Origin of the sequence: Vibrio salilacus, from assembly GCF_002811245.1 — a bacterium.
In the GTDB taxonomy this organism is placed as follows: domain Bacteria; phylum Pseudomonadota; class Gammaproteobacteria; order Enterobacterales; family Vibrionaceae; genus Vibrio; species Vibrio salilacus.
The window spans coordinates 57,672-115,342 of sequence record NZ_NIVQ01000003.1 but is presented as its reverse complement, the minus strand read 5'-3'; the positions used below and the strand labels follow the sequence as shown (position 1 = coordinate 115,342).

At 46.8% G+C, this 57,671-nt stretch carries 46 protein-coding genes and 1 other RNA gene (2 of these 47 cut by a window edge); 13 read left to right on the top strand and 34 right to left on the bottom strand.

Annotation, left to right across the window (positions count from 1 at the left end):
* On the top strand, positions 1 to 408 hold the 3' portion of the coding sequence (locus CDZ87_RS03115) for a DUF721 domain-containing protein (protein ID WP_038174114.1). The gene continues 45 nt to the left of window position 1, outside the view; only the last 408 of its 453 coding nucleotides appear in the window; its start codon lies beyond the left edge, outside the window; it ends in the stop codon at positions 406 to 408.
* A gap of 52 nt (positions 409 to 460) precedes the next feature.
* On the opposite strand, the gene lpxC is transcribed toward CDZ87_RS03115, so the two are convergent.
* The 16 genes from lpxC to rsmI all read right to left on the bottom strand — a co-directional run bounded on the left by lpxC (position 461) and on the right by rsmI (position 18,553).
* Entirely contained in the window at positions 461 to 1,378 is a 918-nt protein-coding gene (gene lpxC, locus CDZ87_RS03110; protein ID WP_038174115.1) for a UDP-3-O-acyl-N-acetylglucosamine deacetylase, read from the bottom strand.
* Between the two features lie 97 nt (positions 1,379 to 1,475).
* Positions 1,476 to 2,705 carry a cell division protein FtsZ gene (ftsZ, locus tag CDZ87_RS03105; protein WP_100752124.1) on the bottom strand — a complete coding sequence of 410 codons (1,230 nt, stop codon included), beginning with the start codon at positions 2,703 to 2,705 and terminating at the stop codon, positions 1,476 to 1,478.
* 30 nt (positions 2,706 to 2,735) lie between these two features.
* Positions 2,736 to 3,998: a cell division protein FtsA gene (gene ftsA / locus CDZ87_RS03100; protein WP_100752123.1), complete on the bottom strand. Its 1,263-nt coding sequence runs from the start codon at positions 3,996 to 3,998 to the stop codon at positions 2,736 to 2,738.
* Complete coding sequence (locus CDZ87_RS03095) at positions 3,991 to 4,773, bottom strand: cell division protein FtsQ/DivIB (protein ID WP_100752122.1); 783 nt, start codon at positions 4,771 to 4,773, stop codon at positions 3,991 to 3,993. The genes ftsA and CDZ87_RS03095 overlap by 8 nt, the downstream gene beginning before the upstream one ends.
* Before the next feature lie 185 nt (positions 4,774 to 4,958).
* Positions 4,959 to 6,419: a UDP-N-acetylmuramate--L-alanine ligase gene (gene murC / locus CDZ87_RS03090; protein WP_100752121.1), complete on the bottom strand. Its 1,461-nt coding sequence runs from the start codon at positions 6,417 to 6,419 to the stop codon at positions 4,959 to 4,961.
* Positions 6,420 to 6,430: 11 nt separating this feature from the next.
* Positions 6,431 to 7,492, bottom strand: coding sequence for an undecaprenyldiphospho-muramoylpentapeptide beta-N-acetylglucosaminyltransferase (murG, locus tag CDZ87_RS03085; RefSeq protein ID WP_100752120.1), 1,062 nt, complete (start codon positions 7,490 to 7,492; stop codon positions 6,431 to 6,433).
* Positions 7,479 to 8,675, bottom strand: a complete 1,197-nt coding sequence (gene ftsW, locus CDZ87_RS03080) for a cell division protein FtsW (protein ID WP_100752119.1) — start codon at positions 8,673 to 8,675, stop codon at positions 7,479 to 7,481. Before ftsW ends, murG begins: the two co-directional genes overlap by 14 nt.
* 15 nt (positions 8,676 to 8,690) lie before the next feature.
* Positions 8,691 to 10,013 carry a UDP-N-acetylmuramoyl-L-alanine--D-glutamate ligase gene (gene murD, locus CDZ87_RS03075; RefSeq protein ID WP_100752118.1) on the bottom strand — a complete coding sequence of 441 codons (1,323 nt, stop codon included), beginning with the start codon at positions 10,011 to 10,013 and terminating at the stop codon, positions 8,691 to 8,693.
* Positions 10,014 to 10,026: 13 nt separating this feature from the next.
* Positions 10,027 to 11,109: a phospho-N-acetylmuramoyl-pentapeptide-transferase gene (gene mraY, locus CDZ87_RS03070; RefSeq protein ID WP_100752117.1), complete on the bottom strand. Its 1,083-nt coding sequence runs from the start codon at positions 11,107 to 11,109 to the stop codon at positions 10,027 to 10,029.
* The gene (locus CDZ87_RS03065; protein WP_100752116.1) at positions 11,106 to 12,467 is read right to left on the bottom strand and encodes a UDP-N-acetylmuramoyl-tripeptide--D-alanyl-D-alanine ligase; all 1,362 of its coding nucleotides are present in this window, start codon (positions 12,465 to 12,467) and stop codon (positions 11,106 to 11,108) included. Before CDZ87_RS03065 ends, mraY begins: the two co-directional genes overlap by 4 nt.
* Complete coding sequence (gene murE, locus CDZ87_RS03060) at positions 12,467 to 13,948, bottom strand: UDP-N-acetylmuramoyl-L-alanyl-D-glutamate--2,6-diaminopimelate ligase (protein WP_100752115.1); 1,482 nt, start codon at positions 13,946 to 13,948, stop codon at positions 12,467 to 12,469. The genes CDZ87_RS03065 and murE overlap by 1 nt, the downstream gene beginning before the upstream one ends.
* An 11-nt stretch (positions 13,949 to 13,959) precedes the next feature.
* Complete coding sequence (locus CDZ87_RS03055; RefSeq protein ID WP_100752114.1) at positions 13,960 to 15,684, bottom strand: penicillin-binding transpeptidase domain-containing protein; 1,725 nt, start codon at positions 15,682 to 15,684, stop codon at positions 13,960 to 13,962.
* Positions 15,681 to 15,998, bottom strand: a complete 318-nt coding sequence (gene ftsL / locus CDZ87_RS03050; RefSeq protein WP_100752113.1) for a cell division protein FtsL — start codon at positions 15,996 to 15,998, stop codon at positions 15,681 to 15,683. The genes CDZ87_RS03055 and ftsL overlap by 4 nt, the downstream gene beginning before the upstream one ends.
* A gap of 5 nt (positions 15,999 to 16,003) precedes the next feature.
* Positions 16,004 to 16,954, bottom strand: coding sequence for a 16S rRNA (cytosine(1402)-N(4))-methyltransferase RsmH (rsmH, locus tag CDZ87_RS03045; protein WP_100752112.1), 951 nt, complete (start codon positions 16,952 to 16,954; stop codon positions 16,004 to 16,006).
* A 187-nt stretch (positions 16,955 to 17,141) separates the two neighbouring features.
* Positions 17,142 to 17,583: RNase P RNA component class A (gene rnpB / locus CDZ87_RS03040), an RNA gene on the bottom strand.
* A 106-nt stretch (positions 17,584 to 17,689) separates the two neighbouring features.
* Complete coding sequence (gene rsmI, locus CDZ87_RS03035) at positions 17,690 to 18,553, bottom strand: 16S rRNA (cytidine(1402)-2'-O)-methyltransferase (RefSeq protein ID WP_100752111.1); 864 nt, start codon at positions 18,551 to 18,553, stop codon at positions 17,690 to 17,692.
* A 63-nt stretch (positions 18,554 to 18,616) separates the two neighbouring features.
* Here rsmI and CDZ87_RS03030 point away from each other — a divergent pair, with 63 nt between their 5' ends.
* From CDZ87_RS03030 to CDZ87_RS03015, 4 genes are read left to right on the top strand one after another with little or no spacing between them, the layout of a single operon-like run.
* Positions 18,617 to 20,428, top strand: a complete 1,812-nt coding sequence (locus CDZ87_RS03030; protein ID WP_100752110.1) for a penicillin-binding protein activator — start codon at positions 18,617 to 18,619, stop codon at positions 20,426 to 20,428.
* Positions 20,418 to 20,783, top strand: a complete 366-nt coding sequence (locus CDZ87_RS03025) for a YraN family protein (protein WP_100752109.1) — start codon at positions 20,418 to 20,420, stop codon at positions 20,781 to 20,783. Before CDZ87_RS03030 ends, CDZ87_RS03025 begins: the two co-directional genes overlap by 11 nt.
* Positions 20,784 to 20,786: 3 nt before the next feature.
* Complete coding sequence (locus tag CDZ87_RS03020) at positions 20,787 to 21,377, top strand: phosphoheptose isomerase (RefSeq protein ID WP_038174140.1); 591 nt, start codon at positions 20,787 to 20,789, stop codon at positions 21,375 to 21,377.
* Between the two features lie 3 nt (positions 21,378 to 21,380).
* Positions 21,381 to 21,947 carry a BON domain-containing protein gene (locus CDZ87_RS03015; RefSeq protein WP_100752108.1) on the top strand — a complete coding sequence of 189 codons (567 nt, stop codon included), beginning with the start codon at positions 21,381 to 21,383 and terminating at the stop codon, positions 21,945 to 21,947.
* Positions 21,948 to 21,992: 45 nt separating this feature from the next.
* Here CDZ87_RS03015 and sspB read toward each other — a convergent pair whose 3' ends face one another.
* From sspB to zapE, 8 genes are all read right to left on the bottom strand, one after another.
* Entirely contained in the window at positions 21,993 to 22,472 is a 480-nt protein-coding gene (gene sspB, locus CDZ87_RS03010; RefSeq protein ID WP_100752107.1) for a ClpXP protease specificity-enhancing factor, read from the bottom strand.
* A gap of 11 nt (positions 22,473 to 22,483) precedes the next feature.
* Complete coding sequence (gene sspA, locus CDZ87_RS03005; protein WP_038174145.1) at positions 22,484 to 23,119, bottom strand: stringent starvation protein SspA; 636 nt, start codon at positions 23,117 to 23,119, stop codon at positions 22,484 to 22,486.
* 97 nt (positions 23,120 to 23,216) lie between these two features.
* Positions 23,217 to 23,954: a cytochrome c1 gene (locus CDZ87_RS03000; protein ID WP_100752106.1), complete on the bottom strand. Its 738-nt coding sequence runs from the start codon at positions 23,952 to 23,954 to the stop codon at positions 23,217 to 23,219.
* Positions 23,951 to 25,216, bottom strand: a complete 1,266-nt coding sequence (locus CDZ87_RS02995) for a cytochrome b (RefSeq protein ID WP_100752105.1) — start codon at positions 25,214 to 25,216, stop codon at positions 23,951 to 23,953. Before CDZ87_RS02995 ends, CDZ87_RS03000 begins: the two co-directional genes overlap by 4 nt.
* A complete protein-coding gene (gene petA, locus CDZ87_RS02990; RefSeq protein WP_038174149.1) occupies positions 25,216 to 25,809 on the bottom strand; it encodes a ubiquinol-cytochrome c reductase iron-sulfur subunit in 594 nt (197 codons plus the stop codon). Before petA ends, CDZ87_RS02995 begins: the two co-directional genes overlap by 1 nt.
* Positions 25,810 to 26,137: 328 nt before the next feature.
* Positions 26,138 to 26,530 carry a 30S ribosomal protein S9 gene (gene rpsI / locus CDZ87_RS02985; RefSeq protein ID WP_038174151.1) on the bottom strand — a complete coding sequence of 131 codons (393 nt, stop codon included), beginning with the start codon at positions 26,528 to 26,530 and terminating at the stop codon, positions 26,138 to 26,140.
* A 15-nt stretch (positions 26,531 to 26,545) separates the two neighbouring features.
* A complete protein-coding gene (gene rplM / locus CDZ87_RS02980) occupies positions 26,546 to 26,974 on the bottom strand; it encodes a 50S ribosomal protein L13 (protein ID WP_100752104.1) in 429 nt (142 codons plus the stop codon).
* A 243-nt stretch (positions 26,975 to 27,217) separates the two neighbouring features.
* Positions 27,218 to 28,324: a cell division protein ZapE gene (gene zapE, locus CDZ87_RS02975; RefSeq protein WP_100752103.1), complete on the bottom strand. Its 1,107-nt coding sequence runs from the start codon at positions 28,322 to 28,324 to the stop codon at positions 27,218 to 27,220.
* A 152-nt stretch (positions 28,325 to 28,476) separates the two neighbouring features.
* Between zapE and zapG the strand changes: the two genes are divergently transcribed.
* The 3 genes from zapG to degS all read left to right on the top strand — a co-directional run bounded on the left by zapG (position 28,477) and on the right by degS (position 31,625).
* Entirely contained in the window at positions 28,477 to 28,938 is a 462-nt protein-coding gene (gene zapG / locus CDZ87_RS02970) for a Z-ring associated protein ZapG (RefSeq protein ID WP_100752102.1), read from the top strand.
* A 126-nt stretch (positions 28,939 to 29,064) separates the two neighbouring features.
* Positions 29,065 to 30,432, top strand: coding sequence for a DegQ family serine endoprotease (locus CDZ87_RS02965; RefSeq protein ID WP_100752101.1), 1,368 nt, complete (start codon positions 29,065 to 29,067; stop codon positions 30,430 to 30,432).
* Positions 30,433 to 30,560: 128 nt separating this feature from the next.
* The gene (degS, locus tag CDZ87_RS02960) at positions 30,561 to 31,625 is read left to right on the top strand and encodes an outer membrane-stress sensor serine endopeptidase DegS (RefSeq protein ID WP_100752100.1); all 1,065 of its coding nucleotides are present in this window, start codon (positions 30,561 to 30,563) and stop codon (positions 31,623 to 31,625) included.
* 85 nt (positions 31,626 to 31,710) lie between these two features.
* Here the strand turns inward: degS and parC are convergent, their stop codons facing one another.
* From parC to nudF, 6 genes are all read right to left on the bottom strand, one after another.
* Positions 31,711 to 33,984: a DNA topoisomerase IV subunit A gene (gene parC / locus CDZ87_RS02955; protein ID WP_100752099.1), complete on the bottom strand. Its 2,274-nt coding sequence runs from the start codon at positions 33,982 to 33,984 to the stop codon at positions 31,711 to 31,713.
* A 3-nt stretch (positions 33,985 to 33,987) separates the two neighbouring features.
* The gene (parE, locus tag CDZ87_RS02950; protein ID WP_100752098.1) at positions 33,988 to 35,868 is read right to left on the bottom strand and encodes a DNA topoisomerase IV subunit B; all 1,881 of its coding nucleotides are present in this window, start codon (positions 35,866 to 35,868) and stop codon (positions 33,988 to 33,990) included.
* Positions 35,869 to 36,093: 225 nt separating this feature from the next.
* Entirely contained in the window at positions 36,094 to 36,675 is a 582-nt protein-coding gene (yqiA, locus tag CDZ87_RS02945; protein ID WP_100752097.1) for an esterase YqiA, read from the bottom strand.
* A 26-nt stretch (positions 36,676 to 36,701) separates the two neighbouring features.
* Positions 36,702 to 37,523: a 3',5'-cyclic-AMP phosphodiesterase gene (gene cpdA / locus CDZ87_RS02940; RefSeq protein WP_100752096.1), complete on the bottom strand. Its 822-nt coding sequence runs from the start codon at positions 37,521 to 37,523 to the stop codon at positions 36,702 to 36,704.
* Between the two features lie 9 nt (positions 37,524 to 37,532).
* Positions 37,533 to 37,973 (bottom strand): DUF1249 family protein, encoded by a 441-nt coding sequence (locus CDZ87_RS02935; protein ID WP_100752095.1) that lies wholly within the window; start codon positions 37,971 to 37,973, stop codon positions 37,533 to 37,535.
* Positions 37,961 to 38,590 (bottom strand): ADP-ribose diphosphatase, encoded by a 630-nt coding sequence (nudF, locus tag CDZ87_RS02930; protein ID WP_100752094.1) that lies wholly within the window; start codon positions 38,588 to 38,590, stop codon positions 37,961 to 37,963. Before nudF ends, CDZ87_RS02935 begins: the two co-directional genes overlap by 13 nt.
* 233 nt (positions 38,591 to 38,823) lie before the next feature.
* Between nudF and tolC the strand changes: the two genes are divergently transcribed.
* The gene (gene tolC, locus CDZ87_RS02925; protein ID WP_100752093.1) at positions 38,824 to 40,152 is read left to right on the top strand and encodes an outer membrane channel protein TolC; all 1,329 of its coding nucleotides are present in this window, start codon (positions 38,824 to 38,826) and stop codon (positions 40,150 to 40,152) included.
* Positions 40,153 to 40,226: 74 nt separating this feature from the next.
* Here the strand turns inward: tolC and CDZ87_RS02920 are convergent, their stop codons facing one another.
* From CDZ87_RS02920 to mnmL, 4 genes are all read right to left on the bottom strand, one after another.
* Positions 40,227 to 40,673 carry a hypothetical protein gene (locus CDZ87_RS02920; RefSeq protein WP_100752092.1) on the bottom strand — a complete coding sequence of 149 codons (447 nt, stop codon included), beginning with the start codon at positions 40,671 to 40,673 and terminating at the stop codon, positions 40,227 to 40,229.
* Between the two features lie 9 nt (positions 40,674 to 40,682).
* Entirely contained in the window at positions 40,683 to 43,040 is a 2,358-nt protein-coding gene (gene arcB / locus CDZ87_RS02915; RefSeq protein ID WP_100752091.1) for an aerobic respiration two-component sensor histidine kinase ArcB, read from the bottom strand.
* An 81-nt stretch (positions 43,041 to 43,121) separates the two neighbouring features.
* Positions 43,122 to 44,870, bottom strand: a complete 1,749-nt coding sequence (locus CDZ87_RS02910) for a GGDEF domain-containing protein (protein WP_100752090.1) — start codon at positions 44,868 to 44,870, stop codon at positions 43,122 to 43,124.
* A gap of 47 nt (positions 44,871 to 44,917) precedes the next feature.
* Entirely contained in the window at positions 44,918 to 45,877 is a 960-nt protein-coding gene (gene mnmL, locus CDZ87_RS02905; protein ID WP_100752089.1) for a tRNA modification radical SAM protein MnmL/YtqA, read from the bottom strand.
* A gap of 530 nt (positions 45,878 to 46,407) precedes the next feature.
* Between mnmL and gltB (CDZ87_RS02900) the strand changes: the two genes are divergently transcribed.
* The 4 genes from gltB (CDZ87_RS02900) to CDZ87_RS02885 form a co-directional block, all read left to right on the top strand.
* Positions 46,408 to 50,955: a glutamate synthase large subunit gene (gltB, locus tag CDZ87_RS02900; RefSeq protein WP_100752088.1), complete on the top strand. Its 4,548-nt coding sequence runs from the start codon at positions 46,408 to 46,410 to the stop codon at positions 50,953 to 50,955.
* A complete protein-coding gene (locus tag CDZ87_RS02895) occupies positions 50,955 to 52,424 on the top strand; it encodes a glutamate synthase subunit beta (RefSeq protein ID WP_100752087.1) in 1,470 nt (489 codons plus the stop codon). The genes gltB (CDZ87_RS02900) and CDZ87_RS02895 overlap by 1 nt, the downstream gene beginning before the upstream one ends.
* 428 nt (positions 52,425 to 52,852) lie before the next feature.
* On the top strand, positions 52,853 to 57,316 hold the full coding sequence (gene gltB, locus CDZ87_RS02890) for a glutamate synthase large subunit (protein ID WP_100752086.1): 4,464 nt from the start codon (positions 52,853 to 52,855) through the stop codon (positions 57,314 to 57,316).
* A 21-nt stretch (positions 57,317 to 57,337) separates the two neighbouring features.
* A protein-coding gene (locus CDZ87_RS02885) for an FAD-dependent oxidoreductase (RefSeq protein ID WP_100752085.1) crosses the window boundary here: on the top strand, positions 57,338 to 57,671 show its 5' portion. It continues 1,079 nt past the right edge of the window; the window shows 334 of its 1,413 coding nt (coding positions 1-334); it begins with the start codon at positions 57,338 to 57,340; its stop codon lies off the right edge, out of view.

The window sequence follows — 57,671 nt, the reverse complement described above, 5'->3', positions numbered from 1 at the left end:
TCAAGATTTGCGCAGTTACAACAACATGCTCAAGAGATCTTAACGATCAATAAAGCACTGCGTGCGATCCTACCAAGAGGCACGGAAGATCATTGCCGCGCGGCAAATATTCGTGACAATCAATTGATCCTAGAAGTCGCTAGCGCTGGGATCAAAATGAAAATCGATTACGAACGGTTGAGTATTCTCAGCCAGTTAAGGTCGCAAGGTTTCGCGCGTCTGATTGCCGTCTCTGTGCAGATTAATCCTGAGCTGTATCGTACGAAAAAACGCAATAAGCCAGAGTCTAAGCCTCGCGATCCGATCTCATCAACCGCAGCTCAATACCTAGAAATGGTAGCAAGCGGCGCCTCACCAAAGGTCAAAGCACGGCTAGAAAGCCTCGCTAAACTTGCCAAACGCGACTAATACAAATAAAAAAGCCAGACAAATGTCTGGCTTTTTTATTTAAAACGGAAACTTAGGCAAGAACCAAATTCGGCTCTGCAAATGCGACTGGTGATGTCTCTTCTTGTTCAAAGGTCACCCATTCCCATGCTTCTTGATCTGCTAATACTGAACGCAGTAACTGGTTGTTTAGGCCATGGCCAGATTTAAAGGCGCGGAATTCACCGATAATGGGATAACCACACATGTAAAGGTCACCGATCGCGTCCAATACTTTGTGAGTAACAAATTCGTTTTCGAAACGCAGGCCTTCTTCGTTAAGGATACGGTACTCATCCAGAACGATGGCACAATCGAAACTTCCCCCTAGACACAAATTTTGTGACTGTAGGTACTCGATATCGCGCATAAAACCAAACGTACGTGCACGAGAGATTTCTTTAACAAAGCCTTGTGATGAGAAGTCGAAAAGAAGGTGCTGTTCATCAGACTCTATTGCAGGATGGCTGAATTCAATTTCGAAATCCATGCGGAAGCCATTGAATGGCAGAAACTCTGCCCACTTATCGCCATCTTCAAAACGCACTGGTTTCTTAATACGGATGAAACGCTTCGGTGCATTTTGTTCTTCGATCCCCGCTTGTTGTAGCAAAAATACGAATGGGCTGGCACTGCCGTCCATAATCGGAATTTCAGGAGCATCGACTTCAACAACAATGTTATCGATTCCCATGCCCGCTAAAGCTGCGCTCAAGTGCTCAACCGTAGAAATACGTACACCTTCGTCATTAACCAGTGCAGTACACAGCATGGTGTCGCGTACCGACGCCGGATCCGCAGGAAAATCGACTGGCGGATTAAGGTCAGTTCGGCGATATACAATGCCTGTGTTAGCGGCAGCTGGGCGAAGAGTTAGCGTCACTTTACGACCAGAGTGGAGTCCCACACCAGTTGTTTTCACTATTTCTTTCAGAGTACGTTGTCTGATCATCTACTTTGCCTCAGTATAATTGCCACATATCACGGTCAATAGCGATATTGACCGTGCATGCTACCACAAAATTGAACAGTGTCAAATTGTCGCTATTTTAATCAGCTTGACGACGTAAGAACGCTGGAATATCAAGATATCCGCTCTCTTTATCTGCTTTAGGTGCCGTACTTTGGCCTGCACCTGAGCCTGATGGTGTTGTCGTTGGCTGAGGATTCATCTGAGGTTTGTCTTGCAAAGTTGGTGCCGTTTTTTCTTCCACTTTATTGACGTTCTGCTGAGCAGGCGTCGTTTGTGGTTGATTTTGTGGCTGGGCTACAGGTGCAACTTTCGCTTTACCGCCCGCAACTAGCGTAATATCAGGTTTCTTCTCGTTACCAATGCCGGTCGCAACCACAGTTACGCGGATTTCATCAGCCATATCTGGATCTAATGAAGTACCAATAACAACGGTTGCATTGTCTGATGCGAAGGCTTTGACTGTGTTACCAACAGTTTCAAACTCATCAAGTCGCATATCTAGACCCGCAGTGATGTTGACTAGCACACCACGTGCTCCGGCAAGATCGATGTCTTCAAGTAGCGGGCTAGAAATTGCCATTTCTGCCGCTTCTTCAGCACGATCTTCACCTTTAGCAACACCGCTACCCATCATGGCATGACCCATTTCCGACATCACTGTGCGTACGTCAGCAAAGTCGACGTTAATCATACCCGGACGAGTAATCAGTTCTGCAATACCTTGTACTGCATTCTTTAATACATCGTTCGCGCTCGCAAAGGCTTCAAGTAGTGTAATACCACGACCAAGTACCTTGAGTAGCTTTTCGTTTGGAATCGTAATTAACGAGTCAACATGTTTAGAAAGCTCTTCAATTCCCTGCTCAGCAAAAGCTAAACGCTTTTTACCTTCAAAGCTAAATGGTTTAGTCACAACAGCAACAGTCAAGATATTCAACTCTCTTGCTACTTCTGCAATCACTGGGGCCGCACCTGTACCTGTACCACCACCCATACCTGCTGCGATAAATACCATATCGGCACCAGCCAGCTCTTCTTTAATGCGATCGCGATCTTCGAGAGCTGCGTCACGGCCAACTTGAGGGTTTGCACCTGCACCAAGTCCTTTGGTCATATCACCACCAATCTGAATAACGCTATTCACACTGGTTTTACGAAGCGCCTGAGCATCAGTATTTATACTAATAAACTCAACACCTTCGATGGATTCACGTACCATGTGTTCAACGGCATTACCGCCACCGCCACCAACCCCAACGACTTTAATTACCGCATCGTCAGACATTTCCATCATCGGTTCAAACATGTGTTATCTCCGTTTTTCCTGCTGCTCAGGTTAAAACTCTTTTTGTATCCAATTACGCAAGCGATCAAACAAACTTGTCACTGAACTGCGAGCAGGCTCGCTGTATTCAGTTTCATCATTTATCCGCGCATCTCTCGCATAATGAAGTAAACCAACTGCCGTAGAATGATACGGCTCTTTAACGTAATCGGTTAGGCCGCTCACCGCTAGTGGTTTGCCGACTCTAACTTGGTTGCGGAAGACACGCTCCGCACACTCTACCAATCCTTCAATTTGTGCCGCTCCACCTGTGAGCACCACACCTGCTGCGAGATGATGTTTAATCCCCTCTTCACGCAGTTTTTCTTGTACGGTATCGATAGTTTGATTCACTAATCCCATAAGTTCAGTATAACGAGGCTCAATCACTTCCGACAACGTTTGTCGTTGCAAACTGCGCGAAGGACGTCCACCAACACTTGGAACGTTAACCGTATCATCTTTGCTGACTAACTCGCTTAATGCGCAGCCATACTTAACTTTAATCTCTTCGGCGTCACTCACTGGTGTACCGAAAGCAAAAGCGATATCACTGGTTACAGCGTTCCCCGCATAGGAGAACACTTCAGTGTGGCGCAATGCACCGCCAGTCCAAATGGAGACATCCATCGTACCAGCACCAATGTCGACGACACAAACGCCTAGCTCACGTTCATCTTCGGTAATGACAGCGTTACTTGCCGCTAAACCGGAGTAAACCAGATGCTCAACTTTGAGACCACAGCGTTCTACCGCTTTAATAATATTTCTTGCCATGTCATTGTGACAAGAGATCAAGTGCACGCTAACTTCCATACGCACTCCTGATAAACCTAGCGGATTTTTAATCCCTTCTTGATAATCGATAGTAAATTCTTGCGGAATTACATGAAGAATGCGCTGTTCGTCACCAATCTTGATAGATTTAGCCGTATGAATAGCCCGATCCATGTCCTCTTGAGAAACCTCTTCGTCAGAAATGGTTCCCATTCCTTTTTCGATACGGCTTGCGATATGTCGCCCTGAAAGCGAAATAAATACATTGGTAATATCACACTCAGCCATTAGCTCAGCTTGATCCACCGCTCGCTGTACCGACTTTACGACAGACTCTAGGTCGTTAACACCGCCTTTATCCATCCCTCGGGAAGGACTACTGCCTGCGCCAATTATATTAATTTGACCATCAGGCAATACTTCACCCACGAGAGCCGATACGGTTGCAGTGCCTATATCAAGACCAACAATAATGCTGTCATCAGCGGTCTTAGTCATCTGTACTCTCTTGTTCCAACGCTTGATCTGGGAACCAACCAATGGCGGCTCCCGTGTCATACCTGAGGTCGATGTAGCTCACTCGCTGAGTGTCGCTACCCAAATTCTTATATAAGAACACGAATCTCTCGATGCGTTCCTGTAATGATTCTTTACCAAGCTCGAGACGAATCCCATTATCGAGAATGATTTGCCATGCACGGCGATCATTTAAAACCAAAGACGTAATAGTTAAGTTTAATGCGGTAAATTTAGGGCTGATATCGCGCCAAATAGACAACACTTCTTGATTGGTTTCGGCCGGACCATACAGTTTGACCCGTTCTTGGTCTAGCTTGCCAATATCACCATCAAAAATATGACCTTGGTCATTAAGTAGTACGTTGCCGTTCCAGACTGCTTGCGCATGGTGCTCAGTCAAAAAGACTTTCACGGTATCTGGCCACTGTTTACGAATTGACGCATGCGACACCCAAGGAATGGACTCTGCCACTTGTTGAAGTACATTAACATCTTGCGACATAAATGTGCCTACATGTCCTAACTGCGCAAATGCACGTTGGACATCCAGTGCCGAGACATAATGTAATTCACCTTGAAGCACAATATTAGACAGGGGAAGCCGCTGGTCATCCCACATCCAAGAAATCGTGGAGTAGAGAAGAGAGCCTATCAACAACAAAACCACCAACAAAAAACTGCCACCTAGGGCATGCTCTTTTAACAGTGGTGCTGGGGTTAAACGACGACCTTCATTAAAAGCATATTTAATCAAAGTCCATAGTCCTTGCCATTGGCTCGCTTATTTTTCCCTATCTCATTTCGTATAAATAGAAGCAAAAGCACTTACTTTAACCTTCGGATTATACTGACGTGATTAAAAGTATCAAACACTGAAAGTGAGAAATCGTTACTTAAAATGCAATGAGTGACACAAATAGTTAAAAATCGATGTATCAGTTAGGCTTTAGCCATCTTATCGATATTTAACTCAAAAGCAGCTAACTGTTTTGCCACCTTACCAATATCGCCAGCACCTTGAGTTAATACTAAGTCACCATCTTGTAAAACATTGGCGAGAACCGACGGTAACCCATTGCTATCTGGAACAAAAATAGGATCAAGCTTACCACGACTACGAATGGTGCGGCACAGAGCTCGGCCATCGGCTCCTGCAATCGGCTTTTCACCTGCAGAATAAACATCCAGCATGATGAGTACATCGACCTGTTCCAGGACATTAGCAAAATCATCATAGAGATCGCGTGTTCGACTGTAGCGGTGCGGTTGGAAAATCATGACTAAACGTTGCTCTTGCCAACCATTGCGCGCCGCCTGAATGGTCACATCAACTTCCGTCGGGTGGTGTCCGTAATCATCCACTAGCATGGCATGACCATTTCCGGTATCAAATTCACCAAGATGGTCAAAACGACGCCCAGTGCCCTGAGTGCCCGCCATCGCGCGCAAGATAGCTTCGTCATCAATATCATCTTCGGTGGCAACGGCTATCGCCGCAGAGGCATTGAGCGCATTATGGCGACCTGGGATATTCAAAGTAATTTCAAGATCGGCTTTACCCTGACGAATCACAGTGAACTGACCTTGCTGTCCTTGTTGACGATAATTATCGATACGAACATCAGCATCTTCAGAAAAGCCATAAGTAATGACTTGGCGACTGATTTTTGGGATCAGCTCACGAATAACAGGGTCATCGACACACACAATCGCTTGGCCATAAAATGGCAGATTGTGGAGAAAGTCGATGAAGGTTTGTTTGAGTGTTTCGAAATCACCACCATAAGTGTCCATATGATCGGCTTCGATATTCGTGACTATGCTCACCATAGGTTGTAAATGGAGGAATGACGCATCGCTCTCATCCGCTTCAGCAATCAAAATACGACTCGACCCGAGACGAGCATTCGTACCCGCACTTTTGACTAAGCCACCATTGACGAAAGTAGGATCCAGTCCAGCTTCAGAATAAATCTGGGTCACTAGAGCAGTAGTGGTGGTTTTGCCATGAGTCCCCGCGACGGCGATGCCGTGACGAAAACGCATCAACTCTGCCAGCATCTCAGCGCGGCGAACCACGGGAACGCGCGCTGCTCGAGCCGCAATGATCTCAGGATTCTCTTCGTTAATCGCGGTAGAAACCACAACAACGCTGGCCTTAGCAACATTTTGCTCGGTATGACCGATGTAGACGGTTGCGCCTTTTTCACTCAGACGTTGAGTGACCGGGTTCTCCGCAATATCCGAACCAGAAATTTGGTAGCCTTCGTTGAGTAACACTTCGGCAATGCCACTCATACCCGCGCCACCAATACCAATGAAGTGGATGCATTTTACCCGACGCATTTCAGGCACTATTGCGCGAATTTGCGCTAAATCTTGTTTGTGTTGAACTGTCATAATTCTTCTCGTTACTTCGTCAGCGAGATAATGGCCTGTGCCACTACTTTATCTGCGTCTAACTGTGCTACCTGACGTGCTTTTTGTGCCATCTTGATAAGGGCATCACGATCAAGCGCTTGAATCTCATTCGCCAGCTTATCAGCGGTCAATTGTGGCTGCTCGATCATCTTAGCCGCGCCACAGGCGACAAGGTGATCCGCATTGAGAGCTTGCTGCCTATCTTTGTGCATAAACGGAATAAAGATCGCTCCGACACCAGCCGCTGACACTTCAGACACGGTTAGTGCCCCAGAACGACACACCAATAAATCGGCCCAATGATACGCGCCAGCAACATCATCGATAAACTCAACCACTTCAGCGTGCTCAACATGATTGCGCTGATACGCTTGCATCACCTGCTGCTGATTGTTTTTCCCAGCTTGGTGACGAATTTCATAGCCATCACCCAATTTCGCCATCACTTCAGGCAAGGTATGATTAAGGATCTGCGCCCCCTGACTGCCACCCATGACTAAAATACGGATGTTGCCTTGACGGTCTGCCAAACGTTGCGCTGGTGCTTCAATCACAACCACATCCTCACGCACTGGATTTCCAACCACTTGTGCGGTAGGAAATGCCCCCGGAAAAGCTTGAAAAACCTGTTTGGCAATTTTTGATAACCATTGATTGGTTAACCCCGCGACCGCATTTTGTTCATGCAGCACGACTGGGATGCCCAACAACCAAGCAGCAATGCCGCCAGGGCCACTGACATAACCACCCATACCCAATACGGCATCAGGCTGCCAACGTTTCATATGTGCTTTGGCTTGGATAATGGCATTAATAATCTGAAATGGTGCTTTAATCAAACGACCAATACCTTGACCTCGTAGACCTTTTACTTGGATAAAATCGATCTCAATGCCGTGTTTGGGAACTAGGTCTGCTTCCATTCGATCAGCGGTGCCAAGCCAGCGAATTTCCCAACCTTGCGACTGAAGCTGTTTCGCAACCGCAAGCCCTGGGAACACGTGACCGCCAGTACCACCAGCCATCACCATTAATTTTTTATTCTGTTTCATCTGTCTGTTGTTCTTTATTGTCTGTCGCGTTCACTAAGCGACATTCATGGTCAATACGTAACAATATCGATACTGCAATCGACATTACTATCAAGCTGGAGCCACCATAACTGATCAAAGGTAACGTCAGGCCTTTAGTTGGGACCATCCCCGCCGCTGCTCCGACATTGACCAAGGATTGAAAGGCAAACCAGATGCCAATACCAAAGGCCAAGTAACCACCAAAAAGATGGCCGCCTTCAAACGATCTACGACCAATAAAAATGGCTTTAGTCACTAGGCTAAATATCAACATCAATACCAAGACCACACCAACATAACCGAGCTCTTCCGCTAATACAGCGAAGACAAAGTCAGTGTGTGCTTCTGGGAGATATTCGAGCTTCTGAATCGAATTGCCGAGTCCTTGGCCAAACCATTCACCACGGCCAAAAGCCATCAGTGATTGAGTCAACTGATAACCACTACCAAATGGGTCATCCCAAGGATCCATAAACGATGTCACACGGCGCATACGATACGGTTCGATGTAAATCAAGGTTGCGACCGCGACAAGCCCAACCACCATCAAGGCCAAAAATTGGGTTAACTTAGCGCCAGCAATAAACAACATACCAAATAAGGTTACCAACATCACGATCACGGTGCCCAGATCGGGTTGAAGCAGAAGTAAGCTGGCTAATATGGCAAAAACAATGATGGGTTTGATAAAGCCGCCAAAAAAGCTCGAACGCACCTCTTCGCTTTTACGCACCAGATAACCTGACATAAAGATAAACAGCGACAGCTTGGCAAGCTCTGCTGGCTGCAAGTTAAATAGGCCTAAAGGGATCCAACGCGAGGCGCCGTTGACCGATTTACCGGCCACTAACACCACGATCAGCAAAAAAATCGACAGCAGCAGCAACCAAGTACTGAACTCTAACCAACGCTTCATTGGGATTTGCAGGATCACAGCTGAGGCTAACAACGCCAATACCAAGAAGAACGCGTGGCGAAACATAAAGTGAAATGGCTGTTCGGTCAGACGAGAGCTGATCGGAAACGAGGCCGAAGTAACCATGACAAGGCCCGTTAACATCAAGCCAAGAGAAATCCACACCAACTGACGATCGTATAACACTTCAGGTGATTCGGTGGTAATCCAGCGTTTGATACTGCCAAAAACGTTTCGAATCTGCATAGTTCCCTAAGTCTTTTATGCGTATGCGTTGGCGAGTTGGGTAAAGAGATCGCCACGAGCCATAAAATTATCAAATTGATCGAAACTCGCGCAGGCGGGCGACAACAACACCATATCACCGGATGTCACTTGAGACGCTACCCATTGGATGATTTCTTCCATGGTAGTAAAACGCTTGGCACTTGCGTGGAGCGACATAAACTGGTCACCATCTTGACCAAAACAGCATAGCTGCAGGTTCAGCGTTGCCAATACTGGCTCAAGTTCAGAGAAGTCAGCGCCTTTACCCACGCCGCCGACTAACAAATACAGCTTACCCGCAATATGTAATCCGGCTAACGCGGCCAAGGTACTTGCCACATTGGTTGCCTTAGAATCGTTAACCCATTTAATGCCTTGATTATCGACAACTACTTGGCAGCGATGTGTCAGCCCTTGGTAAGATTTAAGTGCCGTGAGGCCTTTTTCTATCGCCACGCCCGCTTCACTGAGTAAGGCAATGACCACTAAAGCATTGGCAACATTGTGACGACCAACCAGAGACAGCGCTTGAGTCGGACACAAAGGTTGACCCTGCTTAAATAAGTGTTCACACCCTTGGTGCTCGGCGACACAATATTGGGTGCGGTGATTTAAACTAAATTCAACTCGCTTTTTATCACTCTGAGGATAGGTCTGCTTATCGTCAGCATTGACGATACACGCTTGGGCATGATCAAAAATACGCAATTTCGCCTGACGATAATCCTCCATCCCCTCATAGCGGTCCATATGATCTTCGCTGAGGTTAAGAAAAGTCGCGGCAATGGGCGCTAAAGATGAGGTGGTTTCTAACTGAAAACTCGACAATTCCAACACGTATAAATCTGCCGACTGGTTAAGTAGATCTAGCGCCGGAACACCAATATTGCCCCCGACCCCGACCTTAAGACCAGCAGCTTTAGCGACTTGCCCTGTCCAATCAGTGACGGTACTTTTCCCATTTGAGCCAGTAATCGCGATGACCGGTTTATCAACTTGCCAGGCAAACAATTCAACATCACCGACGACAGGAATACCGGCAGCAATAACCTGTTGGATCTCTGGTGTCGCGAGTGCAATACCTGGGTTAGAGACCACCAGATCCGCTGCCAATAACCAATCCAACCGCCAACTGCCGCTGTGTAGTTCTACCTCCGCAGGCAGCGCTTCGCTTCCTGGTGGCTTAGGCCGCGTGTCGATGACCTTAATCTGCTTACTGTTTGGTAGTGAAGCGATATGCTTAACGACAGAGAGCCCAGTAATACCGAGCCCTACAACCACAACCTTCTCAATACCCTGCCAACGATCCGTGGTCATGGTGACGAGTTCCTTATCGTACTTTCAATGTCGCTAGGCCAACGAGTACTAGCACAATAGAGATAATCCAAAAACGCACAATGACGCGCGGCTCTGGCCAACCTTTTAATTCGTAGTGATGATGGATCGGCGCCATACGGAAAATTCGTTGGCCACGCAATTTGTACGACCCCACTTGCAAGATAACCGACAAGGTTTCCATCACAAACACGCCCCCCATGATCACCAATACAAATTCTTGACGAACCAAGACGGCAATCGTGCCTAACGCGCCGCCTAGCGCTAAAGAGCCAACATCCCCCATAAAGACTTGTGCTGGATAGGTGTTAAACCATAAGAAGCCAAGGCCTGCACCGACAATCGCAGTACACACTACCACCAGCTCTGATGCTTGAGGGATATAGGGAATATGCAGATAATTAGCAAAGTTGACATTGCCTGTCGCCCAAGCAATTGCAGCAAAGCCGGCCGAAACCAACACGGTGGGCATAATTGCTAAACCATCAAGACCATCCGTTAAGTTAACGGCATTGCTGGTGCCAACAATGACAAAATAGGTCAGTACGATATACATCAGACCCAGTTGCGGCATGATATCTTTAAAGAATGGCACAACCAGTTGCGTCGCTGCAGTATCTTGGCCATGCGCGTATAGGGCAAACGCCACAACCAAAGCAATAGCGGATTGCCAAAAGTACTTCCAGCGTGCAATCAAACCATCGGTATTTTTGTGCACCACTTTACGGTAGTCATCAACAAAACCTACCGCTCCGTAACCAGTCAAGACCGCCAAAACCGCCCAGACATAAGGGTTGCTTAAATCAGTCCATAGCAGAACCGTGGTGATAATCGCCGTCAGTATCATAATACCGCCCATCGTCGGCGTTCCACGTTTACTGAAGTGAGACTCCGGACCTTCATTGCGAACCACCTGACCAATTTGCAATAACTGCAAACGGCGGATCATGATTGGGCCCATCCACAACGATATTCCCAAAGCCGTCAAAACGCTAACAATGGCGCGAAATGATAGGTATTCAAACAGGCGGAAGAATGAAAAATATGGCTGTAGCAGCTCTGCGAGCCAAATAATCATGGGTACATCTCCTTGACAGCAGCAGCGACCTGGCTCATTCCGGCACTATTCGCCCCTTTGACTAATAATGTCTGCGGTTGATGCGGATGTTGTTCAATCTGCTGTTTAATATAATCAATCATGCTTTGGTGGCTATCAAAATGACGTCCGCCGCACTCTTTGCTGATCGCTTTCGCGTCAGCGCCATAAGTAAGCACATATTCAAATTTGAGTGGGGCAGCATGTTCCCCGACTTGACGATGAAGTGCAAGACTTTCGTCGCCTAACTCGGCCATATTACCCAAAATTAACCAACGAACGCCGCCAAAGCTAGCCAGTAGATCAGCCGCCGCTTTCATCGCAGGTACACTGGCATTATAGCTGTCATCGATCAGTTTTATTTGCTCACTAAGCTCAATCAGTTCGACTCGACCTTTGACCTTACTCAGTAACGCTAAACCCGATTGCACCATAGACAGGTTCGCCCCCAGTTCAAGCGCTAATGCCGTTGCCGCCAGTGCATTAGCCACGTTATGTTGACCAATAATACCCAACTTAATTGCCGCATCACCGAGAGGCGAAACCAAAGTAAATTGCGCTTCACCAATTGCATTGAGAGAAATGTGTTTAGCAAAATAATCGACGTTGGAGTCAACGTCCGAGAACGTCTTAACCTGTTTGTCGGCCAAAACCTCAATCCAATATTCACCGCCATGACTATCGCGATTAACAATCGCCACGCCACCAGGCTTAAGGCCTTGGTAGATCTCGCCTTTGGCTTGCTTAACACCATCTATCGAGCCGAAACCCTCTAAGTGGGCGGCAGCAACATTATTGACTAAAGCGACATCGGGCTGCACTAAACGCGTGGTATAAGCGATTTCACCAATATGATTTGCGCCCATTTCAATCACCGCGAAATCGTCTTCTGGCACTGAACGCAATAGAGTTAATGGTACACCAATCTCATTATTAAAGTTACCTGCCGTAAACAGCACGCGCCCTTGTTGCGCCATGATGCTCGCGACCATCTCTTTAACCGTGGTTTTACCGGCACTACCAGTGATCCCCACCGTTGGCGTTTGACACGTTTGGTGGACTAAAGAGGCCAATCGACCGAGCGCTAGCTTGGTGTCTTTGACCAATAACTGCGGCACGTCAGCCTCAACCACTTTGCTCACCAGCAGCGCACCAGCGCCAGACTCGATCGCTTGATCAATAAAGTGATGCGCATCAAAACGTTCACCAGCTAACGCAATAAATAACGCACCAGACTCGATGGCTCGGGTGTCAGTAGAAACCGCTGCAATGACCTTATCCGAACCAATAAGCTCGGCATCAATCGCGCTAGCAATCTGACTTAACATTAGTGAAATCATCAATTTTGCTCCAACAGTTGCATCGCGGATTCGCGGTCTGAATAGTGAATGGTCTGTTGACCAATTACTTGATAATCTTCATGGCCCTTACCTGCAAGCAAGATGATATCTTGTGCTTCGCTATTGGCTAGCGCGTACTTGAGCGCAGCAAAACGGTTGTGCTCGACAATCGCTTGTTGCGGATGCTGCATTCCTGCCAGCATATCGTCGACAATCGCGACTGGTGATTCACTGCGTGGGTTATCATCGGTAAAAATAACATGATCAGACAACTGCTCACCAATGGTTGCCATCATAGGGCGCTTGCCCGTATCTCGATCGCCGCCACAGCCAAAGATCGCCCATAACTGCCCTTGGCAATGAACGCGTAACGCCTTGAGTGCTTTTTCTAACGCATCGGGGGTGTGGGCATAATCGACCACGACTTTCGCGCGGTTTGGGGCAGTAAATAGCTCCATGCGCCCAACAACTGGCTTAAGCTGAGGGGCCGTTGCGAGCAATTGCTGTTTATCAATACCTAAGGCCAGTAGGCTCGTCATCGCTAACAGCAGGTTACAAGCGTTAAACTCACCAATCAGTGGTACGTTCAGCTTACCCGGACCAAATAGACCATCAAATTCAAGCGTAATCCCTGATTCACAATAACTTACCTGCTTGGTCCAGACCCCGTTTTGACGCGCAATAGGCTTGAGTGACACCGCGATGGCATTATCTAAACGCGCTAACCAACTTTCACCGACAACGTCATCAACATTGATCACCGCGTGACGACATCTATGCTCACCAAACAGTAAAAACTTCGCCTCAGCGTACTCTTGCATCGTGCCATGATAGTCAAGATGGTCACGGCTTAAATTGGTGAAGACCGCAACTTCAAAAGGCAGAGCTTTAACTCGACCTTGCACTAAGCCGTGCGAAGAGACCTCCAGCGCAGTGTAACGCGCCCCTTGCTGCGCTAAATCGAAAAGAGAGTGTTGAATTTCAATCGCATTGCCAGTGGTATTAGCCGCAGGCTGTAAATCGGCCAAAAAGCCATTGCCTGTCGTTCCCATCACCGCCGCTTTGTGGTCGAGTAACTCTAGCCATTGCGCGATAAGTTGGGTAATGGTTGTTTTACCATTGGTTCCCGTCACACCAATCAATTGATTCTGTGTGATCGGGTATAGCTTGGCCGCTAATTCAGATAAGTGGGCCGACAGCCGCTCTACATACACAACAGCAATCGCATCATGATATTCGATAGTGCCATGAGGGTGACTTTGACACGCCTCAGCAACCACTGCATTGCTACCACTCTCAATCGCGGCAGGGATAAAACGTCGACCGTCGAGGTGATGGCCTTTAATGGCAACAAAGGTGGTGCCTGACGTCACTTTGCGACTGTCGAGCTCAAGCTGCTTAATTGACGTATTGGCCACTTGATGGCTACGAATGTCCAGCCATGGTGCAAGCAAGGCCGCTAAAGTCATTTCCTTGGACATGGTAAACTCACTTAATCTTGTTTAAATCTATTTTCATCAGGGGCCACATTTAATATTTGCAGCGTCCCTTTCAATATTTCGGCAAAAACTGGCCCGGCGACTGAACCACCGTAATAGTTATCGCCTTGAGGTTCGTTAACGACAACTACCATCGCGACACGCGGATCACTCGCGGGAGCAATGCCTGCTGTGTAGGCAAAATACTCATCACCATAACCGCCCGCAATCGCTTTACGAGACGTTCCCGTTTTCGCCGCAATGCGATAACCAGGTACCGCGGCTTTGATGGCCGTCCCCCCCGGTTGCGCCACAGTTTCAAGCATTGCCAATACTTTGCGCGCGTTTTCACGATCAATCACCTGTTTAGACAGATCACGTTGGTTACTTTCGATAATGTGCACGGGTTGGTATTCACCCAAGTTACCGAGAGTGGCATAAGCATGAGCAAGTTGCAGTGGGGTAATGGTCAAACCATAACCAAATGAGAGTGTGGCGATTTCAAATTTAGACCAACGGCGACGGTTGGGAAAAATACCTTGTGTTTCACCCACTAGATTCAGACCCGACAATTCACCAAAACCGACCGAGCTGTACATACCAAGTAAAGCCTCCAGCGGCATCTCAAGCGCCAACTTCGCCACACCGATGTTACTCGATTTCTTGAGAATCGTGGTTAAGTCTGCTTTACCAACCTTTGAGGTATCACGCACGCGGCTGCCACCAATCTGCATGATGCCATTACCAGTATCGATCACCGTGCTGTCGTCAGCTACACCATTTTCTAGTGCCGCTAAAACCACAAAAGGTTTGACCGTAGAGCCTGGTTCAAACGCATCAGTAATCACTCGGTTACGCATTTTCGCCGATTGTAGGTCAGAGCGATTATTAGGGTTGTATGAGGGAGCATTGACCATAGCCAACACCGCACCGGTTTTAACATCCAGAATCACCACCGACCCTGAGGTAGCACGATAATCCGCTACCGCCTGCTTTATCGCTCGATAAGCGATGGCCTGAATCCGTTGGTCGATGGTTAATTCGAGAGGTTTGCCTTCTTCACGCTCCTCAAGGGAGATGTTCTCGACCACACGACCATAGCGGTCTTTACGGATAATGCGTTTGCCCGCTTCTCCGGTAAGCCACTTATCGTAACTTCGCTCTACCCCTTCTAAGCCATGACCATCAATACCAGTCACGCCAACTAAGTGGGCACTTACCTCACCAGCAGGATAGTAACGACGAGACTCTGCTTTAAGCCCTACTCCGGCCAATTTTAACTCACGGATATAATTCGCCATCGCCGGGCTAACTTGGCGCTGCAGATAGATGAAACGACGACTTTGATTACGTTTGATTTTTTCGATTAAGTCTTGGCGTTTTATACCAAGTACATCAGCGAGGGCGTACCAGCGGTTAATGTCCTCTAGCCCACCTTGCTTAAAAATAGTGACAGGATCGGCCCAAACGGCTTCGACTGGCACACTGACCGCCAAAGGCTCACCATTACGATCAGAAATAATCCCACGAGCGGAGTGCAGCGTTTTGGCGCGAACCGAGCGCATATCGCCTTGCTTGATCAGATTATCCGGTTCAAAAATTTGGATATAAGCGATACGCCCAGCCAATGCGGCGAAGGCGGCAAAAACGAACACCAATATCAAGTAGAAACGCCACCGAATCAGCGTTGGTGGTTGTGGTTGTTTTTTAGGCTCTACAACTTTGACTTTCTTGCTCATGGGAAGTTAACGATGACTTCTTTTTCAGAATCTGGGCGCTTCATTTCGAGGTCGCGCTTAGCAATATCTTGCACGCGGCTGTGCTCAGCCAGCGCGGTTTCCTCAAGTAGTAAATTGCGCCATTCATTATCCAAGCGCTCACGTTCAACCAGGGCCTGGTCTTTTTCCGTGACCGCTTGACGAGTGTGATGGGTGATAAACACAACCCCCATCGCACTGGTAAAAATCAATATCAACATGATCAATGGCACTCGACCAACACCCAAGAGATCAAGGGCGATCAATTTAGCGAGATTTGGAGTGGCACTGCTCATGGTGGTTATAGTTTCTCGGCAATACGAAGCACAGAGCTGCGAGATCGGGTGTTAACTTCAACCTCTTCGACTGAAGGTTTAATCGCTTTGCCGACAGGTTTCAAATTAGCACTGCCCAGCGCTCTAATTTGATCTTCGGTCATCGGAATACCATGAGGCACTTGCGGGCCTTGACTCTCTTTACGAATAAAACGTTTCACCATGCGATCTTCAAGTGAATGGAAACTGATCACAGATAAACGACCTTGAGGAGCAAGAATACTCGCCGCGCCTTTTAAAGCCGTATCAATCTCTTCCAACTCACTGTTGATGTAGATGCGAAAAGCTTGGAATGCACGAGTGGCTGGGTGCTTTTTCTCTTTGAAACTTTTCGGTGCCGCTTCTGAGATCAATTTCGCCAATTGACTGGTGCGAGTTAACGGCTCGTTCTCGGCATTATCACGGTAAGCGGCAATCCCTTTGGCAATGCGACGGGCGTGTTTATCTTCACCGAACTCGCGAATAACCCAAGTAATGTCATCCAAGTCAGCTTCCAACAACCATTGAGAAACAGGGATGCCAGAGGTTGGGTCCATGCGCATATCAAGTGGGCCATCTTTCATAAAGCTAAAACCGCGTTCAGCATCATCAAGTTGTGGCGAAGAAACGCCAAGATCAAGCAGGACACCATCGACTTTACCAACGAGGTCATAGTCGGCAGCATATTGCGCCATGCCAGAGAAAGGACCGTGAATAATCGTAAAGCGTGGATCGTCAATGGTCTGCGCTTCTGCAATCGCTTGTGGGTCGCGGTCGATACTGTATAGGCGACCATTGTCACCCAGTTTCGATAAAATAGTTCGGCTATGACCGCCGCGACCAAAAGTACCGTCAATATAGATACCGTCTGGTTTAATGGCTAAACCATCGATAGATTCATTAAGGAGTACAGATATGTGTTTGAATGCTTCGGTCATAGTTATCTCATGTGGCGGTCGCATTGACGAATTAAGATTCCCCAGTGTACTGATTTAGTGGCTTATCGCCACCACTAGCGCGTGAGAACACGTGATTTTGCGCTAAGTTTAATCGCAAGAAAATTAATTTGGTCAATTAAAAGCAAAAAACCCATCATAACAGTTTACGTTACGATGGGTTTCGAATAGGTGGAGTCGACGTATAAGCCGGGTTCTGTTCCGCTTGCGCGGTAGTAGCCATTCGTCTAGGCCAGCAATCGCTCACTGGCTCAAGCAACCTACCCGCCTCCTTACGCGAGCAACGCAATGTGGAGGCCTATTTGGTCTTGCTCCGGGTGGAGTTTACCCTGCAACGAACTATTGCTAGCCGTCCGGTGCGCTCTTACCGCACCCTTTCACCCTTACCTGTGCTTCACTACCCGAAGGTAGAAGCCATCGGCGGTTTTCTCTCTGCTGCACTTGTCGTAGGCTTGCGCCTCCCAGGCGTTACCTGGCACCCTGCTCTATGGAGCCCGGACTTTCCTCCCCTCTGCCAGTCTCCCGAAGGACGTCAACGTCAGTATCCAAAAGGACCTCAACGTCAGTCTCCCGAAGGACATCAACAAAGCAGCGGCTACCCAGTCAACTCCGAGGGCGGATTGTATAGAGTTCAGAGCACAGTGTCTAGCAAGATCACAAATATGCCCCAATCAAGCAACTAAGTGGCAGTTTTTTGAACACAATTACGTCAATGACCTACTCAAGGTTGTCTAAACCCCATTTATACAGTGCGTTTTTCTTGAGATTGTAGATCTCAGCCGTTAACGCTGCGGCTTTTTTCAACGGCAGCTCTTTGGTCAAAATCGCTAGAGTTCGCGTCACCTCGTCGGGTAACGTATCCTCTGCTGTGGTGCGATAGCCGTGAATCAGGAGCGCCATCTCTCCTCTTTGCTGATTCGAGTCGGATTTCACCCACTCAATCAACTCACCCAAAGACATTCCTTGAATGGTTTCAAAGGTTTTGGTCAATTCACGCGCCAACACCACTTCTCGCTCAGGGCCTAAAACCTCCAGCATGTCATCCAGAGAATCTAAAATGCGATGCGGGGATTCATAAAAAATACAAGTGCGTTCCACTTTGGCGATATCAAGGAATCTATCTTTACGCCCTTTGCTCTTTGCTGGCAAAAAGCCTTCAAAACTAAATCGATCAGAAGGTAACCCTGATGCACTTAACGCAGTAATCACGGCGCATGCTCCTGGCAGCGGCACAACTTTAACTCCAGCCTGACGACATTGTGTGACAAGATGATACCCTGGATCACTAATTAATGGGGTGCCTGCATCAGAAACGAGTGCAATAGAGTACCCAGCTAACAATTTATCGACTAATACTTGCGCTTTCTGCTGTTCGTTATGATCATGGAGAGCATAAGTTTTGGTTTGAATATTGAAGTGAGACAACAATTTGCCAGTATGCCGAGTATCTTCAGCGGCAATAAGATCAACGCTCGAAAGCACTTCGATTGCTCGTTGAGTAATATCACCCAAATTGCCAATTGGCGTTGGAACGATATAAAGAGTCGGTACCTCATTTGGTAAGGTTTTGTTATCTGTCATTTGTTTACCATCACTTCAACGATTAATATAGACACAATTTTATACGGATTTGATAAAGAACTCATGGCTAAGAATAACCAAAAGCGTCGCAGTGTAACACGCTTACTGACTCCTGTAGCACTTGCTGTCACTTTGGCAGCGTGTTCTTCTGCACCCAAGACGCCACAAAGTGTCAATATTACCCTAGATCCAAATCAACCGACCCAAACCTATTTAATGCGCGCTGATAGTAGTCAGGGCTCGCTGCAAAATGACTGGTTGATTATGGCGCTAAAAGCTTCGGTTGAAGCGGGTGACACCACACAAGCACAACTGCTTTCCAAGCGCCTCGCTCGTCAATCGCTTAGCGACATGCAGCAAGCCGAATGGCAACTTGCCCGAGCACAATTGCTGTTTGCAGGAAATCAGTACGCAGAAGCGCTATCCCTGCTCAACTTTGCGCCTTCGTGGCAGTTAGCTGACCAACAGTGGCTCGCCTATCATCAGTTGCGCGCCTCACTGTTTGCTCAGCAAAATGATCGTTTAAATGTCGCTCGAGAAACGTCACTCTCTAGTCGATACCTTGAACAAGACCAACAACAGCAAGCCGTAGATATGATTTGGCGCAATCTAAATCCATACTCGGCTTTTAAACTTGAAGAAGTCGCTCAGCAAGAGTCCAATCGCCAATTTTCAGCTTGGCTTGATCTGGCACGAGTAAGCAAAAACCTCTCGAATCAATTGCCTGAATTAAAACGTGCAATTCAAGAGTGGCTCACGACTCATCCGAACCATCCCGCAGCGATCTATACGCCACAAACGCTGTTAGACATCTTGGCACTCGAACTGACCAAACCGGTCAATACGGCTTTGCTGTTACCTCTGAGTGGCAAATTTGCCCAACAAGCGAAGCTTATACGCGATGGTTTCATTCTTGAAATGATGAATGATGCTGACCGAGATGAAACCGCCACACTCACCATCATTGATACCAATAGCGTCTCTATCAAAGAGCTAGAAGCGACCTTGATTGAAAAACGCATTGATTCTGTCGTGGGGCCATTGCTTAAAGATAACATCGAAAAATTGCAAGCGGCACAGGCAAGCTTTGTTGAGTCATTACCTACCTTAGCACTCAACATTCCTGACGAGATTCAAGAGGGTAACAACACCTGTTATCTGGCACTCTCTCCAGAGCAAGAGGTCGCGCAAGCTGCGAAACATTTTGCCGCGCAAGGTTACCAGTACCCACTAATTCTAGCGCCTCAGGGTCGTTTAGGTTCACGGGTGGTTGAAGCCTTTGAGCAAGAGTGGCGCAAATACAGCGATAACCAAGTAGCGGTTAATCTTTTCGGTGATAAACGCCAATTGCAACGTGATATCAACCAAGTGTTCGGCCTGCAAGGCAGTCAACAGAACATTGCCCAAATGGAGGCGCTGCTTGATCTTGCGCTCGAGAGCCAGCCTCGCAGTCGCCGTGATATCGACGCCGTTTACATCGTTGCTAAAACTACCGAGTTAACCTTAATCAAACCCTTTATTGAGGTGGCGGTGAACCCTGACACCCTACCGCCGAAACTGTATTCGAACTCACGAAGTAATAATGGTCGTCAGCAATACGAAGATTTATCGGGCGTAATGTACAGCGATATTCCACTATTGATCCAGCCTAATGAAGCGTTACAGGCACAAATGAACATGCTTTGGCCAAAAGATTCTAACGCTGAGAGACGTCTGCAAGCGCTTGGTATGGATGCTTACCGCCTAATGGAACACCTACCACAAATGAAAGTCGTGTCGGGCTACACACTTGCTGGCAATACTGGCGTACTCAGTATCGATCAAAACTGTATTGTACAGCGTGAAATTAGCTGGGCGCAGCACAGTGCCAAATAATAGTCGTACACAGGGCGAATACTACGAAGTCGCAGCAGAAAAGCATCTTATCTGTTGCGGCTTGTCGCCAATTGAGAGAAACTTCTCGGTCAAAGGTGGAGAAATAGATCTGATCATGCGCGATGGTCACACTATCGTCTTTGTCGAAGTGCGCTACCGGAATAGTCAAGCTTACGGCCACGCGGCTGAAACCGTGACGTGGAACAAGATGCAAAAACTGATAAAAGCGGCCAACCTTTGGCTACTTAAACAGGGCTTATCCGTCTACTCAACAGATTTTCGCTTCGATTTGATTGCTATTCACCAACAAGGCAAACAAATTGAGTGGATAAAAAATGCAATTACTCAAGGATAATCAATGCTAGACAGCATTAAAGACAGTTTTACAGAAAGCATTCAAATTCAAATCGCCGCAGCAGAAGCCTTGCCTGATGCCATTACGCACGCCGCTCAAGCTATGGTTTCGAGTCTGCTTAATGGCAATAAGATCCTTTGCTGTGGTAATGGTGGTTCTTCTTCAAACGCCCAACAATTTGTCTCTTGTCTTCTCAACCGTTTTGAAACTGAACGCCCTAGCTTGCCGGGTATGGCATTAACAGCGGATAATACCACTTTAACTGCTGTTGCTAACGATTATCACTATCAGGAAATTTTTTCGAAGCAGGTACGTGCGTTTGGTCAAGCTGGCGATATTTTGCTCGCCATTTCAACCAGCGGCAACAGCAAAAATATTATTAAGGCGATGGAAGCGGCTGTGACTCGTGATATGACCATCATTGCACTTACTGGTAAAGATGGTGGTGAAATGGCTGGCTTATTAGGCGAGCATGATGTCGAGATTCGTATTCCATCCCACAGAACGGCGCGAATTCATGAAGTACATATGGTGACCTTGCACTGTTTATGTGATCTTATCGATCAGGTATTATTCCCCGCCCATGAAGAGTAAATAATGAAGTTGTTTAAATTACTAGTACTGTCACTATTTATCGCCACTACGTCTGGTTGTGCTGGATTAATCGTGGCAGGCGCCGCAACCACCGCCAATATCGTTATCGATCCGCGCACCACTCAAGAAATTTGGAACGACAATAATATTGAGCTTGAAGTGGCTGGCATTGGTAACAAAGCTCCTTTCCGCGGTAACGCACGCATTACCGCGAGTTCATACAATGGTACTGTCGTGTTGCTTGGCCAAGTCAATAGCGAACAACTCAAACGTGAATTTGAAAGCCAAGCTCGTAACATCCAAGGCATCACGACCATTCACAACCAATTACGTGTTAAACCACCGCTATCAGTGGGTGAGATCAGCCATGACAGTTGGATCACAACCAAAGTGAAGTCAGCTTTCTTGGCGGACTCTGAGCTCAATCGTATCAAGATTAAAGTCATCACCGAAGATAAAGAGGTGTTCTTACTCGGATACGTTTCCCAGCAACACGCTGATAAAGCCACTGAGATTGCGCGCAATACGTCTGGTGTAAAGCAAGTTATTCGCGCGTTCTATCAAGAATAGTGACTTTTAGAAAGGCAAAAAAAAGCAGCGAAAACGCTGCTTTTTTTATTTAATGACTCTTAGACTTGGTCGGCCTTTTGGTCTTGGCGGTTGTTCATCTGATGATGCATCAAGCTCATCATTATCGGTTGCAACAGAGAGCGGTTGAGACTCTTCTGTTACCTCTTCAATACCCGGTTCTTGATACTCATCCATGTAGGCTTCTTCTGGTTCAAACATCGTACCCGCGCCATTTTCACGCGCATAGATAGCTTGAACCGCATACAAAGGAACAATTACCGAATGAGGACGACCACTAAAGCGAGCACTAAACGTCACCGCTTCGTTGCCAAGCTCTAGGTTGCCGACCGCTCTTGGAGCGATATTAAGGATAATTTGTCCATCTTGAACAAACTCAACCGGAACACGCACGCCAGACATTTCTGCGTCAACCACGAGATGAGGCGTTAAATCATTATCGACCAGCCACTCATAAAATGCGCGAAGCATATAGGGGCGACGTGGTGTCATATTTACGATATCCATCTTCTCGCCAATTAACGAGTCAAACGCATTTCACGTTCCGCTTCGGTCAACGAAGCGAGGAATGAATCACGTTCGAAGACGCGGTTCATGTAAATTTTCAGTTCTTTTGAACCAGGACCCACAAGCTCGATACCCAGTTGTGGCAAACGCCACAGTAACGGAGCTAGGTAACAGTCAATTAAGCTGAACTCTTCACTCATGAAGTACTCGTACTCAGCAAAAACAGGGCCGAGAGTCAGAAGATCGTTACGCAGTTTATTGCGTGCAGCTTCTGCTTCTTCAGCACTCCCTTTCACTACTTTTTCAGCAAGGGTGTACCAGTTTTTCTCAATGCGGAAAATCATAAGACGGCTATTACCGCGCGCCACAGGATAAACCGGCATCAATGGTGGATGAGGGAAACGCTCATCTAAGTATTCCATGATGATCTTTGAATCGTAAAGCGCAAGCTCACGGTCAACTAAAGTTGGTACTGTTTTATATGGATTAAGCTCAATCAGCTCAGCCGGTAGATTTGCTTCATCGACAAGCTCAACTTCAACACTTACACCCTTTTCTGCTAGAACAATACGTACCTGATGGCTATACATATCAGATGCACTTGAAAATAGAGTCATCACAGAACGTTTATTGGCAGCTACAGCCATGGAGCCCTCCAGCACACTTACATAATAAAAAACAATGGAGGCTAAGCCTCCATTGTTAAGTTCAAAAATTGGAAATTAGCACGGTATGTTAGCACAATTAGTGCACATCACGCCAATACTCTTTCTTCAGTAGTACTACCACGATAGTGAAGATGACAAGGAAAGCCATCGCCCACCACCCTAGAGCATGACGCTCAAGTTTGACTGGGTCACCAGAGTACTCTAGGAAGTTGACCAGATCACGAACAGCGTTGTCGTATTCCTCGTCGTTCATTTCACCAGTTCCGTCAGTCTCAATACCAACAACTTTTGTCACTTCCTCACCGTCTACGACATGCGTTTCGTAGACAGGAGTTGGAATACCTTGTAGCTCTTCAAGCACGTGAGGCATACCAACGCTTGGGAACACAATGTTGTTGACGCCAAATGGGCGGCTAGGATCGGCATAGAAAGAGCGCAGGTAAGTGTAAAGCCAGTCTGTACCTCGCACGCGAGCCACAAGCGTTAGGTCTGGCGGTGGAGCACCAAACCATTTCGCTGCTGAGTCTTCACTCATGGCATTTTCCATCAGATCGCCCACCTTAGCTTCAGGATCAAAGATAAGGTTCTCTTTGAGTAAGTCAGTGGGAATGCCAATATCACGCCCGACACGCTCATAACGCTGATATTGCGCTGAGTGACAGGCAAAACAGTAGTTCATAAACAACTTCGCACCATTTTGCAGCGAAGCTTGGTCGGTCAAATCGTTGTTTGCTTTATCAAGTGGTACTTTCGCGCCCGCTGCCATCGCTAATGAAGGCAGCATTGCAAATAAAATTACAATCCATTTTTTCATTTGAATGTCACCCTTTCTGGTAGTGGCTTAGTCGCTTCGTTCTTACTGTAGAAGTACAGCAGTACGAAGAACATGAAGTAAGCTAAGCTAAAGATCTGAGCTAGCAGCGTATAAGTTGGTGTCGCAGGTAACGCACCTAGAACACCTAACGCGATAAAGCTGATCGTAAACTGGATGATATTGAATAAATGGAACTTACTGCGGTAACGGTAAGAACGCACTTTACAACGGTCTAACCACGGCAGAAGGAATAGAACTACGATTGATGCGCCCATTGCAATAACACCCAGCAGCTTATCTGGAACAGCACGTAGGATCGCGTAGAACGGCGTGAAGTACCATACTGGCGCAATATGCTCAGGTGTTTTTAGCGGGTTAGCGGCTTCAAAGTTAGGTGGCTCAAGGAAGTAACCGCCCATCTCTGGGTTGAAGAACAGCACGTAACAGAACAAGAACAAGAATCCAGCCACACCAACCATGTCTTTCACTGTCCCGTAAGGGTGGAAAGGAACGGAATCGATGATGTCGTACTTCTTCGTATAGTCTTTATGGAATTTAAACTGCGTCTGGTAGTCCTCGCCCATAGATCCTTTTGGCAGTTTAGTTTCAATGCCGTCAGGGTTATTCGAGCCCACCTCATGCAGTGCAAGTACGTGCAGCACAATCAGCAATAACAGCACGATAGGTAACGCGATAACGTGCAGTGCAAAGAAACGGTTTAGCGTCGCACCTGAGATAACGTAGTCACCACGAATCCATAGTGTTAAGTCATCACCGATAACCGGAATCGCACCAAATAGCGAGATGATTACCTGGGCACCCCAGTATGACATCTGACCCCAAGGGAGTAGGTATCCCATGAAGGCTTCTGCCATTAACACGAGGAAGATCAACATACCGAACAGCCATAGAAGCTCACGAGGCTTTTGGTATGAGCCGTAAATTAAGCCACGGAACATGTGCAGGTAGACCACGACAAAGAACGCTGACGCGCCTGTTGAGTGCATATAACGCAGTAACCAACCGTATTCGACATCACGCATAATGTATTCAACAGAGGCAAATGCGCCATCACCGGATGGGACATAGTTCATTGTTAACCAAATACCCGTAAGGATTTGGTTGACCAAAACGAGCATTGCCAATGAGCCAAACAGATACCAGAAGTTAAAGTTCTTCGGCATCGGGTACTCAGAAAGGTGCTTCTTGTACGCATTCATTGCGGGTATGCGTTTTTCTACCCAATCAAGTAGAGCTTGCATTATGCCTCCCCTTCTTCGTCAACACCGATAATAATCTTGGTATCGCTCAGATACATATGTTTAGGAACAACTAGATTTAATGGCGCTGGAACGCCCTGAAAAACACGTCCAGCCATGTCAAATTTCGAACCGTGACATGGGCAGAAGAATCCTGATTTCACACCCTGAACTTGCTCGCTAAAACTGTCAGGTAAATAAGTAGGTGAACACCCGAGGTGTGTACAGATACCAACCGCGACAAAGTACTCAGGCTTTATTGAGCGGTAAGCATTTTGAGCATAAGTCGGTTGCTGTTCTTCGCCTGAAGAAGGGTCACGTAACTGACCATCAAGATCTTTGAGCATATCAACCACTGATTGTGCGCGGCGAACTACCCATACTGGCTTTCCTCGCCATTCGACGCGTACCATCTGCCCTTCTTCAAGTTTACCGATATCAACTTCAACAGGGGCACCCGCCGCTTTGGCTTTCTCACTTGGGTTCCAAGATTTAATAAAAGGAACGGCGACTGCAGCAGCCCCTAAACCACCAACAACAGCTGTTGTTGCAGTTAAGAAACGTCTGCGACCGTTATTTAAAGGCGCATTGCTCATCCAAACATTCTCCCATTTGCTCATTGTGGATTGTTATTATTCCGCTTAAAGAGCATGGCTAACAAAATACGAATTTAGTTGTATTTATTTGATGGCAAATGATAAATAAAACCCTACTTTTTGACAAGATAAAGCTACCTTTTTGTAACATTTGTGAGGTGAATCGCCTATGAGGTCACAAAAGCAGTATAACTAAGACAAAACAATCAGTAAGTACGGGGAGGTAGGACTTTTTTAGAGAAGAAAAACAAAAAAGCCTAGCAAGAAGCCAGGCTTTTGTATCCACATTCCAATGCAAGCATTGAACGTAAATCTTTTCGAAAAAAGATTAACGCTTAGAGAATTGTGGTTTACGACGAGCTTTACGTAGACCAACTTTCTTACGTTCAACGCAACGAGCGTCACGAGTAACGTAGCCAGCTGCACGTAGAGCAGGACGGAAAGACTCATCGTATTCCATTAGAGCACGTGTGATACCGTGACGGATCGCACCTGCCTGACCTGAAATACCGCCACCTTTTACAGTAACATATAGGTCTAGTTTATCAGTGAGTTCAACTAGCTCTAGAGGTTGTTTAACAACCATACGAGAAGTTGGACGACCGAAGTACTCATCAAGGCTACGCTTGTTGACTACAATGTTGCCGCTGCCTGGTTTAATAAAAACACGCGCAGCTGAGCTTTTGCGACGGCCAGTGCCGTAGTATTGATTCTCTGCCATTTTCGAAATCCCCAATTAGATGTCTAGTACTTGTGGTTGTTGAGCAACATGGTTGTGCTCAGCGCCAGCGTAAACTTTCAGCTTACGGTACATAGCACGGCCAAGAGGACCACGTGGTAGCATACCTTTAACCGCTAGCTCAATCGCCATCTCAGGCTTACGATCGATCAACTTTTCAAAAGTGATTGATTTTAGGCCGCCTGGAAATTCAGAGTGACGGTAGTAAATTTTACCTTTAGCCTTGTTACCAGTTACAGTAACTTTCTCTGCATTGAGAACGATGATGTAATCACCAGTGTCAACGTGAGGAGTGTATTCAGCTTTATGTTTGCCACGTAGGCGAGATGCAATTTCACTTGCTAGACGACCAAGAGTTTTACCTTCAGCGTCTACAACATACCAGTCGCGTTTTACAGTTTCTGGTTTAGCAACGAAAGTTTTCATGCTAATAATAACCCGTTAATATTTAGATTTACACTTAAGGAGCTTTCGCTCCCACTGACTAAGAGTCCAGTCAACACCCCTTCGAGTGGTTGCACTCTCGACCCGTTATGTCGAAATACCTTCGATAATCAAGGTCTGCAGTAACGGTGGGTCGCAGGATTATAGAGAAGTCAGTTGAAAAAATCACCTTTTTTCGGCAAAAAAGGTATTTTTTTTTGCCCGGCAAGCCAGATAGCTCCTAGCTTACGCTAAATGCTCTCTCGCGAGATATTCATGACTTTGCATTTCAATCAACCGAGATTGGCAGCGCTTAAATTCAAACTCTAGCTGCCCACCAGTATATAGCGCATTAAGTTCAACTTGTGCCGAGATGATTAACTTAACGTGACGCTCATAAAACTCATCGACCAAAGCAATAAAACGTCTGGCGGCATCATCTATCGTAGGTCCCATCTGCTTCACATCGCCCAACAGCACCGTATGGTAAATACGTGAAATTTCAATATAGTCATTTTGGCTGCGTGCCGATTGGCATAGTTGTTCAAAACTGGCATGCAATATACCATCCGATGCCTGAATAACATCAATCTGACGATGATTTATCTCTATTGAGTCGACGACACGTTTATTGTCACCCACTAACTGCTCGTAATAATGACGCAGGTTTTTGTCTGCCTGTTCATCGAGCGGCGAGTGATAAATTTCAGCTTGCTTAAGGGTCCGTAGTCGATAATCAATGCCACTATCAACATTCAATACCGCACAGTTCGTCTCAATAAGCTCAATCGCCGGAAGGAAACGCGCTCTCTGTAGACCATTGCGGTACAGATCGTTAGGTGGGATATTCGATGTCGCCACCAAAATAACGCCACGTTTAAATAGCGCTTGAAACAAGGTACCTAAGATCATAGCGTCAGTAATGTCAGAGACAAAAAACTCATCAAAACAGATGATCTCTGTCTCTGCTTTAAAGGCATCAGCTACCAGCTCCAACGGATCGTTAACATCACCCAATGCATTCAATTCATCGTGAACACGGTACATAAAGCGGTGAAAATGAACTCGCATCTTTTTCTCTGTCGGTAATGCCTCAAAAAAAGTATCAACCAGATAGGTTTTTCCGCGCCCAACACCGCCCCAAAAGTAAAGCCCTTTAGGTATATTATGTGTTTGCGGTTCACGTCGATTGAACCAGTTACGCCAGCGTGTTTTTTTTTCGACGGGTGTCGCCATGTAATCAATAAACTCATGATAGAGTCTATCAAGGGCAGAAACGGCTTGAAGTTGAGCCGCATCTTTTTGAAAACCGTGTTCTTTTATATCTTTTTGGTAGATTTCTAGTGGCGTCATCGCTTCGTTACCTGATGAATAAGACTGTCAAACTGCTAGGTAGAGCACATGCATTTTGCTTTATTGGCTTACGCTCTCATAGTAACATGTCCCGTGAACATGTGTAACTAACTAGTAAAAAACATGTTAAATAACAATAATAAGGAGCAATTATGCCTTGGATCTATGCCCTAGTAAGCTTGCTTGTTGGTCTGGTACTTGGTGTCGCTATTTCTCGTTTCACCACACCAAGTTACAAAAAACAGAAAAGCGTACAAAAAGATTTAGACAGTGCTAAATTCGAATTAGAACAACAGAAGCAAGATCTAACCGATCACTTCGCTCAAACTGCAGAAATGCTCGATTCACTTGGTAAAGAGTACACCAAGCTTTATCAGCATATGGCAAAAACCTCTGCCGAATTGTTGCCCGCTATTCCTGAACAAGATAATCCGTTCATTAAGAAGATCAAGCAGCAAGACAACGTTGAAAACGGCGAAATCAATCATAGCGATGCTATTCAATCACCCAATGAAGCACCGAAGGACTACGCTTCAGGTTCGACTGGTCTATTAAAAGATCAGAAAAAAGAGCTCCTCGACTCTCAAGACGTGGTTTCCACTAAAGTGTCATAACAACAATCTTTTTATGCTGAACTTTACTAAGGTTTTTTAGTCATAACTCTTGATAACTGTCCCTTGATTTCGAATATTTCGTACAAATATTAGACTCATGGGTTGTTAATAATTTAGGAGTATCCGATGAAAAAACCTTTGCTCGCATTAACAGTTCTTTCACTTAGCTTAAGTTCAATCATCACTCCCATTCAGGCAACGGCAGCTCTGCCGCTCGCTGTGAGTGGTGAACAGATGCCAAGCTTGGCGCCTATGCTAGAAAGAGTCACTCCAGCCGTGGTCAGTATTTCTGTAGAAGGCACTCAAGTCTCTAAACAGCGTATTCCTGAGCAATTTCGTTTCTTCTTTGGCCCCGACTTTCCAACGGAGCAATTGCAAGAACGTCCATTTCGGGGATTAGGCTCTGGCGTTATTATTGATGCAGAAAAAGGCCATATAGTGACTAACTACCACGTCATTAATGGCGCAGAAAAAATTCGCGTCAAACTGCATGATGGCCGTGAGTACGATGCTGAACTGGTGGGTGGCGATCAGATGTCTGATGTCGCCCTGCTCAAACTTGAAAAAGCCCAAAATCTCACCGAAGTAAAAATAGCCGACTCGGACAAATTACGTGTCGGTGATTTTGCTGTCGCGATTGGTAACCCATTTGGCCTCGGCCAGACAGTGACTTCAGGAATTATTTCAGCCTTAGGGCGAAGTGGTCTTAACATTGAAAACTTTGAGAACTTTATCCAGACCGATGCGGCAATCAACAGCGGTAACTCTGGTGGTGCACTGGTTAACCTGAACGGCGAGTTGGTAGGGATTAACACCGCTATTTTAGGGCCGAATGGCGGCAACGTGGGCATTGGCTTTGCTATTCCATCGAATATGATGAATAACCTCACAGCCCAAATCCTTGAGTTTGGTGAAGTGAAACGCGGAATGCTCGGTGTTCAAGGTGGCGAGATAACTTCTGAACTGGCTGACGCATTGGGTTATGAATCAAGTAAAGGTGCTTTTGTTAGCCAAGTGGTGCCAGACAGCGCCGCCGATAAAGCAGGGCTTGAAGCAGGTGACGTGATTGTGTCGATTAACGACAAGTCAATAAACTCATTTAGCGAACTGCGAGCAAAAGTCGCCACATTGGGCGCAGGAAAATCAATCACGCTAGGTGTGGTTCGTGATGGTAAACAGAAGTCATTTGACGTTGTGCTCGGTGAACAAACCAATGTCAAAACAACGGCTGACAAGCTACATGAAGGGTTATCTGGCGCTGAGTTGACCAATACCAACGTCAGTGACAAAGTTCAAGGAGTCAAGGTCAACGCGATCGAGCCAGGTTCAAAAGCAGAAGCTTACCAGTTGCAAAAAGACGACATCATTATTGGTGTCAATCGGCAGCGAATTAAGAACCTTGCTGATTTCAGACAAGCGCTTGAAAAACAGCCTGGTGTACTCGCGTTGAATATTCAACGTGGCGACCGCAGTATTTACTTAGTCATTCGTTAAACTGACACGAGTAAAAACTCGACATCGCTTGTAAAGGACAGCCACTCTATTGTCGCTGTCCTTTTCTTCTTCTCTCATCTAGTGCTATTCTTGCCCAACGTATTTACTATTACGATTGATGAGGAAATATGCTGCAATTCATGTTGCGCTCTGTGGGCTTGGGTTTGGCTACGGCAGCCCTGCTTTTAGTCACCATACCCTCCCTTCGCTCCACCGTGCTTCCTTCTAGCATCGAACCAAGCACTAACATGAGTACGCAAGCGCAAATATCCTTTAATAGCGCAGTGCGCAAAGCAGCACCTGCCGTTGTTAATATTTATAGCCGCAAGTACACTGAAGATGATCGATCCAAGCTATTAACGCAAGGGCTCGGCTCTGGCGTTATCGTGAGTGAAAAAGGTTATATCATTACCAACTATCACGTTGTGGCTCAAGCCGATCAAATTATTGTCGCGCTGCAAGATGGCCGTGTCGCCGCCGCTCAATTGGTTGGTCAAGATCGTCGTACCGATATTGCCATCTTAAGCGTCGAAGGTGACAACTTACCCGTCATTCCTCTTAATCCACAATATCAGCCCAAAGTCGGCGATGTGGTTCTGGCGATTGGTAACCCGTACAACTTAGGTCAAACCACCACCTTCGGCATTATTTCTGCTACCGGGCGCTCTTCAATTAGCGCCGACGGCCACCAGGCGTTTATTCAAACCGATGCTGCGATTAATGAAGGTAATTCAGGCGGTGCTTTGGTCAATACCCGCGGTGAATTGGTCGGCATCAATACTGCGTCATTTCAACAAGCCACTGAGCTTGAAACTTATGGCATCTCGTTTGCGATTCCATACTCTCTAGCCAATAAAATCATGCAAAAAATCATTGCTGATGGACGAGTTATCCGTGGCTATATTGGCGTTGATGGCCAAGACATCAACTCTGTGACTTCTCGTTTGCTCGGTAACGAACACCTAGGCGGCATAGTGGTACTCGGTATTGACCCAAATGGTCCCGCCGCCGAAGCAGGCTTTGAAGCGCAAGATATTATTTTGAAGATAGATGGGCAGAAAATTAACGGCCGCCAAAGTGTCATGGATCTGGTGACAGAACTGAGACCGGGTACCAGCGTTGATGTCCTCATTTTGCGCAAAGGCGAAGAGAAAACACTCAACGTAACCGTACAAGAAGACACTCGCGAATAACCACTTCGCTATAATAACCACTTCGCTATAATAACCACTTCGCTATGAAACAAAAACCCATGCCGTGCCATGGGTTTTTGGTTATTTACTCTTGATTATCAGATTCGGTATGCGTCGACTCAACTTCAATCCGAGTCACTCGCTGCAGACCACGCGGCAACAAACTACCACGTCGACCTCGCTCGCCACGGAAGTTGTCAAGATCAGCCACTTTAAGACCTAACTTACGTTTTCCTGCATACAGAGTGATAGCGCTGCCTTGCGGCAAGGCGATAAGGTGTGAAACATACTCTTCTCGCTCTTTCGCTTTAGCCGCTGGAATATTGATGATCTTATTACCTTTACCTTTACCTAATTGTGGTAAATCTTTGATCGGGAAAAGCAGCATACGACCTTGGTTAGTAATTGCTAAAATCTCATCATGATCGAGGTCACCAATACATTTCGGCGTCAATACTTGTGAGTTAAGTGGCAAGGTCACCAAGGCTTTACCGCTGCGATTTTTCGACAATAAATCGCTACCTTTACACACGAATCCGTAACCAGCATCGGAGCCAACTAACCATAGCTGTTCTTCCTCACCCATCACGACATGACGGATATTGGTACCGGCATTAATATTCAGTCGTCCAGTAATCGGCTCGCCCTGACTGCGTGCAGAAGGCAATGAGTGGGACTCTAACGAATAACTGCGTCCATCACTGCCAATGAATACCGCTTGTTGACTGCTCTTTCCTCGCGCGGCTGCAAGGAAATTATCACCCGATTTATAATTGAGGCCTTCAGCATCGACATCATGGCCTTTCGCATGACGAATCCAGCCTTTTTCTGATAATACGACTGTGATCGGCTCACTTGGCACCAAGTCGCGCTCGGTCAGCGCTTTTGCTTCCGCACGTTCAACGATCGGTGAACGGCGGTCATCACCATACTTTTCAGCGTCCGCTTTAATCTCTTTCTTAATCAATGTATTCAGACGGCGCTCAGAGCCCAGTAACTGCTCTAGTTTCTCACGCTCTTTTTCAAGCTCTGCTTGCTCACCACGAATCTTCATCTCTTCAAGCTTGGCAAGATTACGAAGCTTGGTGTCTAGTACAGCGTCTGCTTGAATGTCACTAATACCAAAGCGCGCCATCAGCACAGCTTTAGGATCATCTTCGCTACGGATGATCTCAATCACCTCATCAAGGTTGAGGTAAGCCACCAGCAAACCTTCCAAGATGTGTAAGCGAGCCATGACTTTATCAAGACGATATTGCAAGCGGCGACGCACAGTCGAACGACGAAACTCAATCCACTCCGCAAGAATCTGTACTAACCCTTTCACTTGCGGACGATTGTCGAGGCCAATCATGTTCAAGTTTACCCGGAAGTTCTTCTCTAAATCCGTTGAGGCGAACAGGTGGTTCATCAACTGGTCACAGTCGATTCGGTTTGAACGAGGCACAACCACAATGCGGGTTGGGTTTTCGTGATCAGACTCGTCACGTAAATCATCAACCATTGGCAGCTTTTTAGCGCGCATTTGGTTGGCGATCTGCTCAAGAAGCTTAGCGCCAGACACTTGATGTGGCAGCGCCGAGATAACAATGTCGCTGCCTTCTTTATGCCACACCGCACGCATTTTGATGCTGCCACGACCAGTACGATAAATTTTCTCGAGTTCCGCTTTAGGTGAAATAATTTCAGCTTCAGTCGGGTAGTCAGGGCCTTGAATGTGAGTCATCACATCGGCCAATTCTGCGTTAGGGTTGTCAATTAGATGAATCGTGGCATCCGCGACTTCACGCACATTATGGGGTGGAATGTCTGTCGCCATACCAACAGCAATGCCTGTCACACCGTTAAGCAATATATGCGGCAGTCGCGCTGGCAGCATTTGTGGCTCTTTCATTGTGCCATCAAAGTTTGGTTGCCACTCAACCGTACCTTGACCAAGTTCACCCAGCAAAACCTCAGCAAATTTAGACAATTTCGCTTCGGTATAACGCATCGCTGCGAACGATTTAGGGTCATCTGGTGCCCCCCAGTTCCCCTGACCATCGACCAAAGGATAACGGTACGAGAACGGCTGAGCCATCAGCACCATCGCTTCATAACAAGCCGAGTCGCCGTGCGGGTGATATTTACCGAGCACATCACCAACGGTACGTGCCGATTTTTTATACTTCGCCGATGCTGAAAGACCCAGCTCCGACATTGCGTAGATTATGCGTCGCTGAACCGGTTTTAGGCCATCGCCAATGTATGGCAATGCTCGGTCCATGATGACGTACATTGAGTAGTTGAGATAAGCGTCTTCAGTGAACTTGCGCATTGGCAACTGTTCAACGCCATCATAAGTAATTTCTGTCGACATTCGTTAAACCTCTGCCATATCGCCGTAATTTTGTAGCCAAGCCCGACGGTCATCTGCACGTTTTTTGCCCAACAACATATCCATCATCTCGATGGTCGCATCACTATCATCAATAGTGAGCTGAACCAGACGACGCGTATTGGGATCCATCGTAGTTTCACGCAGTTGCAGTGGGTTCATTTCACCCAGACCTTTGAATCGTTGCACATTGATTTTGGCTTTCTTCTTCGACAAACGCTCTAAAACGCCCTCTTTCTCGTCGTCATCAAGGGCATAAAATACTTCTTTACCACAATCGATACGATACAGTGGCGGCATCGCGACATAGATGTGCCCAGCTTCGACCAACGCGCGGAAATGACGGGTAAACAGCGCACACAATAAGGTGGCGATGTGCAATCCATCCGAGTCCGCATCGGCAAGAATACAGATCTTACCGTAACGTAAACCACCAAGATCATTGTTGTCAGGGTCAATACCAAGCGCGACGGATATGTCATGCACTTCTTGCGAAGCCAGTACTTGATCCGATGACACTTCCCAAGTATTAAGAATCTTACCGCGCAGCGGCATTACCGCTTGAAATTCACGATCACGTGCTTGCTTAGCACTGCCGCCTGCTGAGTCCCCTTCGACAAAGAAGATTTCAGTACGGCTTAGATCTTGTTGTGAACAGTCGGTGAGCTTACCTGGCAATGCTGGGCCTGAGGCCACTTTTTTACGCACCACCTTCTTACTCGCCCGCATACGGCGATGTGCATTAGCAATACACACTTCTGCCAGCAATTCAGCCAGTTGCGGTTTCTCATTAAGCCACAGGCTAAACGAGTCCTTAACCACACCAGACACAAACGCCGCAGTTTGACGAGAAGACAAACGCTCTTTGGTTTGACCTGCAAACTGAGGATCTTGCATTTTCACTGACAAGACATACGAGCAGCGATCAAAAACATCATCGCCGGTCAGCTTCACGCCACGAGGAAGTAGATTACGGAACTCACAGAATTCACGCATCGCATCAAGCAGGCCTTGGCGTAAACCGTTAACGTGAGTGCCCCCTTGCGCGGTTGGGATCAAGTTAACGTAGCTCTCGGTGATCATATCACCGCCTTCTGGTTGCCAAATTATCGCCCAGTTCGCCGCTTCTGTTTCTGCGCTAAACTCACCGGTATAAGGCTCCTCAGGTAACACCGTATACCCTTTCACGCCTTCAGCGAGGTAATCTTTAAGGCCATCTTGGTAAAGCCATTGGTACTCTTTACCATTGACTCGGTCGCTAAAGGTAATCTCGAGCCCTGGGCAAAGAACCGCTTTGGCTCGCAAGTTATTGACTAAGCGCGTTACTGAGAAGTTACCTGAATCAAAATATTTGGTCTCTGGCCAGAAATGAACACTGGTGCCCTTATTGCGGCGGCCACAAGTGCCAGTTACCGTTAAATCAGAGACTTTATCACCATGTTCAAAGGCTATTTCATACACTTGACCATCGCGGCGTACAGTGACTTCAACTCGCTTGGACAGCGCGTTGACCACCGAGATACCAACGCCGTGTAAACCACCGGAGAATTGATAGCTTTTATTTGAGAACTTACCACCTGCATGCAATTTACATAAGATGAGTTCGACCCCAGACACTTTCTCTTCTGGGTGAATATCAACAGGCATGCCACGACCATCGTCGGTCACTTCGAGTGATTGGTCGGCATGCAAAATCACTTGAACTTTTGAAGCGTGTCCAGCGAGTGCTTCATCGACACTGTTATCGATGACTTCCTGACCTAAGTGGTTAGGGCGTGCTGTATCCGTATACATCCCTGGTCGGCGACGTACTGGCTCCAAACCATTAAGAACCTCAATGGCTCCTGCATTATATTGTTCAGTCATAATACGGAATATCGTTATAGAGAAAAAAAGATAAACTTGGTGGGCGATTCATCGGGCATTTGCACCAAACGACAAGACTATTGTGCTTGAGCATTGCTGTTAACGAATAACCAATCGCACTAAATCCACACAAGTACTGGTGAGACATAGTCTGGAACAGACCCAATTATGTCAAGAGAGAGATCGAAGTAACAAGTAAATTTATGACTCTTCCCTCAATGAGCATCAAAGCTCGAGGAATTCAATGATTGACTCAGGGTAACGTTCAAAGCCAACAAAACTGTGGTTACCGCCTTGCTCGACGGTTTGTTGCGAACCTGACAAGTGACCAACGGCTTGACGATAGTCTAAAACTTCATCGTCTGTTTGCTGTAATAGCCAAAAATCGTTCGGCCGTTCAATTACTGGAGTATCGAGCGCTTTGAGCTCTTCGATATGTTTATTTTCAAGGGTATAGCGTTCGTGAGTGTACGGGTTTTCTTGCTCACCAAGAAAGTCGGCCAATAATTCATAAGGCTTGATCGCTGGATTGACCAACACTGCTTTAAAACCAAACTGAGCATTAAGCCACATCGACATATAGCCACCCAAAGAGCTACCGACTAAACCGATACGGTAGTCCTGCTGATGTTGATTGACAATATCCAGTAAGTGCTGCGCCGCTTGCTGAGGAAAACAAGGTAACTGAGGAATCACTACTTTTATCTCGGGACGATGTTGATGGCAATAGTCGCGCATTAGGTTGGCTTTAAGCGATAGCGGAGAGCTGTTAAATCCATGAATATAAAGCAGTAGTGATGGTTTCATTTGAATATCCTTAACATCTGCCGTTATTAATAACCTGCAGAAGTAAAATCAGGTTGGAAGCTCCCTGGCGCAAGACGTTTTACTTGAGTACTCAAGCTCCCATCGCAGTAAAGCTCAAGCTCACGCCAACCTGGAGACAGCGTATCCAGCGCAAAATCATCGCTATTGGGTTTGAATTGAATACAAGTTGACGGTGTCGCCATAACACGTACACCTTGGTGAACAACATTCATATCTTGATGTACATGCCCACACATAACTGCTTTAACATTGTTATATTTTCCAACTACTTGCCAGAAATTTTCGGCGTCTTTCAGCGTATGCTGATCCAACCACCGACTACCAACTAATAATGGGTGATGATGCAGCAACACTAAAGTATGGCGCTGTGGGTATTGGGCCAATTTGTCTTCAAGCAACTGTAACTGTTGGTCACTTAACCGGCCATGGGGAACACCGACGACCTGAGAGTCCAACATGATCATTTGCCAATGCTCACCAAGCAGCACATGTTCGATCTGCTTAATTTGGCAAGAAGGTAATACTGATTCCATGCTCGGTTTAAAGTCATGGTTACCTGGCAACCAAAAACAAGTTTTATTTAATGGGGCAATCCCCTCAACAAAACGTTGATACGAACCCGCACTGTGATCTTGCGAAATATCCCCGGTTGATAGAATTGCATCAAATGAAAACTCTTGCGCAGCAACGGCCGCGACGACAGCATTAAAACTGTCGAGGGTTTTAACGCTCAGCAAAGTGCCGTCCGCTGGCTCAAACAAGTGAGTGTCAGTAATCTGGACTAGCTTAATCGTACTGCTATCTGATGAACTTGACGTTACTTTCAAAACATAAACCTAAATATTCAATGGAGTGCGACTGATACCCTGTCGCAAACAAAACGAAAGCCAATCACCTAAAAATCGATTCAGCTGTACTTTCTCATCTTGCTGCAGCATTTTGTCGTTAGGGTATTCATAGCGAGCATTAACACGTTGTAGGTGCTCACAACGACTCACTTCAGCCACTCGAGCGTCGTGATAGAGCCTGACAGACATTGTTGGCAATGGAAATACTGGAACGTCATCACTTTGACAGATATCAACCAAAGTTGTGTACTTTGTGACTTCTACCACTTGTATTTGATAGGTCATGGACGCGGCTTGGTAGCAACGCACATCATCCACGCTTGGTTGACTTGGCAACAAAGCGTTCAGTTTGGCGTAATTGGTCTCGTATGTTCGCATCAGGTCTGAAAGATCAACATGATACGCTCTTTTTTCTGCTACTTGTGCCATTGTGTTTTCAACCGTTGATGGTTTAGCTCTAACCATTGCAGTGCAATGATCGAGGCGCCGTTTTCAAATTTCCCTTCCACTACCCATTGGTAAGCTTGTTGTCGTGATACCACATGTACACGGATATCCTCACCTTCATAGTCTAAACCATGAACGCCATGTGCTGTGGTTGCATCTACCTGACCAACGTACACATCCAACCGTTCAGAGCAGCCTCCTGCAGAGGGGTAATAAGAGGTAACTTTTTCAATCATACCAATATCGATACCTGCCTCTTCAACCGCTTCGCGACGCACCACCTCTTGTGCACTTTCTTGGCTGTCAATCATGCCTGCTACTATTTCAAGCTGCCAAGGCCGCGCGTGTTCAAGCGCACCAACACGAATTTGTTCGATAATCACCACTTGGTCAGTCACCGGGTCATAGGGCAATATCGCTGCAGCGTGACCACGCTCAAACATCTCGCGCTCTATCGCCTCGCTCCAGCCACCAGCAAATAACTTATGCTTGAAGCGATATTTCACCATAGAGAAAAAACCTTGAAAGAGTATTTCTTTTGAGATGATTTTGACATCTTGTGCAGTAAATGGGTGTTGTTGATTGTCAGGCTGTTGCATTTGGCACCTCACTGAGTGAATCTTATAGTTTACTCAGACAGATGCTTAACTTCCAAGGATATGGCTCAACTTTTTATATAATTTTTATAAAATATTTTAAATTGATGAATTGAGCATGCTGTACAAGTGGATAGTTAAGTGTAAAACTTTGCAATTTTTTTGAACGAATGACTACCATTTAAGTTAAACTCTTGAAGATTAAAATTTTTCATAATTTGCTAGGAATAAGATCTATGAAGAAACTGCTTCCATTCGTTATCAGTGTAGCCTTAGGCAGTATCAGCACCTCTGCTCTAGCTGACACACTAGCGGAAATCTACAATCAAGCAAAAGAAAACGACCCAACGCTACTAAGCGCCGCTGCGAAGCGTGATGCCGCCTTTGAAGCAGTGAACTCTAGCCGCTCAACGTTGTTACCACAAATCAATTTAACTGCTGGCTATAATTTAACCCGTGGCGATACAGACCTCGACTCGGGTACGACACGTGATAACGATCAAAACGCACTCACGGCCGGGATTAACTTCTCGCAAGAGTTATATCAACGTTCAAGCTGGCTCACACTCGATGTGTCCGAGAAAACCGCTCGTCAAGCCGACGCATCATTCGCGGCAACCCAGCAAGCGCTTATTCTTCGCGTTTCAACCGCTTACTTTAACGTCCTGCGCGCCCAAGATAACTTAGAGTTCGTCCAAGCAGAAAAAGCCGCCGTTGGCCGTCAACTTGAGCAAACCAAGCAACGTTTTGAAGTGGGCTTATCAGCCATTACTGACGTCCATGATGCACAAGCACAATACGACGCAGTGTTAGCCGATGAAGTACTCGCGCAAAATAACCTAGTCAATAGCTACGAAGGCCTGCGTGAAATCACTGGCCAACAGCACGACGATCTAGACGTACTTGATACTCAACGTTTCTCTGCCACAAAAACCCAAGCCGCGATTGATGCACTGCTTGAAGAAGCGCAGCAGAAAAACTTAAGCTTGTTATCTGCACGTATTGCGCAAGACGTTGCAAAAGACAATATTTCTCTTGCCAGTTCAGGTCATCTACCTTCTTTAACATTAGATGGTGGTTACAGTTATGGCGATCTCTCTAATACTGGTATTGGTTCTACCGACTCTACGACCAACAACTTTAATATTGGCGTCAACCTCAGCGTACCACTTTACACCGGTGGTAATATTAGCTCGCAAACTAAGCAAGCTGAATTCAACTATGTGGCAGCAAGCCAAGATCTTGAAGCGTCTTACCGCAACGTAGTCAAAGATGTTCGTGCCTTCAACAACAACATCAGCGCTTCGATTGGCGCCCTGCGTGCTTATGAACAAACGGTGGTTTCAGCGCGCTCAGCTCTCGAAGCAACAGAAGCTGGGTTCGATGTCGGTACACGTACTATCGTTGACGTTCTTGATTCAACACGTCGCCTTTACGATGCTAACAAGAACTTATCTAACGCACGTTACGATTACATTTTAAGCGTACTGCAACTGCGCCAAGCCGTTGGTACATTAAGCGAGCAAGATGTCTTAGACATCAACGCTGGTTTAAAGAAAAGCTAGTTAAACTTTTTAAAAACAAAAGGCTTGCTCATTGAGAGCAAGCCTTTTTTATTGTCTGATACGATCGTTCCAAGTTAGTAAATCTTGTCGACCGCCACTTGTTTGTTGACCACCCAAGCCTTTTTACCTTGGTCACTCAATTGCAACCCAATATCCACTGGCTGTTCTGGAGCTAACGGTACTTGCCACTCGAACGCCACTTCCCATTGATTGGGGCTATAAGTACGCAATTCGACTGCTTCACCTTCGATTAGCCATACCTGATCACCCTGTTGAATCGAGACCACTTCAACATTAAGCGTTGGCGTTAACCCCTGTTCAGAGTCGAGTAACAGTGAACCATGTAAGATATTGTCTTGCCCTTCACCGATCGCAGGCATCATATCAATCCACACGGTGCTTTTCAGCGTCACGGTCGCCTCAGAGATGGTCACAGGTTGATCTTGCTGCCAATCCATCGGCTGAGTGCTACACCCCACCAGTAGAGCAGCGCCTAGACTGATAAATGCGAATTGGTTCATTGTTTCACCTTAGCCATTTGACCTTTGTCTTAACCACTGTTTAAGAATTTGAATATCATTGTCATACTCATTCTTCATCTCTTCAACCCAATCGTCGATATTTTCCCACCACGCTGGTAAATCAGGCGACTGTGCTTTTTGTGCGATCAATTGAATATTTTTAAGGCCAATCGATCCTGCCGCGCCTTTTATCTTATGCGCTTCTGAAACGATCCCTTCTTGATGTTTAGCGACCATATTCGAATCAAGCACTTGGAGGTATTCCGGCATCATCTCTTCAAACATCACAATACTATCGAGTACTGGTTGAGGTCCAACGATACTGATATACGATTCGAGCATATCGAGATCAAGCAGACGAGAATATATCTCTTCACTTTCACTGAGTTCTGGCTCGCTTGCAATGGCAACAGACACCTCTTCTGGTTGCGCTTTTGTGGAAGAGAACTTAGCCAACACCTCTTGCATCGCCGTCACCGATAGCGGCTTGCTGATCGCGTCATCCATTCCTTTATCAAGGTATTCACGTTTGTTTTTCAACACATTGGCGGTCAATGCGACTAAAGGGGGTAAATCCGAATAGGTGCGTCTAAAGTATTCCGCGACATCAAAGCCTGTCATATCGGGCAATTGAATATCTAAAAACACCAGATCGTAAATTTCTGGGTCAAACATCTCCATCGCTTCCATGCCCGTCATCGCCACCGAAACTTCGTGGCCCATGCTTTCTAATAACGAGCGAGCAACGGTAATGTTGAGTTCAATATCTTCTACCATAAAAATATTGAGTTCTTGCGAGGTCGCCGGATGCAGCGCGGGTAACTGAGGACTCTGTGCCAGAGGCACACGAATGGCCACCGTGAATGTGCTACCAAAACCTTCTTCACTTGAAACGGTAATATCGCCGTCCATCATCTTGATCAACTGTTTAGAAACCGCCAACCCGATACCGGTTCCGACCGCATGAAGGTTATCTTTACCCGACTTAACTTGATAATACATCGCAAATATCTTATCCAGTTCTTCGTCTGGTATGCCTATCCCACTGTCTTCCACTTCCATGACAATATTAGCGAAGTCTCCGTCCACTTCAGAGCTAACGGACATCACGACCCCACCTTCTTTGGTAAACTTCATTGCATTGCTGACTAGATTCCACAGCACTTGGCGCAAACGGGTCGCATCCACCTCGATCGCCGTCGGCAGATCACTGAGCCGCTCTAAATCAAAGCGAAGCCCTTTCTGTGAGGCCATCAAGGCTGAAATACTTTCCATCTCAGCGATAAACTCTTCAAAGTTAAGCGGCGCAGGGTAAAGCTCAAGTTTACGACGATCAAACTTATCCATATCGATGATGTCGTTGAAAATATTACCTAAGGTAATCGCACTGACGTTGATGGTTTGCATATGATTGCGCTGCTCAGCCGTTAGCTGCGTATCAAGCAGCATACGACTCAAGCCGACAATGCCATTGAGCGGCGTTCTCAATTCATGACTGATGGTCGAAATGAAGGTGGTCTTATCGCGACTCGCCTTCTCTAATGACTCTTCGTGACGTTTGCGTTCGGTAATGTCTCGGCCAAAGCCCACCAATCCTAGGTGACGCCCCTCTTTACTGTAAAAGGGCACTTTGCGTAGTTCGAAGTAGTTACGTCTGCCATCAGGGTATTCAAGCCACTGCTCATAGGTCAGCGCTTGGTTGTCAGCAAACACTCTCTGATCGGTATCAACAATTTGTTGAGCGACCTCTTTGCTGTACACATCCCATGGCGTCAGGCCGACTAACTGGCTCTCTTTCTTGCCGGTCAGTTCCTCCATTGCCCGGTTACAGCCGGAAAACACACCATCGGCATTACGGTAATAGATAAGATCAGGTGAGGCATCAATAAACGAGCGCAGTAAAGCGGTTCGCTCAGCCAGTTCAACCTGAGTCCGCTCACGTTGAAATACCTCATTTTCGAGGTCTTTCATCGCTTCCTCACGTGCTTCTTCGGCTTTAATCCGCTCTTCAATCTCTTGATTGAGCTTAGCAATATTTTGCTGCAGCTTTTGATTGAGCTCTTGGTCACGCGAGCGCATGTCTTTGAGCTTCGACACCAACTTAGAAAGACGTTGGCGAGACTCTTCTAATTGATCAACCACCACGGAAAGGAAGTACACCGCCCAAGGGGTAATTAACAAACCAAAGAACACCGAGCGGACAATATCGATATCATCGACATGCCCACTGAGGACTAAAGTAATACCAACTTGAACCACAACGGCAAGAGCCACGAGCGCCAAGGCAAGGAGAATAGAAAAACGTAGAATGCCCAGTTTAACAAGCAGATCGACATAATACTGAGCGAGGTTTTTAATTGGCTTCATTCACAGCTCCGCACGGTAACAGTGGTAAAATTTTACCTGTTTTCCTCAGCGACAGCTAAAAAAACCTTTATCGATAATGGGTTAATTCTCTGATGTGTGATGCACACAGGTTTGATTGCGGCCATTGGCTTTGGCTTGATAGAGCGCACTGTCGGCCAACGCTACGATAATTTCATGGCTATCAAGAGGTTGTGGCGTAAGTGACATCAAACCAATACTAATGGTGATATGGGTAAACACATCGGATGCCTGATGTTCAAGTGACAAGCCAGCAACTCCTTGATGGATGCGCTGAGCAACCTTAAGCGCCCCATCGGTGGTGGTATTGGGTAAAATAAAAGCAAACTCTTCGCCGCCATAACGAGCGACACAATCGCTTGAACGGGTCAGCACCTGCTGGAAGATCTTGGCCACTTTCATTAACGCTTCATCACCACGCTGATGACCATAAAAGTCATTATAAGGCTTAAAATAGTCGATATCACACAGCATCACCGTCAGTGGTTGTTTTTCACGAATATGTAAGTGCCACAAGGTTTCTAGCTGTTGATTGAAACGACGTCGGTTAGCTATTTGTGTTAAACCATCCATAAAACTCAATCGTTCAAGCTCTTGATTCGCTTGTTCTAATTTCTGCTCTGCTAGATAACGCTCGGAAACATCTCGTGCCATGATTAACACGCCATTAGTCCCCGAGGCAGGATCGCGAAACGGCGATTTAACCACGTCATACCAAATAAATTGCCCGTCTTTTCCGATCGTTTGATCGATATAACGCAGCGATTTGCCTTCATACAATACTTTATTATCAGTTTCGGATAAGCGTTGATAGCTTTCGTCATCAATAACATCTTGCAATCTTTTGCCAATCAGATCTTCGATATTTGTAATCCCTAACGCTTCTACGAAAGGTTGATTACACGCTTGATAAACCATGTTTTCGTTAAAGATGCCAATCGAATCTGGGCTAGATTCAAGTATATTTTGTAAAATAGTGTCGCGTTGAGCCAGAGCCACTTCGGTATCACGGCGCTTTTCCATCTCATCACGCAGGTTCTTTTGCATGTTGTGCCAATCCGTTACATCATGACTAATACCGAGCGTCCCAATCGACTCTCCATCCGAAGCAATCAGAACACTTTGGTAGCTTTCCAACAGACAACTTCGGCCATCTGGAGTGATAGTCCAGCGGCGATCGCTAGCGCGGCCTTTAATAATGCCGTGGATATCCGCGCTTCCCTCTTCTTCACGCCCTTGCCAGAAGTTTTTAAAAGCACGATTGGTTGAAACTAGCTGACCCGTTTGATTTTTAATAAAGATCAGCTCAGACAAATTATCAAAGGCACTTTTGATCACCGACAGCGACGCGACTTGAGCTTGAAGTTCTTCGGTCGTACTTTGATGCGCCGAAAAATGCAGCGTCCAAACCACACGATGTCGAAACCAAGTTTTGCGCCCAGTAACATCCAATTTGACGTTATTGTTATCTGAAATCGGCCAGGTAAGTAGATGCGAAGAGCGGGGGTGCTGCTGAAGAGGAGAAATAAGTGACAAGAGAAATGGAGCGGTGACTAAATCCGGTAAAATAAACTGTTTACCGACTACACGTACGGCCAACAGTTCGCTCGCAACGCAATTCGCCAACAGCAGTTGGCCACTTTGGCCGTCGATCACGAGTACCGCGTGTGGCGACGAGAGCATCAGATCAGTGATGTGTGCTTGAATGCGAACAAAGAGCGCCAGCATCACACAACAAAACAGTGTAATGATGACAATATCAATCCAATATTCTTGCGATGTCTCCCACAACCAAACTAGAAATGGCTCCATTCGATCACTCTAATTCATAATGCCCATGCATAATGGTACAAAAGATATCAGGTTATTGTCGAATCATCAGCCTTTATTATTGGCTTTGTATATATATATGGGTGATTTAGAAGCGATCCCTGAGGGCCATCTTGATCAAGTGTTCGGCCAATTTCTGTCATCGCCAGCCAACGATTCTCACACCACAATGGCGCCAGCAGCGTTGGCCTACGTGCGGCAGAAGAGACGCGATGATAAACCACGTCGGCAGGTGTCATGCGAATCAATTCACTGGCGATTGCAACGTATTGATCCAGCTCAAGGGCCTCAAGCCGACCCGCTTCCCACGCCTTCGCCATTGTGCTGCCTTCGACAATATGCAAACCGTGTAATTTGATGCCATCGGTACCAACCGCCAAAACCTGTTCCAGCGTCGCCACATTGTCATCTCGGGTCTCTTTCGGCAATCCCACAATAAGATGGGTACACACTTTAATACCCAAAGCCCGTGCACGTTGAGTGACCTCTGCGTAACACTCAAAGTCGTGGCCACGATTAATACGTTTAAGTGTCGTGTTATTGGCTGTTTGTAAGCCAAGCTCAAGCCAAATCTCATACCCTTGTTCGACATACCCCGACAGCAGTTCTAATACGGCATCTGGCACACAATCAGGACGAGTACCGACACACAAGCCAATAATATCCGCACACTCTAGCGCTTGCTCATACATACGCTTCAATACCTGAACTTCTGCGTAAGTACTGGTATAGGCTTGAAAGTAAGCGAGGTATTTTTTCGCTCGGGTAATTTCACCGGCGCGATCGGAGAGTTGCTGTTCGATGCTGTGGATTTGCGCTTGCTCATCAGCAAAAGAAGCAACGTTACAAAAAGTACAGCCGCCTTTACCTATGGTTCCGTCTCGATTTGGGCAACTGAAGCCGCCATGTAAGGTGAGCTTATGCACCTTCTCTCCATAACGGCGCTGTAAATCTTGTCCAATGGTATTGACCAGTTGATGAAGTTGCATGCGACACTCGCTCAAAACGAAATAAATATCATTAAGATTAATGTAATTAAATTACATTTTTGAAAAAAACCAAGTGAGGAATGTAACGATTTCAAACAAGTTAGATGTTAAGCAAAGTCAATAAACATGCAAAAAACATCGGTCAAAAGCCAATTGTTAAGCAAAAGTTAAACATATTAACGTTTAAAACGCGAAAAATATAGGCAACAGCAGCGAGTTTTGATTGCATTGCAGGCTAAGTAAATTGTAGGATATTTACAGATTTTGCTGGCTTTTGTGGTTTTTATTACACATTTATTCGGCGAAACGTCGGTGAAACCCTACTCCTACCTATATAAATCACTAGATTGTGACCATAAAAAAAGGGTTTTCACCAAGGATTGTTTTTCTCGCAATATTTTTCAGCGAGATACGGAAAGGAATCAAAGTCACCAACCCAGGTCGACTTCGAATCATAAAAATAATGGACAGGACGTAGAACTAGTTTCGACTAGCATCATTGCGCCTATTTGAACTGGAAGGATGTATCCATGCTAGATAGAGAGCAAAGTTCACAAGGTCTATATACTCCAGAATTGGAGCATGACGCTTGTGGTATCGGTTTTGTTGCTCACCTAAAAAACCGTAAATCGCACGACGTAGTTACGCAAGCTCTTGATATGCTTGCCCGCATGGAACACCGTGGTGGCCAAGGTTGTGATCCTTGCTCAGGCGACGGTGCCGGCATTTTGCTACAAAAACCTCACGAATTTCTCCTCGAAGAAGCGGTCAAGCTTGGTATTAAGCTGCCCTCTTTTGAGAAATATGGCGTTGGTGTGGTGCTTTTCCCCAAAGATGAGCATCAGCGTGCTCAATGTCGCGACATTTTAGAGCGTAATGCTGCACGCCTTGAGTTGGATGTCATTGGTTATCGTGTATTACCAACCGATAACTCAATGATTGGTACCGACCCGCTCAGTACTGAGCCACTGTTTGAACATGTGTTTATCTCTGGTGGCCCAGGTATCACTCCGCAAGAGCTTGAGCGTAAACTGTATGTCCTGCGTAACTATACCGTTCGCGTGTGTTTAGAGAGCGTATCTAACATTGGTGACGACTTCTACATCAACTCAATGTCATACAAGACGTTGGTTTACAAAGGTCAGTTAACCACTGAGCAAGTTCCTCAATACTTCCTCGACTTACAAAATCCGACCATGGTGACGGCCCTCGCTTTGGTCCACTCACGTTTCTCAACCAATACCTTCCCGAAATGGCGCTTGGCACAACCTTTCCGTTATATTGCCCACAACGGTGAAATCAATACCGTACGCGGCAACTTAAACTGGATGAAAGCCCGCGAAGCAATCATCGAATCGGATCTGTTTACTCAAGCCGAAATCGATATGCTACTGCCGATATGTCAAGAAGGCGCTTCAGACTCATCGAATTTCGATATGGCGTTAGAACTACTGGTTCTTTCTGGCCGTAGCTTGCCTCATGCACTGATGATGATGATTCCTGAAGCATGGCAAGAAAACAAAAACATGGATCCCACTCGCCGCGCGTTTTATCAATATCACGCCAACGTAATGGAACCATGGGATGGTCCGGCCTCTGTCTGTTTCACCGACGGTGTTCAAGTCGGCGCGACGCTTGACCGAAATGGCTTACGTCCATCACGCTATACCGTGACTAAAGATGACTTCCTTGTGATGGCGTCAGAGTCAGGCGTTGTCGATATTGCACCAGAAAACGTAGAATTCCGTGGTCGTTTGCAACCGGGACGTATCTTTGTTGCAGACCTAGAGCAAGGTCGTATCATCTCTGATGAAGAAGTCAAAGATGGCATAGCCAGCGCTCAGCCCTACCAGAAATGGGTTGAAGAGAATCTACTTAGCTTGAAGAAGCTACCCGATGCGAGCAATGAGTTTAACCAGCCTTCTCCAGAAAAACTCCTTCACAAGCAACAAGCATTTGGTGTGAGCTCGGAAGAGGTCAATGAAATCATCGTGCCAATGGCAAAAGAGAGCAAAGAGCCCCTCTCGGCCATGGGCGCAGACTGGCCATTAGCGATCCTATCGCACCAGTCACAACACCTATCTAACTACTTTAAGCAGTTGTTTGCTCAGGTAACCAACCCACCAATCGATCCGATTCGTGAGCGTATGGTCATGTCACTCAACACTTACCTTGGTAAAGATCAGAACCTGTTGACTGAATCACCACAACACTGTCAAAAAGTTGAGCTTGAATCGCCGGTTCTGTCTAACTCTGAGCTGGAAAAACTGCGTGCGATTGATAACGAGCACCTGCAAGCAAAAACACTCGATATCGTGTTTCAGGCCAGTGAAGACCAAGGCAAACTAGAGCGCGCCCTTAAACGTATCTGTCAGTACGCTGAAGATGCGGTCATTGACGGTTATTCGATTATCTTACTGACCGACCGTGCGCTGAACTCTAACCATGCTGCCATCCCTGCCATGCTGGCGGTTGGTGCCGTGCATCATCATCTGATTCGTAAAGGTTTACGCGCTAAGTGTGACATTGTGGTTGAAACGGGTGATGCTCGTGAAACACACCATTTTGCCACGCTCATCGGCTATGGTGCCAATGCCATCAACCCGTACCTCGTTATCGAAACCATGGTTGAATTGCAGCGCACCAAAAAGCTCGATCCACAAACCAGAACTCGCGATCTGTTTGAGAACTACCGTCAAGCGATCAACGGTGGCCTGTTGAAGATCTTCTCCAAAATGGGCATCTCGACCTTGCAGTCTTACCATGGTGCACAGATCTTTGAAGCACTCGGGATCAGCAAACCTGTGGTCGATCGATACTTCACTGGAACCGTTTCGCGTATTCAGGGCTTGACCATTGATGACATCGCTAAAGAAGTGATGGTACGTCACCGCATTGGTTTCCCAACACGCGAAATTCCGGTGCAAGTACTGGATGTCGGCGGCGTTTATCAGTGGAAACAACGTGGTGAAAAGCACTTGTTTAATCCTGAGACGATCTCGCTACTACAACAGTCAACGCGTAATAAAGATTTCTCGCAATTTAAGCAATACGCTAAAGCAGTCGATGATCAAGGCAATGACGCCGCAACGCTGCGTAGCCAACTCGACTTCGTTAAAGACCCAGCTGGTTCAATTCCGATTGAAGAGGTTGAGTCTATCGATAGCATCCTGAAACGCTTTGCAACTGGTGCGATGTCGTTCGGCTCGATCTCTCACGAAGCTCACTCAACCTTAGCGGTTGCGATGAACCGCATTGGCGCGAAATCGAACTCAGGCGAAGGCGGTGAAGATCCAAATCGTTTTGAGCGCAAAGAAAACGGCGATTGGGAGCGTTCGGCGATCAAGCAGGTTGCATCAGGTCGCTTCGGTGTCACCTCTTACTACCTAACCAACGCTGATGAGCTACAGATCAAAATGGCTCAAGGAGCGAAACCAGGTGAAGGGGGTCAACTACCGGGTGATAAAGTCGATGACTGGATTGGCGCAACGCGTCACTCAACCCCAGGCGTCGGCCTCATTTCGCCACCGCCGCATCACGATATCTACTCAATCGAAGATTTAGCTCAGCTTATCTACGACTTGAAAAATGCCAATCGCGATGGCCGCGTTAACGTTAAGCTCGTTTCAGAAGCGGGCGTAGGGACGATTGCTTCAGGTGTTGCCAAAGCTAAAGCCGATGTGGTGCTTATCGCCGGGTTTGATGGTGGTACTGGGGCTTCTCCTATGTCATCTATTCGTCATACTGGTCTTCCTTGGGAACTTGGTCTGGCAGAAACACATCAAACACTGCTGAAAAACGGTCTACGTAACCGTATTGTGGTTCAGTCTGATGGCCAGATGAAAACGCCTCGTGACCTCGCGGTAGCAACGCTACTTGGTGCTGAAGAATGGGGCGTGGCAACGGCTGCTCTCGTTGTCGAAGGTTGTATCATGATGCGTAAGTGTCATAAGAATACCTGTCCTGTGGGCATCGCAACGCAAAATAAAACCCTACGTGAACGTTTTGATGGTCGCGTAGAAGATGTCGTGACTTTCTTCCAATACATGGCAGAAGGCTTACGTGAAATCATGGCTGAACTTGGTTTCCGTACTATCGACGAAATGGTCGGTCAATCGCAAAAACTCAAAGTGCGTGACGACGTTAGCCATTGGAAATACCAAAACCTAGATCTCTCACCCGTACTGCACATTGAGCAAGCGCGTGAGCAAGATGGGGTTTACAATCAAACTAAGCAAAACCATCATCTTGAAGATGTTCTGGATCGCAAGCTAATCCAAGCCGCTATCCCAGCGTTAGAGCAAGGCAAAGCGGTGAATGCGCAGTTCCCTATCGTCAACACCGACCGCTCTACCGGTACAATGCTGTCGAATGAGATTTCTAAAATCTACCGAGACCAAGGCTTACCTCTACTAATGCAGGTGAAATTCAATGGTTCAGCAGGCCAATCCTTCGGTGCTTTCTTGGCGAAAGGTGTCAAGTTTGAAGTCGAAGGTGATGCCAACGACTACTGGGGTAAAGGGCTGTCTGGCGGTACCTTAGTGCTTTACCCAGACTTGAAATCAACCATAGTGGCAGAAGATAACATTGTTGTCGGTAACGTCTGTTTCTACGGTGCAACATCGGGTGAGTCTTACATTCGTGGTATGGCTGGTGAACGCTTCTGCGTACGTAACTCTGGCGCGAAAGTCGTAGTAGAAGGTATCGGTGATCACGGTTGTGAATACATGACTGGTGGCGTTGCCGTGATCTTGGGCTCGACAGGTCGGAACTTTGCGGCGGGTATGAGTGGCGGTGTCGCTTATGTTTGGGATAAAGCCGGCGACTTCGAAACTAAGCTAAATCCTGAGCTCGTCGACTTAGATCCTATCGAAGCAGAAGACCGTGAGCTATTGCAACAGATGCTCACTAAGCATGTTGAATTCACAGGAAGTGAAGTTGCCCAGTCTTTCCTCGACAATTTTGAAGCAAGCATTGCGTCACTGGTGAAAGTCATGCCACGTGATTACAAAGCGGTACTTCAAAAGCGTAAAGCGCAAGCTGAGCAAACACTAACGGAACAAGTGGAGGCCGTGTAATGGGTAAGCCTACTGGATTTTTAGAACATGGTCGTGAGCTACCAAGCAAAATCGACCCAAGTGTTCGAATAGAAAACAATAAAGAGTTTGTCCTCAACGACGAGTTTGGTGAAAAAATTAATACCCAAGCGTCGCGTTGTATGGATTGCGGTGTGCCGTTTTGTCATAACGGCTGCCCGATTGGTAACATCATCCCTGAGTTTAACGACGCCGTGTATCGTGACAGCTGGGAAGAAGCGTGGAACATTCTCAGTTCAACCAACAACTTCCCGGAGTTTACAGGTCGTGTGTGTCCTGCGCCGTGTGAAAGTGCTTGTGTATTAGGTATCAACCAAGATCCGATCACTATCTGTAACATCGAGAAAACCATTGTCGAAACTGCGTATCGTGAAGGGTACGCAAAACCGAAATCGCCTCGTTCTCGCAGTGGTAAAACCGTGGCGATTATCGGCAGTGGTCCTGCCGGTCTGGCCGCGGCAGAACAACTCAATAGCGCCGGTCACTGTGTCACTGTGTTTGAACGCGACGAGAAAGTTGGTGGTTTGCTTCGTTTCGGCATCCCAGATTTCAAATTGGGTATGGATGTGATTGACCGTAAAATTAACCTAATGGCGGAAGCTGGGGTTCAATTTAAAGTTAACCAACACGTCGGTGTTGACATCAACGCCCAGCAATTACGTCAAGAATTCGATGTCGTTCTACTGACGGGTGGATCGACGGTTGCTCGTGATCTTCCCGTTCCGGGGCGCGATCTCAAAGGCGTTCACTTTGCCATGGAGTTCCTTAGCCAAAACAACCGCCGCGCCAACGGCATGGACCTTAAAACTGAAGAAATTCACGCGAAAGGTAGACATGTTGTGGTTATCGGTGGTGGTGATACTGGCTCTGACTGTGTCGGAACGTCCAACCGTCACCAAGCGGCCAGTGTTACTCAAGTAGAGATCATGCCAGTGCCACCAGAAAAACGCCCGGCAAATATGCCTTGGCCTCAGTATCCCATGATCATGAAAACCACCACGTCACACGAAGAAGGATGTGATCGTCATTGGAACATCCTGACCAAAGAATTTATCGGCAACGATAAAGGTGAAGTCACTGGTCTGCGCATTGCTGACATTGTTTGGCAAGACGCAAAGCCAGGTCAACGCCCAGGATTTGAAGAAGTGGCGAATTCTGAACGCGTAATTGCATGTGATATGGCATTCCTAGCGATGGGCTTTTTACACCCAGAGCCAACGGGTGTTCTGGCTCAGCTAGACATTAAACTGGATGAGCGTGGCAATGTCGAGACACAAGGCTTTGCCACTAATCAACAAGGGGTATTTGCTGCAGGTGACATGCGCACTGGTCAATCTTTGGTGGTTCATTGCATCAATGAAGGGCGTGAATGCGCCATTGCCATTGATAAGTACTTAATGGGTGGTTCAAACCTAGAAGCAAAAGCAAACTCACTGATGCTCTCTGCGTAAGTGATTACGGCCTAGTATCGATTTTAGTCGCTACTAGGCCGTAATAAATTAGCATTCTTTCCTGCCAAACTTTTCCATTTGACCAGCACATTGTGCTGGTCTTTTTTGTTTTCACAACACCTCTTTTGTTGCAAAATTGTAACAACAAAAAAACTAACCTACTGAATAGTATGAACTATTACAGCGTATTTCGTGGTAAATCGCATATTGGCGTGATATTCCACCAACAACTTGACCTTTTTTATAATAACCTATACGTTGTGAAGTCGATGAAAATGAATTAATCCATTTTTGTTAAATATTTTAAAGATATTTAACGCATATATAGTCGATATATAACAATTAAAACGAATAGTTAGTCATACATACCAACCCTTTTAATGTTGGTAGTTCTGTCGGGATGACAGAGAAGCAAAGGGAGAATTGCAATGGCTCTATATGACCCTCGTCTTGAAAAAGATAACTGTGGATTTGGCTTGATTGCACATATGGAAGGTGAGCCTAGCCACAAGCTAGTCCGCACCGCAATTTCAGCACTCGATCGCATGACCCACCGTGGCGGCATTGCTGCAGATGGCAAAACCGGTGATGGCTGTGGCCTACTACTACAAAAGCCCGATACCTACTTACGCCTTATCGCGGATGAAAATGGTTTTAATCTTGGTAAGCAATACGCTGTCGGGATGATTTTCTTCAACCAAGACCCTGTAAAAGCTCAGCAAGCGAAAGACATTATTAATCAAGAGCTTGCCAAGGAAACTTTGACGGTTGCTGGTTGGCGAGAAGTACCAATCAATAGCACAGTACTTGGCCCCATCGCAGCAGACTCATTGCCGAATATTCAGCAAGTTTTTATCTCTGCACCGGCCGGCTGGCGCGAGCGTGATATCGAACGACGCCTTTATATTGCGCGTCGACGAATGGAAAAACAGATCCTTGATGACGAAGAATTCTATATTTGTAGCCTATCGACTCAGGTCATGGTCTACAAAGGGTTGTGTATGCCTGCCGACTTGCCAAGGTTTTATCTCGATTTGGCCGATCTGCGTATGGAGTCAGCTATCTGTTTGTTCCACCAGCGCTTCTCGACCAACACCCAGCCTCGTTGGCCATTGGCTCAGCCGTTTCGCTACTTAGCTCACAACGGTGAAATCAATACCATTCAAGGTAACCGTCAGTGGGCACGAGCGCGTGCTTATAAATTCTCATCACCGCTATTACCAGATCTGCACAGTGCGGCGCCCTTCGTCAATGAGACGGGATCAGACTCTTCAAGCTTAGACAATATGCTCGATCTATTTTTAGCGGGAGGCATGGACATCTTCCGTGCGATGCGTATGTTGGTTCCGCCCGCTTGGCAAAATCACCCAGACATGGATGCCGATCTGCGTGCTTTCTATGACTTCAACTCTAAACATATGGAGCCATGGGACGGGCCAGCAGGTATCGTACTCTCTGATGGTCGTTACGCCGCATGTAATCTAGACCGAAATGGCCTTCGTCCGGCTCGCTACGTGATCACCAAAGATAAGCTCATCACGCTTGCTTCCGAAGTGGGGATCTGGGATTACGCCCCTGATGAAGTCGCCGAGAAAGGTCGAGTCGGTCCAGGTGAGTTACTGGTCATTGATACCCGCCGAGGAAAGTTGTGGCAATCAAGTGAGATCGATAACGATCTTAAGGGCCGTCACCCCTATCGGGAGTGGATGGAAAATAACGTGCATAAGCTGACCCCTTTTGCTCAATTGTCCGACGAGCAAGTCGGTGAACGCAGCTTTGATGATGACAAGCTCAAGACCTATCAAAAACAGTTTGCCATGAGCAATGAAGAAGTTGATCAAGTCTTGCGTGTACTCGGTGATATGGGCCAAGAAGCCGTCGGCTCGATGGGCGATGATACGCCAATGGCCGTGCTTTCATCCAAAGAACGCTTGATCACCGATTACTTCCGTCAAAAATTTGCTCAGGTCACTAACCCACCAATCGACCCACTGCGTGAAAAACATGTCATGTCGTTGGCGAGCAGTATTGGCCAAGAGATGAATGTCTTCTGCGAAACAGATGGTCACGCGCACCGTGTGACGTTTGACTCTCCGGTTTTGCTCTATTCAGACATGAAGCAGTTGCTGGAACTGAGTGATGAACACTATCGTAGTACCGTACTGGATATAAACTACGATCCTAATCAAAAAGATCTCAAGCAAGCCATCAACGAGCTGTGCCAACGCGCCGAAGAAGTGGTGCGTAACGGGACCGTCTTAGTCGTCCTTTCAGACCGCGAGCTACACAAGGGCTTGTTACCTATTCCGGCCGCAATGGCGGTAGGCGCGGTACAAACACGACTGGTCGAAGCGAATTTGCGCTGTGATGCCAACATTATTGCTGAAACCGGTTCAGTACGTGACCCGCACCAATTTGCCGTTTTACTTGGTTTTGGTGCCACGGCGGTGTATCCGTACCTTGCCTATGAAACACTCAGTAAAGTTATTGATGATGGTGGTTTAGATAAGAGCTATCGCGAAGTGATGCAAAATTATCAAACCGGCATCAATAAGGGGCTGTATAAGATCATGTCGAAGATGGGTATTTCGACCATCGCCTCGTACCGCTGTTCACAACTTTTTGAAGCTGTCGGTCTAAGCCGAGATATCGTTGAGCTGTGCTTTAGAGGGGTGACAACACGAATTCAAGGCGCTTGCTTTGAAGACATCCAGCAAGACTTGTTTAATCTAGCACGCAAAGCTTGGGCGAAACGCAAGCCGATCGAGCATGGCGGACTGCTTAAATACGTTCATGGTGGCGAATATCACGCTTATAACCCAGATGTTGTCGGCACCTTGCAGCAAGCCGTAAAATCAGGCCAAAGCTCCGACTATAAGAGCTTTGCCAAACAAGTAAACCAACGCCCAGTGGCTATGCTACGGGATTTGATGACGCTGAAAAAAGCCGACAAGCCACTGCCACTTGAGAACATCGAACCAAGCACTGACCTGTTTAAACGCTTCGACTCGGCGGCGATGTCTATTGGTGCCTTGAGCCCAGAAGCACACGAAGCTCTAGCCATGGCGATGAATCGCCTTGGTGGTTATTCCAATTCGGGTGAAGGTGGTGAAGATCCTAAGCGCTTTGGCACTGAACGTAACTCACGCATTAAACAGATTGCGTCCGGTCGGTTTGGTGTCACGCCCCACTATTTAACCAATGCTGATGTACTGCAAATTAAAGTCGCGCAAGGTGCCAAACCAGGTGAAGGTGGTCAGTTGCCTGGGCATAAAGTTACCGCGGAAATAGCCAAGCTACGTTACTCGGTCCAAGGCGTCACGCTGATTTCGCCGCCGCCTCATCACGACATTTACTCGATTGAAGATTTAGCTCAGCTTATTTTCGATCTGAAACAGGTCAATCCCAATGCGCTTGTTTCAGTTAAATTAGTCTCTGAGCCCGGCGTTGGCACCATCGCAACTGGCGTGGCCAAAGCGTATGCCGATTTAATTACCATTTCTGGTTATGATGGCGGTACCGCAGCGAGCCCGTTGACTTCGGTCAAATACGCCGGTAGCCCATGGGAGCTTGGTTTAGCCGAGACACAACAAGCGTTAGTCGCCAATGGACTACGCCATAAAATCCGTCTGCAAGTGGATGGCGGCCTTAAAACTGGCTTAGATGTCATTAAAGCCGCGATTCTAGGGGCCGAGAGCTTCGGTTTTGGTACTGCGCCTATGGTTGCAATGGGCTGTAAGTTCTTACGTATCTGCCATTTGAATAACTGCGCGACTGGCGTGGCTACTCAGGACGAAACACTACGCAAAGAGTACTTCAAAGGCCTGCCTGAAATGGTTATGAACTACTTCACTGGCCTTGCCGATGAAGTACGCGGACTGCTTGCAGAGCTTGGCGTCGAAAAGCTCACCGATCTTATCGGCCGTACTGACCTGCTAGAAGCCGTCGAAGGACTCACTGCAAAACAGAGTAAACTTGATCTATCTGGCATCTTAGAAGCGCCAGTCTCAGCGCAAGGTCACCCGATGTTCTGGACTGAGCCCAATGCTCCTTTCGATAAAGCGGAACTCAATCTAAAAATTGTTGATGAAGCGATGTCGGCCATCGAAGCCAAACAATCGACCGATTTATTCTACAACATCATCAATACCGATCGCTCAGTAGGCGCTCGTCTGTCAGGTGAAATAGCTAAACGTTACGGCAACCAAGGCATGGCCGGAGCCCCGATCAGAATTCACCTTGATGGTACCGCAGGTCAGTCATTTGGAGTATGGAACGCTGGTGGTGTGGAACTGTACCTTACCGGTGATGCCAACGACTATGTTGGTAAAGGCATGGCCGGTGGTAAAATTACCATTAAACCTCATCAAGGCACTGCTTTCATTTGTAATGAAGCGACCATTATTGGCAACACCTGCCTGTATGGGGCAACAGGCGGAAAACTGTTTGCAGCTGGCACCGCAGGAGAACGTTTTGCGGTACGTAACTCAGGCACGATTGCGGTCATTGAAGGCGCTGGCGACAACGCCTGTGAATATATGACGGGCGGTATCGTGGCGATACTGGGTGCTACTGGGGTGAATTTTGGCGCAGGTATGACTGGTGGTTTTGCTTACGTACTGGATAAAAATGACGACTTCCAAGGTCGAGTCAACCAAGAGTCGGTTGAGGCGGTAGCACTGTCTGATCTCTATATTCATCAAGAGCACCTGCGCGGCTTAATCGCAGAGCATCTTGAAGAGACAGGATCGGTACACGCTGAAAAGATTTTAGCCAACTTTGATGAATGGATTCCAAAGTTCTATTTGGTTAAACCACAGGCCGCGGATCTAAATACCCTACTCGGTCACCAAAGTCGTAGTGCTGCTGAACTGCGCGTTCAAGCCCAGTAAGTCATGGAGGATGTATAAATCATGAGCCAGAACGTATACCAATTTATCGATGTTCAGCGTGTTGACCCTGCGAAAAAGCCGATCAAAACGCGCAAAATAGAGTTTGTTGAAATCTACGAACCTTTCACGAATCAGCAAGCCACCGCACAAGCGGATCGCTGCCTAGACTGCGGCAACCCATACTGTGAGTGGAAGTGTCCGGTACACAACTACATACCTCAATGGCTGAAATTGGCCAATGAAGGCCGCATACTCGAAGCTGCCGACCTTGCGCACCAAACCAACAGCTTGCCAGAGGTATGTGGCCGAGTCTGTCCGCAAGATCGTCTCTGTGAGGGCTCTTGTACCCTTAATG

Coding starts and splice junctions, on each gene's coding strand:
- lpxC (WP_038174115.1), bottom strand. CDS start 1,378: ATGATCAGACAACGTACTCTGAAAGAAATAGTGAAAACAACTGGTGTG.
- ftsZ (WP_100752124.1), bottom strand. CDS start 2,705: ATGTTTGAACCGATGATGGAAATGTCTGACGATGCGGTAATTAAAGTC.
- ftsA (WP_100752123.1), bottom strand. CDS start 3,998: ATGACTAAGACCGCTGATGACAGCATTATTGTTGGTCTTGATATAGGC.
- murC (WP_100752121.1), bottom strand. CDS start 6,419: ATGACAGTTCAACACAAACAAGATTTAGCGCAAATTCGCGCAATAGTG.
- murG (WP_100752120.1), bottom strand. CDS start 7,492: ATGAAACAGAATAAAAAATTAATGGTGATGGCTGGTGGTACTGGCGGT.
- ftsW (WP_100752119.1), bottom strand. CDS start 8,675: ATGCAGATTCGAAACGTTTTTGGCAGTATCAAACGCTGGATTACCACC.
- murD (WP_100752118.1), bottom strand. CDS start 10,013: ATGACCACGGATCGTTGGCAGGGTATTGAGAAGGTTGTGGTTGTAGGG.
- mraY (WP_100752117.1), bottom strand. CDS start 11,109: ATGATTATTTGGCTCGCAGAGCTGCTACAGCCATATTTTTCATTCTTC.
- CDZ87_RS03065 (WP_100752116.1), bottom strand. CDS start 12,467: ATGATTTCACTAATGTTAAGTCAGATTGCTAGCGCGATTGATGCCGAG.
- murE (WP_100752115.1), bottom strand. CDS start 13,948: ATGTCCAAGGAAATGACTTTAGCGGCCTTGCTTGCACCATGGCTGGAC.
- CDZ87_RS03055 (WP_100752114.1), bottom strand. CDS start 15,684: ATGAGCAAGAAAGTCAAAGTTGTAGAGCCTAAAAAACAACCACAACCA.
- ftsL (WP_100752113.1), bottom strand. CDS start 15,998: ATGAGCAGTGCCACTCCAAATCTCGCTAAATTGATCGCCCTTGATCTC.
- rsmH (WP_100752112.1), bottom strand. CDS start 16,954: ATGACCGAAGCATTCAAACACATATCTGTACTCCTTAATGAATCTATC.
- rsmI (WP_100752111.1), bottom strand. CDS start 18,553: ATGACAGATAACAAAACCTTACCAAATGAGGTACCGACTCTTTATATC.
- CDZ87_RS03030 (WP_100752110.1), top strand. CDS start 18,617: ATGGCTAAGAATAACCAAAAGCGTCGCAGTGTAACACGCTTACTGACT.
- CDZ87_RS03020 (WP_038174140.1), top strand. CDS start 20,787: ATGCTAGACAGCATTAAAGACAGTTTTACAGAAAGCATTCAAATTCAA.
- CDZ87_RS03015 (WP_100752108.1), top strand. CDS start 21,381: ATGAAGTTGTTTAAATTACTAGTACTGTCACTATTTATCGCCACTACG.
- sspB (WP_100752107.1), bottom strand. CDS start 22,472: ATGGATATCGTAAATATGACACCACGTCGCCCCTATATGCTTCGCGCA.
- sspA (WP_038174145.1), bottom strand. CDS start 23,119: ATGGCTGTAGCTGCCAATAAACGTTCTGTGATGACTCTATTTTCAAGT.
- CDZ87_RS03000 (WP_100752106.1), bottom strand. CDS start 23,954: ATGAAAAAATGGATTGTAATTTTATTTGCAATGCTGCCTTCATTAGCG.
- CDZ87_RS02995 (WP_100752105.1), bottom strand. CDS start 25,216: ATGCAAGCTCTACTTGATTGGGTAGAAAAACGCATACCCGCAATGAAT.
- petA (WP_038174149.1), bottom strand. CDS start 25,809: ATGAGCAATGCGCCTTTAAATAACGGTCGCAGACGTTTCTTAACTGCA.
- rpsI (WP_038174151.1), bottom strand. CDS start 26,530: ATGGCAGAGAATCAATACTACGGCACTGGCCGTCGCAAAAGCTCAGCT.
- rplM (WP_100752104.1), bottom strand. CDS start 26,974: ATGAAAACTTTCGTTGCTAAACCAGAAACTGTAAAACGCGACTGGTAT.
- zapE (WP_100752103.1), bottom strand. CDS start 28,324: ATGACGCCACTAGAAATCTACCAAAAAGATATAAAAGAACACGGTTTT.
- zapG (WP_100752102.1), top strand. CDS start 28,477: ATGCCTTGGATCTATGCCCTAGTAAGCTTGCTTGTTGGTCTGGTACTT.
- CDZ87_RS02965 (WP_100752101.1), top strand. CDS start 29,065: ATGAAAAAACCTTTGCTCGCATTAACAGTTCTTTCACTTAGCTTAAGT.
- degS (WP_100752100.1), top strand. CDS start 30,561: ATGCTGCAATTCATGTTGCGCTCTGTGGGCTTGGGTTTGGCTACGGCA.
- parC (WP_100752099.1), bottom strand. CDS start 33,984: ATGTCGACAGAAATTACTTATGATGGCGTTGAACAGTTGCCAATGCGC.
- parE (WP_100752098.1), bottom strand. CDS start 35,868: ATGACTGAACAATATAATGCAGGAGCCATTGAGGTTCTTAATGGTTTG.
- yqiA (WP_100752097.1), bottom strand. CDS start 36,675: ATGAAACCATCACTACTGCTTTATATTCATGGATTTAACAGCTCTCCG.
- CDZ87_RS02935 (WP_100752095.1), bottom strand. CDS start 37,973: ATGGCACAAGTAGCAGAAAAAAGAGCGTATCATGTTGATCTTTCAGAC.
- nudF (WP_100752094.1), bottom strand. CDS start 38,590: ATGCAACAGCCTGACAATCAACAACACCCATTTACTGCACAAGATGTC.
- tolC (WP_100752093.1), top strand. CDS start 38,824: ATGAAGAAACTGCTTCCATTCGTTATCAGTGTAGCCTTAGGCAGTATC.
- CDZ87_RS02920 (WP_100752092.1), bottom strand. CDS start 40,673: ATGAACCAATTCGCATTTATCAGTCTAGGCGCTGCTCTACTGGTGGGG.
- arcB (WP_100752091.1), bottom strand. CDS start 43,040: ATGAAGCCAATTAAAAACCTCGCTCAGTATTATGTCGATCTGCTTGTT.
- CDZ87_RS02910 (WP_100752090.1), bottom strand. CDS start 44,870: ATGGAGCCATTTCTAGTTTGGTTGTGGGAGACATCGCAAGAATATTGG.
- mnmL (WP_100752089.1), bottom strand. CDS start 45,877: ATGCAACTTCATCAACTGGTCAATACCATTGGACAAGATTTACAGCGC.
- gltB (WP_100752088.1), top strand. CDS start 46,408: ATGCTAGATAGAGAGCAAAGTTCACAAGGTCTATATACTCCAGAATTG.
- CDZ87_RS02895 (WP_100752087.1), top strand. CDS start 50,955: ATGGGTAAGCCTACTGGATTTTTAGAACATGGTCGTGAGCTACCAAGC.
- gltB (WP_100752086.1), top strand. CDS start 52,853: ATGGCTCTATATGACCCTCGTCTTGAAAAAGATAACTGTGGATTTGGC.